Below are 46,002 nucleotides of genomic sequence, written 5' to 3' on the forward strand. Positions count from 1 at the left end.
TCCTGACCCTAGCCAAATGTTGTTTGGTTTGGAGATCGCAATGAAGAAGTCGCTTATGTCTGCTGCCGCTGTTATCGCACTTTCCTCGACTTCGGTTTGGGCTGCTGGCGATGCTGCGAGCGCAATGGAAATCGCCCGTGCGCAGGAAGCTTGCGGCGAAGATCGCGCTATACTTTCCGCTCGCTGGCTTGATGACGGTCGCATCGGGGTAACCTGCAATGCAGGCGCAGGCTGGCTCGGTGGAGGCGGCGCTGCGGCCGCTGGCGGTGCAGTTGCTACCAACTTTGTTCCGATCGCCGGTGGCTTGTTTGCAGTTGTCCTTGGCGCGGCAGCACTCGGCAACAACTCGAGCACCTCGGACACGCGCTAACAGCAATTGCTTGTTTGAGCCGTTTTTGGGGCACTGGCCAATTTGGCCAGTGCTTTCAGCATTCTGGGGTTCCCAAACGGATCAGTTCCGCTCCCTTGATCGTGTGGTACCCATTCATGCGATAGCGCGCGGTGGACATAAACCAGTCCTTGAGCGGCTTTGGATAGTGGTCTGCAATAACCTCTGACCAGTATTCAAAATGCTGTGGCGCCAGTGGTTGACCGTAGTAGCTTGGGCCGTGAAAGCCAAAGCGTGTTTCAGGATCAACACAAACATCTCCAGCGCCTAGATACATCGTACAAGACGACAAACAGATGCGCCCGCGGATCTCGACCCTCCGCCCAGCGGACTTCAACCGACGAATCTCGGCTGCGCGGTCACCAACTATTCCGCCACGATCATTTCCAACAACAAAGGCTGCAGACTGTGCCTGCAAGGCACCGCCGACGAGCGTGAAGCAAACAACGGACGCAGAGACAATACGGAAGGGATTGCGCAACATGCGTTGCGCAGAACTTGGGAATTTCATGGGTTTCACCCTGATTTTGGAACTCGACTACCCAGGCGAACACAGGACGGTCCGCCCACCACGGGGACAGTTAAGCGGCTACCGATTAACAGGGCTTTGAAGTCACAACTGTCTTCAAGTTTTGTTCTTTCAAGCTGAACTCGAATTGGTTGCAAATCTGATCGATGAACGACAGAACGCACTGGTCTGAAATGGTCAGCGAGGGCGTTGGACATGTCCAAGAGACCCGCCGAAAATTGGTATGTCGCGCAACTCAGGCCGCAGGGTCTGAAGCGGGCAGAGGAAAACCTGAGCCGTCAGGGCTTCCAGAGCTTTTGCCCAAAACGATTGGAAAGCGCGTTACGCAACGGGCGCCGCACAAATAGATTTGCCCCTCTGTTTCCGGGCTACCTGTTCATTGCATTTGATCCGAATGTATCTGGATGGACGGCGATCAATTCAACCCGCGGCATTTCACGATTGATCATCACTGACATTCGGAACCCAGTACCTCTGCCGGCCTCCTTCATGGCGGGCCTCATGGCGCGGTGTGATGAGGAAGATGTCGTGGGCGCGCCTCCTGACCTCAGCGAAGGTGACAGGATTCGCGTGCTGTCTGGCCCATTTGCTGAAGTGATCGCGCGGATCGAATCCCTTCAAGAAGGGGAACGTATCCAAATCCTCATGGACTTAATGGGTCAACAAACGCGGATCTCACTGCCAAGAAACAGGGTTGAGAAGCTCTAGCTTCAATCGATCCTGAACTATCAGGACCTGCTGCAATTTGGACTCACCAGGACGATTCCTGTCTTTGGGTCCAAACCATAACTTGCGCGATGGAAATTCGTGCGACACGCTCAAGAAATGGGCGTTTTGAAAACTTTGGGATATGCGTCAATCGTTGCGATCTTGGGGACTTTGCCAGCAAGATCCGACGAAGCCTTGCTGGCCAGTATCACCGAATGTGTCGGTCGCTACTCGGCACAAATGGAGCATCATTGGCTTTATGCCGACCAGCCAAGCCAACATATTGAAACACAACGATCACACCTGATCGACATTCTGGACACCTTGGTAACACCCGAGATCGCCACAAAGGTTTTGGCCGCGCGCATCAATGCGAAAATGGCACATGCCTCGCTTCTGACCCAGGCCGCTTTTTCAAGCGATCCCAGAAAGGCCTCTTGGGCCGAGAAACGAGCGATTCAATCGCTTAACCACTGCCAGAAGTTCTTGCTCGCACCTCCAGAAGACAAGCCGCGAATGGCCGCCCAAGACGCCCCGAAACTTGATCGATTGATGAATCAGGAAACTTGGAAAGCGTCACAATAGGGCGCAGCGACAAGCGGATCCGCCCAAAAAACAGACAAACGGCCATTTGAAGATCAAAACGTAGGCAAACTGCCTGTCCAGATGCGCCGCGAGCACTGAGTCTGTTCCTGTCCCGAAAAACTCCATCCTAGATACCGGCGGCTGATGGTGATCATCAGCAGATAGCGTGCGATGAGGCCGGCCGTTCAATTCCAAGCCCCACCGCACTCCGCAATTGACTTGCGTCAGCGGTATTTGGGGGCCGGAACTGCTCTTGGCAACCGCCGTTGCGCAAAACGTATGAAGGACGTTTGCATAATGTCGATGAAATTCCTCAGCACAACAGCGGCTGCCGCGCTTTTCGTGTCCACACTTCCCGCTTTCGCGCAGGACGTGACCTGTCCGATCAAAGTTGGTGTCCTGCACTCTCTGTCGGGCACCATGGCCATCTCAGAAACCACGCTTAAAGACACGATGGAGATGCTGGTTGATCAGCAGAATGAAAAAGGTGGTCTGTTGGGTTGCCAGCTCGAAGCGGTCGTCGTCGACCCTGCCTCTGACTGGCCGCTCTTTGCCGAAAAGGCACGCGAGCTTCTGACGGTTCAGAACGTGGACGTGATCTTCGGCTCGTGGACCTCGGTGTCGCGCAAATCGGCGCTGCCGGTTCTGGAAGAACTCAATGGCCTGATGTTCTACCCTGTTCAGTATGAAGGTGAGGAAAGCTCCAAGAACGTGTTCTACACAGGTGCGGCCCCGAACCAGCAGGCGATCCCGGCCACCGATTACTTCCTCGAAGAACTCGGCGTTGAGAAATTTGCGCTTCTGGGAACCGACTATGTTTACCCGCGCACCACGAACAACATTCTCGAAGCCTATCTGAAAGACAAAGGCATCGCGGAAGAAGACATCTTCGTAAACTACACACCTTTTGGTCACTCCGACTGGTCCAAGATCGTGGCTGACGTCGTGGCGCTTGGCGCAGACGGCAAAAAGGTTGGCGTGATCTCAACCATCAACGGCGACGCGAACATCGGCTTCTACAAGGAACTGGCGGCTGCCGGTATTTCCGCCGACGATATCCCTGTTGTTGCGTTCTCGGTGGGTGAAGAAGAACTCTCCGGTCTGGACACCACGAACCTGGTCGGCCACCTCGCGGCTTGGAACTACTTCCAGTCCGCCGACACACCGGCCAACGAAGAGTGGGTCGCTGCTTGGAAAGCCCGCATGGGTGAAGAGCGTGTGACCAACGACCCGATGGAAGCGCACTACATCGGCTTCAACATGTGGGTGAACGCCGTGACCGATGCCGGCACAACCGATGTGGATGCCGTCCGGACCGCAATGTACGGTCAGGAATTCCCGAACCTGACCGGCGGAACTGCTGTCATGCTGCCGAACCACCACCTCTCGAAGCCGGTTCTGATCGGTGAAATCACAGAGGATGGACAGTTCGACATCATCAGCCAGACCGAAGAAGTCCCGGGCGACGCCTGGACCGACTTCCTGCCGGAATCGGCGGTTCTCAAATCCGATTGGGCGGAACTGGGCTGCGGTATGTACAACACCGAGACCAGCACCTGCGTTCAGATCAAATCGAACTACTAAAGAACTGAGGTGCGTGCTTCCGCACGCACCCCTTCTCTACATCCATTCCCGGCGCAACCGAGGTTGCGCCACATCAAACGGATGACCCAATGCTGCGTCTTGCCGCTTTTCTCCTCGTTTCGATATCACTTGCTCTTCCGGCTCAGTCTCAACAGGCAGAGGCACCGATACAGCAGCTTCTGCAAACCCACAGCGAGATCATTCTGAAGAGTTCTCGCAGGACGATCGGACCTGCGGTCGATGCGCTCGCGAACTCAGGTTTGCCAGAGTCACAAACGGTCCTCGACCGTTGGCAGAACAAAGAGATGTGGGTCAACGAAGAAACCGGGCTGTTCGTTTTTGCCGAAGAAGTCGATCGGGACACATTGCGAATTTTCGATTTCGCCGACGGTTCGGAAATCGGTGTCGTGCCAGATGAAGGCTTTGATCAACTCAAGCCCAATTCGGGCATACGCGGCATGATCGCCACCGCCCTCGTCCAATTTCAACTGAGTGACCCAAACCCCGAAACGCGCCAGCGCGCTCTGGACGCGATCGAGCGCGGGGCGGAAGAAAGTCACCTCACCGCGCTGCGGGCAAGCATCCCACAGGAGACCGATGAAGCCCTGTTGACTCGGAAGAAGCGTTTGGAGCGTCTTCTGACGATTTCCTACGGCGAGGCCGATCAGGAACGGATCGAGGCGATTGAAAGCTTTGACGGGGACCTCGGCGTCGATGTACGCGCTGCACTTAACCCCCTGCTCGCTGTCCGCGTGGAAGCGGCAGAAACCGTGCCAGAAGACGCCGACGTGGGGCGTATTCTGAAACCCGGCTCGGAAGCGCTCTCACGCGAAGACGCTTATGATTTGCTGGTTCGCGCCGAGCTTGCCAGACCCAGGATCAGTCTGGATGATCAGCGTCAGGCGCTGATCGCGAATATTGCTGATGGGCAGGTCGCGGGAATCCAGGTCGCCACACTCGACACGCAAGCTGCACGCGACATGGCCTACGCCGCACTCGCTGAGCAGGGAACGGTCACTGCCGCCGCAACCGAAGCTGAAGTGAATGAGCGTCTCGCAAATCATGTCTTCTACGAACGCTACGTCGGTGCCCCACCCGAGGTAGTTGCGGCCGCACAATTGGCACTGAAAGCCATTGAAAACAAAGTGGCGGTCAATCAGGCCTTTGATCTTGGTCTTGACGCTCTATCGCTGGCTTCGATCTATTTCCTCGCTGCCATCGGTCTTGCCATCACCTTTGGTGTGATGGGTGTCATCAACATGGCGCATGGCGAATTCATCATGATGGGCGCCTACACGGGCTATGTCGTCCAGCTGTTCATTCCCGACTACACGCTGTCGATCCTCGTCGCGATCCCGCTGGCCTTTGCCGTTACCTTTGGCGCGGGTGTGGCGATGGAGCGGCTGGTGATCCGCTGGCTCTACCATCGCCCGCTGGAAACGCTGCTGGCCACATTCGGCATCTCCATCGCGCTGCAGCAGATCGCCAAGAACATCTTTGGCACGCAGGCCCGGCCTTTGACTGCGCCGGGTTGGTTGGACGGATCGCTGGTCATCAACGACATCGTGTCGATCAGCTATATCCGCATCGCGATTTTCGTGCTGGCGCTTCTGTTCCTCGCGCTGTTCCTGTTCGTGATGAACCGCACACGGCTGGGGCTCGAGGTGCGCGCTGTGACCCAGAACCCGCGCATGGCGGCATCGATGGGGATCAATCCCGACAAGATCAACATGCTGACCTTCGGCTTCGGCTCGGGCATCGCGGGCATCGCCGGGGTCGCCATCGGGCTTTATGCCAAGGTCACGTCCGAGATGGGCAGCGATTACATCGTGCAGAGCTTCATGACCGTTGTGGTCGGCGGCGTCGGCAATATCTGGGGCACGCTGCTGGGCGCCACTATGGTCGGCTTCCTGCAAAAAGGCATCGAATGGTTCAACCCGTCGAACACGCTGGCGGCGCAGACCTACATGATCCTGTTCATCATCCTGTTCATCCAGTTCCGGCCAAAGGGCATCATCGCCCTCAAGGGCCGCGCGGCGGAGGCGTAAGACATGACTGACGCTGCCCTCCCCCGCCGCCAGCCTTTCGCGCTGCGCTTTCCGTCTGTGATGATCTTTCTGGCCATCCTTGCACTGTTTACCGTCGGGGTGACGATCCTGTCGGAAGGGTTCGGGATTGGCGTCATTTCTACCAGCTTCATCAAGACGCTTGGCAAGACACTGTGCCTTTGCCTCGTCGCTTTGGCGATGGACCTGGTCTGGGGCTATTGTGGAATCCTCTCATTGGGACACATGGCGTTCTTCGGGATCGGCGGCTACGCGATCGGCATGTGGCTGATGTATGCCCGGACCGAGATCATTGTTCTGGAAAGCCTTGCCGCTGCCGAACTGCCGCCAACTGCGCAGGAGGTGTCCGATGGGATTGCCACACAGATCTTCGGTGTCGTCGGGTCGTCCGAGTTTCCTCCGATCTGGGCCTTTGCACATTCGTTGCCGCTTCAACTGGCGGCCGTGATCATCGTTCCGGGTCTGCTGGCACTGGTCTTTGGCTGGCTGGCCTTTCGCAGCCGTGTGACGGGTGTGTACCTGTCCATCCTGACCCAGGCGATGACCTTGGCGCTGTCGTTGCACCTCTTTCAGAATGACAGCGGATTGCGCGGGAACAATGGGTTGTCCGGGTTGCAGAACCTGCCGGGTCTGGATGACGTTCCTCAGGCGACTGTGTCGCTGTGGTTTTTCTGGGCCTCGGCCCTCGCCTTGGGTCTGGGCTATGTGCTCTGCGCTTGGATCGTGTCGGGAAAGTTCGGATCCGTGATCCGCGCCATTCGAGATGACGAGGCACGGGTGCGCTTCCTTGGATATCCGGTCGAGGCGTTCAAACTGGTGATCTTTACGCTGACCGCCGTGATCGCGGGCATTGCCGGGGCGCTCTACTATCCGCAGGCGGGCATTGTGAACCCGGCAGAAATCGCTCCCATCGCGTCGATCTACCTTGCCGTGTGGGTCGCCATTGGTGGGCGTGGTCGGCTCTATGGCGCTGTCATCGGCGCAGCGTTCGTATCGTTGCTGTCGACTTGGTTCACCGGTGGCCAGGCACCTGATATCAATCTTGGGTTTTACACAATCAGCTGGGTGGACTGGTGGACCGTGCTGTTGGGCCTGTCGTTCGTGGCGGTCACGCTCTTTGCGCCCAAAGGCATCGGCGGCTTGGTGGATATTCTGATCGACCGCAAAAGCCCCAACCGGCACGGCGCAGACCTTGGTCCGGATCAAGGCGCATTGCGGGAACAGGAGGCAGACAAATGAGCACTCTTCTCGAAGTTTCAGGCGTCTCGGTGTCCTTTGACGGGTTCAAGGCCATCAATAATCTGTCTTTCCAGATCGCGGATGCGGAACTGCGCGCGGTGATCGGGCCAAACGGTGCGGGCAAAACCACGTTTATGGACATCATCACTGGCAAGACGAAACCAGACGAAGGCCGGGTGATCTATGGCGACAAGGGAGCATCGCTTCTCAAGATGTCGGAAAGCAAAATTGCGCAGGCCGGTGTGGGTCGGAAATTCCAGCGCCCCACAGTCTTCGAAGATCAGAGCGTCTTCGACAACCTGATGATGGCGCTGAAAAAGACGCGTGGCCCACTGGCGGTTCTGTTCTTCAAACCGTCTCATGAAGACAAAGACAAGGTGGCGGATCTCGCCGATCAAATCGGTCTCTCAGGCGCGCTGCACCGGAAATCCGGTGAGCTCAGCCACGGACAGAAGCAGTGGCTCGAAATCGGGATGCTTCTGGCGCAAGACCCGCGTCTCCTGCTGGTCGACGAACCAGCCGCTGGGATGACCCCTGCTGAACGCGAGCACACCACCGACATCCTGCGGGAGGCAGCAAAGACCCGCGCTGTCGTGGTGGTGGAACACGACATGGAGTTCGTTCGCCGGCTCGAATGCAAGGTGACCGTGCTTCACGAAGGGTCGGTTCTGGCCGAAGGCTCGCTTGACCACGTCACGAAAAACGAACAGGTGATCGAGGTGTATCTTGGCCGATGAAATCCTGAAAACCGAACGCCTGACTCTGCATTACGGCGGCAGTCAGATCCTCAACGGCATCGACATGGCTGCCCGAAAAGGAGAAATCACCTGCGTCATGGGCACCAACGGTGTCGGCAAGACCAGCCTGCTCAAGGCGATCTCGGGCACCCATGCCTATTCCGGCGGGACACTGTCGCTGAATGGTGAAACCATTGATCACGCATCCGCTCATGCTCTGGCCCAAAAGGGCGTTGCTTACGTGCCGCAAGGCCGTGACATCTTTCCCCTTCTTACGGTGCGTGAAAACCTTGAGACTGGGTTTGCCTGCCTGCCGAAGTCAGAGCGCGCAATTCCCGAACACATCTTCGAGCTTTTCCCGATCCTCAAGGACTTCCTCAATCGGCGTGGCGGCGACCTGTCTGGAGGACAGCAGCAGCAACTCGCAATTGCACGCGCGCTGATCACGAAGCCGAAACTCCTGCTTCTGGACGAACCGACCGAAGGCATTCAGCCCAACATTATCCAGCAGATCGGACGGGTCATTGCCCTTCTGCGCGAACAGGCCGAGATGGCGATCGTACTGGTCGAACAGTATTTCAGTTTTGCCTACGACCTCGGAGATCAGTTCTACGTCCTTGAACGGGGCGCGGTAAAAATGAGCGGCGCAAAGGCTGATCTGGATCGGGATGCATTGCTGGCCGGAGTATCGGTCTAAGGACCCAGGTCAAAACCTAGTACCCCGGAGCGCATGTCGCGCTCCGGGGTATGTTTCACCTGAACCGCTCTACTTTTGATCCGCCCGCTTGAACGCGCCTTGCACGACGCGATCCATGACCATGGCAAGGAACAGGATTGCGAAACCGCCGAGCAGCCCCGGCCCTTTGGCCGCGAATTGCAGCGCCTCGAGGATTTCCTGGCCCAAGCCGCCCCCGCCTATGAGCGAGATGATCACCACCATCGACAGACACATCAGGATTGTCTGGTTTACCCCGGCCATGATCGATGGGAGTGCCAAGGGAATTTCCACATCCTTCAAGAGCTGCCATTTGGATGCGCCAAAGGCGACTGCGGCTTCCTTGATGCTTTCCGGTACGCCACGCATTCCGAGTGCGGTCAGACGAATGACGGGAGGCATGCCGAAGATGATGGTCGCCAGAATGCCCGGCGGGTTGCCAGTGCCAAAAAACGCAATGATCGGAATCAGGTAGACGAAAGCAGGCAACGTCTGCATCAGATCGAGCACGGGTTCGGCCATTCGGTACGCGCGCTGCGATTTCCCGAACCAAACGCCCAACGGGATACCGATCACTACGCACAGGATCACCGCCGCGCCGACCAGAGCAACCGTTTCCATCGCCAATGACCAATAGCCCAGCAACGCCGTGTATGCCATCGCAGCAACGGTGAAGATCGCTACCCTCGGCCCAGCCGCCCGATATGCAGTGACGGCAATGACCAGCATGACCACTGGCCAAGGCGAACCGTTCAACGCAAGCGTCAAACCGTCCAGAACCGTCCTGACGCCAGTTACGATTCCATCAAAAACATCCCCGCCCGCAGTCGCAGCGGCATCGATACGGGCCTCCATCCACGAAGCCACAGCACCGAAGAGTGTCCCTTCGCCTTCACCAAGGACAGCCTCAGAGACCTGACGCTCCGGGAACTCGTCGAGAAGCGCGAGCGAGTTGCTGACGGTGAATTTGTAGATGATCAGTGGCGCGATGGCTGCGGTCAGTACCGCTCCCAGAACCAGATTGGTTGTCGACCTGCCGCTTTCCGTTCCAGCCGGATCAATGCGCCAGCGTGAATACTGCTTTTCATACGCGACATTGGCGTAAACGCCCTGAATGAGCTTGAACAAAAGCAACAACGCGACGCCCGTGAGCAGTATCCCAAACCCTTCGGCCTGAGCCGCCTCGGCACGCTCTATGTTCTGATCGATCGCTTTCTGCATATTCGCGGCGAGCGTTTCAAAACGCTGTCGGCTGGTTTCATCAGCAGCTGCGGCGGCCTGATCCAGGCGCTCCTGCATGCGCTCGCGCTGTTGTTCAGCACGTTCCAGAAACTCCGCCCCTAGATTCCCCCATAACCCACGACCGATTTGCACCCATGCAATGATCTCGAGGATCAGGAAAGCCCAGAACATCCCCCAGATCGCGCGGGATGCCGCCCAGATCGGACCGAGCACCGCGGCCGCCACGTTGAAGGTTCGCGGAAGGGTGCCCGTACTGTCGTGAATCTTGTGAAAGGCTTCGACATAATAGGCGCCATTCGGGTCTGCGAAGGTCCGGATGGAACTGTCCAGGGCCTCGCGATCAACCTCGATATCCGAGGCAGCAGTGACCCTCACATCCGTAGCTGCGTCACTCATTCTTGCCCCCCTGAATTCCGCGCAGCAGGCGCGGCTTGGTTACGATCCCGATATCCGCGTTACCCTGTGTGATAACGACGGGAAGCTCCGTTTCCACGGCAAGATCAATCAACTGATCCAGATCCGCTCCCTCATCGGCGCGCGGAGCACCTTCAAGAGAACCTGTGAAGCTCTCCAAAGGCTCCATGATCGAATGGGCTTTCACCAGCTTGAGCTTCGAGATGCCCTGCACAAATTCGCGCACGTAGTCGTCCGCCGGGTTCATGACTATGTCTTCCGGGGTTCCGATCTGGACGATGACCCCATCCTTCATGATGGCAATGCGATGCCCAATCCGGATGGCCTCATCAAGATCGTGGGTAATGAACAAGGTTGTTTTCTTGAGCTGCGCCACAAGCGCCTTGAACTGATCCTGCAGCTGCAACCGGATGAGCGGATCGAGCGCCGAAAACGGTTCGTCCATCAGCAGGATTTCAGGGTCCGACGCCAAGGCACGCGCAATGCCCACACGCTGCTGCATCCCGCCCGACAATTCACGTGGCAGACGGTCTTCATAGCCTGTCAGATCGACAAGGCCCAGCGCATGATCCGAAATCGCCCAGCGTTTGGATTTCGAGACTTTCCTGATTTCCAGCGGATAGGCCACGTTGTCCCGCACCGACCTGTGCGGCAAGAGCGCCATATGCTGGAACACCATCCCGATCTGCTGCGCGCGAATGCGACGCAATTCGCTGGCCGAGATCGCTGAAACATCCTGCCCCAGAATTTCGATCTTGCCGGCTGTCGGTTCGATCAATCGGTTCACATGTCGCACAAGGGTGGACTTGCCTGAACCTGACAGCCCCATAATGCAAAAGATCTCGCCTCGGGAGACTTCGAAACTGGCGTCTTGCACGCCAACAACACACCGAAAGCGTTCGAGGACTTCGGGCTTGGTCAGACCTTCGTTCAGGACGGCCTTCATCGCCTCGTCACTGCGCTCTCCGAAGATCTTCCAGACGTTTTCAAGTTTTACGACGGGATCGTCCATACGCCTCTCCCTCATGCTGTCCGTGCCCAAAAACGCGGTATTCGCAGGGCACATCGGAAAAGGGCCGCTGCGGTATCGCAGCGGCCCTGATGAGAGAGGCTTAGTTGGTCAGCCAGTTGATCACGGTGTCTTCGTTATCCGCGACCCATTGCTTGGCAAAGTCGGCCGCTTCAACACCATCCACGGCAAGGGCCTTGCCCATTGCGCTGAGGTCGTCGCCGGACATCTGGTAGTTCCGGAACAGCGACGCGACTTCCGGGTAGCTGTCTTCAAGTTCCTTCGCGTAATGCAGGTGCAGGGTCGCACCGTTCCACGCGGTGGATGCCTGTGATTTCTCAAGCCAATCCGGATCATCGGTCGGCTGAACGATGGTCCAGGTAGACGGATCATGTGCAGGCTCTTCAAGAACGTGCAGGTCCTGCGTCACAAAGATGTAATGTGGGCTGTAGCAGAAGCCGATCCACGGATCGCCTGCGGTGGTTGCATTCGCAAGGTTGGCGTAGGCAATGGTTTCTTCGTATTCGGTGAGTTCGAACAGCTGGTCGTAGCCATACGACTTCGCGCGGATCTTCTCGACCACGGTCGAGGCCCAGCCCGGAGCACCGATCCAGACTTCCGGCGTGCCATTTCCGTCGGTGTCGAAGATCGCGATCTTGTCCGGGTCACTGAGATCATCAATGGTTTTGATGTCGTACTCTTCTGCGATGTAGGACGGAACGCACATCCCCTGCTCGGCTTGCACCGGGTTCGTGTTCATGACCACGCTGCCTTTTTCTTTGACATAGGTGTCATGCAGGTTCTGTTGGTTGGGCATCCACACTTCGGGATGCACATGCATGGAGCCGGAATCCATTGCCTCGAACACAATCGGGTTGGTGCCGTTCTGCAACTCCACATCCAGCCCGAGGTTGTCCTCAATGACAACTTCCAGAACATGGGCCGTAGCATTCACGGACGCCCAGTTCGGCACACCGATCACGATGTCTGCCGCCTGAGCCGTCCCGGCCGCCATCATTCCCACAAGAGCGGTCGTGGTCAGCACCTTTGCTGTCTTGATCTTCATATAAATGTCCTTTCCCTGTTGATTGATTTTGTTTCAGAGGGACGTGGCAATTCTTGCTTCGTCATCCCCCTCTTTCACGTCGGATGAGGACACACCCGACCGCGAATACTCAACTGCGGCGCTCACAAGCACCTGCAGCGCATCGAACACTTGTACCTTAGCGACAATATCTGTCGTCAAAAGTGAAAACTCAGTGCAGCAAATACAGATCACATCTGCCCCATCCGCCTCCATCTGGGCACAAACATCGGACAGGGTATGGGCGGCAAATTCGGACGGTCCCTGCGACTTGATCGACCGGATCGTGGCAAGGACCCGGCCTTGCTCGGACGCATAAACCGGGCTCAGGCCCGCATCAGCCAAGGCCCGTTCAAATACGCCGACCTGCTGAAGTGCTGGCGATCCAAGCAGGCCCACTTTGCCGCCCGGAGAAATTCGCGCAGCTTCGGCGCACGCCATTTCAACCATGTTCAGAAATGGTTTATCCGTCGCGGCGGCGACCTGATCGGCATAGTAGTGCGCCGTGTTGCAGGGCATGACAAGCGCCTCTGCCCCGGCGGCGACCAATCCCTTTGCCATCTGCGCAAGCACTGGCCCAGGGTCCTCTCCGCGTCCTTCAAGAATGGCGGCGATACGGGACGGCACCTGCGTGTTGTTGTCGACGAGAAGCGGAATATGGTCCGCATCATCTCGGGCCTGAACAGCGTCCACAACCTTTTGCATGAAATAGATTGTCGCCTCGGGACCCATCCCCCCGAGAACCCCGATCCGGCGCATCAGGCTGCTCCTTTTTGTAAGGTCTGCCCGACCACATGCGCGATAATGTCCGCAACATGCGCGCAATCCTCAAGGCTGAACGTCAATGGAATTCGCATATCAAGCAGTCCGGCAAGTATCGCATCCGTTCTGGGCATTTTCTGAGCGGGCATGTAGCGCCAACTCTGGTGGTTTGACGTAAATCCAACCGGCTTGGCTGCCCCGAACCACTTGAGTTCGACTCCAAGGGCCCTGACACGCTCGACGACTTCCCGAATGGTCTCTGCACCGACTTCAGGCATCAGAAACTGGAAAGACGACCCAACATATCTCTCGGCGTCAGGCCGGTGCGGAACGTAAATGCCGTTCATCTTGCGCAGGCGATCGGCGATCAGGTCATGTCGCGCGTTCCAGCGGTCAATGTTGGTTTCAAGACCCGCCAACTGTGGAAGCAGGATGGACGCGCGCAGATTGTCCATGCGACCAGACATATTGGGCGTGTCCAGACGAATGTCCTCGAACACGTCCGCTGCCGGCCCGGCACCGTGCCGCTCATAGAGCATGTACGACCCGGACAACATGATCGCTCGCGCCATGAATTCCGGATCATCAGAGGTCAGAAGCCCCCCTTCACCGCTGTTCATGTGCTTATATGTCTGGGTGGAGAAACAACCGGCGATACCAAAGCTGCCGGATTTCCTGCCGTTCCATGCAGCGCCCATCGTGTGCGCGCAATCCTCGATCAAAGGCACGTTGTGGCGATCGAGAACCGCCATCAGTGCCTCCATGTCACAAAGATGTCCTCGCATGTTCGACAGCAGGAGAACCTTCGGCGCGCTTGCGGCGATCTTTGCTTCAAGATCATCCAGATCTAGCACCAGATCAGGTGTAATCTCGACCAGTACGGGTTCTGCGCCAACCCCGGCAATCGCACCAGGCACCGGGGCCAGAGTAAACCCGTTGGTCAGAACCTTGTCACCGGCACCCACGCCCAGCGCACGCAATGCTGTTGCCATTGCATATCCGCCGGAGGTGCACGCCAGACAGTAAGCCGCCCCCTGATATGCTGCATACGCCTTTTCGAGTTCAGCTGCTGCGCCAATCTCACTGCCGGTTGTGTTGTAGCGATGCAGCCGCCCACTGCGCAGCACCTCAACCGCCGCGCCTATCGCCTCTTCGGCAATAGGCTCCTGCTGGGTAAAGCTGCCGGTGAATGGCTGCATCAGGGCATCACTCCGCTGCCATGGTCGGCGCGTCGTAGTCGAACGCTGCGGTATAGCCAAAAAGCGCGACACCACCGCCCGTATGGACAAAGACGATATTCTCGTCGCCCGCGAACGCACCTTTGCGGATCAGGTCGATCAGACCAGCTGCGCCTTTGCCGGAATAGACCGGATCAAGCAGGATGCCTTCAAGACGGGCAAACATTTCGATGGCTGCAAGACCTTCCTTGGTCGGAATGCCGTAGCCTTCACCGACGTAATCGGTGTTCGCCTCAACATCCTCACGGGACACAACACCGGGGCAACCTAGTTTCTCAGCCGTTTTGACGGCGAGGTTATAAACGTTCTCTTCCTGCTTTGGCTTGGGCGCACGCACACCGATGCCCAGCAGCGGGATATTCGCATTGATCGCCTTCAGACCGACCACAAGGCCGGCCTGCGTGCCTGCGCTCCCGGTCGCGTGCACAATACGGTCGATCTTGAGACCCATGTTATTGGCCTGCGTCACCAATTCCATGGCCGCATTTGCATAGCCCAACGCGCCGGTCGGGTTCGATCCACCGCCGGGAATTGTGTAGACGTTGCGCCCTTCCGCGCGGAATTTCTCGGCAACGACCTCCATCGCAGCATTCATGTCCAAACCGGTGCCCGGACGCTTTTCAGCTGTCGCCCCGTGCAGGAAGTCCAGGAAGACGTTGCCGTTCAGATTGTAGTTCGGATCATTCGACCCGGTGCGATCCTCAAGCAGGATGTGGCAGTCCATCCCCAGCTTGGCAGCGCAAGCAGCCGTCTGGCGGGCGTGGTTGGACTGTGTTGCACCCTGAGTGATGACGAGATCGGCACCCTGCGCCTGTGCCTCTGCCATCAGGAATTCGAGCTTGCGGGTCTTGTTTCCGCCGGTCGACATGCCGGTGCAGTCATCCCGCTTGATCCAGATGCGTGGGCCGCCAAGCTCTTTGGACAAACGGTCCATCGGCTCCAAAGCGGTGGGAAGATGAGCAAGGTTTACGCGGGGGAATCGGGAGAAGTGCATCAGACGTCCTTTCGAATGAGTCCCGGTATCAGTTGTGCATGTTACCAGCCTCGTCAAATAGAAAAACTGGCGCTAATATGCGCATTCTGCATAATGGGGGCACTATGCGCATAGACTGGATCGAAGACCTTGTCGCCCTTCTGGACAGTGGTGGCGTTGCGGACGCAGCCCGCCTGAGAAATATAACACAACCCGCGTTTTCGCGGCGCATCAAAGTTCTCGAAGAAGTGCTCGGGATCGAATTGATCGACCGATCGGTGAAACCTAGCGGCCCATCCTCGGTGCTGCGTGATCGAGAGGCCGAACTCCGCAAGCTCGCAACAGAAACCCGGTTGCTACTCTCGGACATGCGGCAGGAACAGACGATGGGGCTCAGGCAGCTCGTGATCGCAAGCCAGCACGCCATTACAACCTCTCTGGGAACGCAAATCATCAAGTCGGTCGCCGAGCCCAGCCACACGCACGTTCGTCTTCGCTCTGCCAACCGCGACGAATGCGAGACGCTTCTCATACGACGTCAGGCAGCGATTTCCCTGACCTACCGGATCAAGTCCGAACCAATCGGAGAATTGCCATCCTTCCTTACAGAAGCCGTCCTTGGGTCAGAAACACTTATCCCTGTCTGTGGTACCGCACACGCAACGGAGCTGATGAAACTGTTCAATTCCGGAGTCCTGAGAATCATTGGGTATCCTGCGGACGTGTTTCTCGGAGCTGCGATCACCCGCCACGTCCTGCCGGCACTGGAAGGTCGGTGCAGCGTCAGCGTCGTCACCGAAACGGGCCTCTCCACCGCCGCGCTTCAACTGTCGCAATCGGGTCTTGGAGTGGCCTGGGTCCCAGAAGCCCTCGCACGACCTGCCCTTAGGAGGGGTGAGCTCACCAATCTTCAAGACACGCTTGGCGGTATCGAGATGGATCTTGTCGCGCAAAGGTGGTCTACAACATCAAATGCAGCCACACTTGATGCCTGGACCCGTCTGACGGAAGCACTCTGACTCGAAAGGCTCCGTCCCTTCAGCTTTTGCCTCTCACGCGTCGGACCTGTTCCGCGACAGAGGCCCGCAACTCATCCGGCAAACTGTCAATGGCGCGGGCCAGATGACTCAGATCTCGCCGCGTTTCGTTCAACCGGTCGATCAATGTCAGCACAACTGGAAGCGCATCCGTTGGAACCTGCATGTCCTTCCTGAGATCACAAAGCAGCCTGATCCGCGCAACATCAACTTCGTCAAACATCGGCCCCACATCACTCTGCGCCGGTTTGACCCATCCCTCGCGCACCCAGAAACGCAACTCCCTGAGGGTTACGCGCCGCACCTCGGCAAGCACCCGACGTTCGTCCATACTCATGTTTGCCTCCGCAGGTCTTTTCGCGGGTCGAACCGCGACACCTCACGCCATCGCTTGGCCAAGTCCTCCAACTCGGACTCAATGACATCCGGCAGAACGACCTTCAGCCGCACAAATTGGTCGCCGGCACCCCCTTTGGCGCGTTGAACACCCTTCCCCTTGAGACGCAGCCTCCGACCAGAGGACACGCACTTGGGGATGGACATGGAAACCGTGCCTGAGACTGTCGGCACGTCGACTTTGGCACCCAGAACAGCCTCGTCCACTGTGATCGGCAGCTCGATTTCGATGTCATCGCCATCGCGGGCAAACACAGGATGTGGACGTACCGCAATTGTAATCAGCGCATCGCCGGGTGGCCCTTCTCCTATCCCCGCCGAGCCTTTTCCGCGAAGCCGCAGCGTCTGACCGTCCCTGACACCTTTCGGAATCGCGATTTCGATTCCCTTCCCGTCAGGCATGGTCACGCTGCGTTTGCTTCCAAGCACAGCATCAAGAAAATCGACTGTCAGGTGATATCGAGTGTCTTGACCACGTGCGTTGAAAGACTGCCATGCCTCACCTCCTCCGCTGCGATAGCGACGTCCAAAGAGATCTGAGAACACATCCGACATGTCCTCAAACTCATGCGTGCCCCGGCCCGGATCATAACGTTGCCCGGCGTCCTGCCCTGCGTAGTGGTGGTAATACTGCCGTTCCGGGCGTTGCTGCCCGCTCGCATCAATCTCTCCCGCATCAAAGCGCTTACGCTTCTCGGGGTCACCCAATAGCTCATAGGCTGCTGAGAGCGCCTGGAATTCGGCCAACTTGGATGAGTCGCCCGGATGGAGATCGGGATGCAGGGTTTTGGCGAGCTTTCGGTAGGCCTTCTTGATCTCGTCCTGCGTTGCAGATTTCGTGAGCCCAAGGACCTTGTAGGGATCGTCACTCATCCGATGTTCACCCCAAAATGCTAAATGCGCAGTCAACTCCACCAACAGCACGGGGCTGCGGTGCCAAGATACCCCTCACATCACCATCGCTTCGATTCGTAGGACAGATGCCCGAACTCGGCCTTGAGTCAGATCAATACTCGCCTTTGCGAGATCGAGACACACGTCAAGCACATCGAGCCATCGCGCACGCACACAACAGCGCATAAAAACAATAATCAGTTGTATGGGGAATGGTGCCCAGGAGAGACACCAACATATTGTATTACAATGTTTTTATTTGTCCATCTTTGTCAGTATCCCCCTAAAAACACTGCCCTATCTATCCCGTTCTGTCTTGCCGTGTTCGCCTGCATCCAATAACCTAGGGTGGATATTTCGGTGGACACAGAATGCGCGCCCAGAACAGACTTTCGGCTCAATTCATCAAACATGCCCCTGTCGGCAAGCATTGCGATGGTGCGGGTCTGTGGCTGGTAAAACGTGACGACGGCGGGGCGCAGTGGGTGTTACGCGTCACCGTTTACGGTAGACGCAAAGAAATGGGTTTGGGTGGGTTCCCAACTGTGTCCTTGGCCGAAGCCCGCAAATTGCGAGACCGCTGGAGAAAGGTAGCGGCGGCAGGTCGCAATCCCATAAGAGAACGGGAAGCCGAACGGCGCGCCGCGCGGCGCGAAGACATTTCGCTTGCCGTTATCACGGCTGATGCGTTTGAAGCCCGAAAAGCAGAATTGAAGGGCGATGGCGCGGCTGGGCGATGGCTGTCACCTCTAACCCTTCACGTCTTGCCCAAACTGGGCCGTGTTCCCGTGACTGAACTAGACCAGCGCGACATTCGCGACACGCTGGCCCCCATCTGGCACACGAAAGCCGACACGGCGCGCAAAGCCATGAACCGTCTTTCTATCGTCCTGCGTCATGCGGCGGCGCTGGGCTTGGATGTGGATTTGCAGGCAACCGAGAAAGCCAAGGCTCTGTTGGGCAAGTCGCGCCACAAGCCGAAAAACATCCCGGCGATGGATTGGCGCGATGTGCCTGACTTCTATGCAAGCCTCGAAGAACCGACACTGACCCATCTGGCGCTGCGCCTTCTCATTCTGACCGGCGTGCGTTCTGGGCCGCTGCGGAACTTGCGGCTTGAGCAAATCGACGGTGACATTTGGACCATCCCTGCTGACGCCATGAAGGGGCGAAAGGGCGCAACTGAGGACTTCCGTGTGCCCCTGTCAGATGAAGCGAAACGCGTGATTGATCTAGCGCGTCCGCACGCCCGCAACGGCTATCTGTTTCCGAACACGCGTGGCGGCGTGATTAGCGACATGACGCTGTCACGGCACATGGAACGGCGGGGGCTAAAAGCGCGCCCGCATGGGTTTCGCACCAGCCTGCGCACATGGCTGGCCGAAGCCACTGACGCCCCGCACGAAGTCGCAGAAGCGATGTTGGCGCATGTTGTGGATGGCGGTGTGGTGCGGGCCTATCGGCGGACAGATTACCTCGAACAGCGTGCCACGCTAGCCGAGCGCTGGGCCGACTTTTTGAACGGCGGTGCTGGGCAGGTGGTGACGTTGGCGGGAAATGGGTGAAGATGCGAGGAAATGGTTTACCCAAATCGTTGCCGGTTTCGGCCATAATTGCAGCGTTTAATTTAAGAAACTCTGAAGTTTCTGAGTCACTGAACGCTGCCCTCGCTCGTGCCCAAATTGATGAATGGGGCGGGACACACCGCCCCTTGGACTGGGCCAGAAATTTTTTCGAAACCGCATACCAACCGAACCCAGTAACCGGTGCGGCATCTTTTGTTGGCATTCCGAAATCAATCCAAAGCCTTCTTTTGCACTTTGCCGCTGAAACGGAACTCGCCGTGAACGGCCAAATCTCGGAGGGCATAGGGTCAGAAATTGCGCATTGGGCAGCAACTGACTTTGACACATTCACGATGGCGCAAATGATGGTGATAGAGGCTGCAACTGGGAAGCCTCGACTGCCTGCGTCGCTCCATAACCTTACCAAGAAAATTGCTTCTGGCACGACCGCGCCCCAGAAAAGAGGGGACCGCTCTTGGAAGCTTTCCAACCGCAATCGAATTGGCATTGCTGCGCTAAACGTGCTGACTAATGAAGCAGGTTTCGACTTAACGCCGACACGAAGTGTAGCGAGCAGCGGTGTGTCGGCCTGCGACATCCTTGCGGAAGCGGCGAGCGGCTTTGGATGGGCGAGTATTACAGCCGCTGGTGCTGATGAGATTTGGCGCAATCGGGAGCGTTGGACTCTCGAGTGGCACTTGTGCCTTGCGCTGGGTGCATTCATGACCGGCGAAGAAAAAGGATTGCCTACTGAATTTACCTTACGGGCACTTAGGTGGTTGAAAGCCGTACCGTCGGGGCGAAAAGGCAAAAACCAACCCGATGAGCCGACAGCCTGAATAGGACAAATCTGCACTGCACCTTATGAGAAAGGACAGTGCAGCATGGAAAACTACCTCACTTTGAATGAACTGCGCGCCAAGCTGGGCAATCGCTCACGCTCTGCGATTTATGGCGACTTGGCCGCGGGCCGTTTGCCGCAGCCCATCAAACTGGGTGGCCGTATTTACTGGGCTGAAGCCGACGTTGACACCCATCTGCGTAATCTAAGCGGGGAGGCAGCGTAAAAAAAATGATCGACCAGAGAGCAAACCCCGGCGCAGCGGCAACTGCGACCGGGGCGGATAGCAAATTTGAAGCTGAAAAACCTCTCACGCAGAATACGCCTCAAATCGTTTTTTTCGCAAGCTTCTATTGGGATCGGCGGTCTGGCTCGGTCGAGCGCCTCCGCAGCTTTGCGGGGATCGCGACATGAAGGACATTTTTCAGGCTAGCCCGATAAAACGCCCTCGCGCCACCAAGGCCGACATGGAAGCGCGAGCGCAATTTCTAATAGAATATGCAGAAGAGCATGGTCCCGTCACTGTGCGGGGTTTGTTCTACGCGGCCACCGTCGCAGGCGTTCCCGGCATCGAAAAGACCGATGCAGGATATAACAAGGTGCAGACTCAAGTGCTGAAATTGCGCCGAGAGGGCAAAATGCCCTACGGGGTAATCTCCGATGGCACACGCTACATGCGCCGACCCCGTACTTATGACGGCTGGACAGAGGCGCTTCGCACAACTGCCGAGGCGTATCGCAAAAGCCTGTGGACAAATCACCCGGAGCAAGTCGAAATCTGGATTGAGAAGTCCGCGCTCTCAGGAGTTATCTTTCCCGTGACGGCTGAGTATGAAGTGCCGCTCATGCCAACCGGTGGCTACGTTTCCGAAACATTTGCTCACGATGCCGTCGAGAACATGCGCGGCACCGGCCAGCGTCTAGTGGTCTATTCGCTCTATGACTTCGACCGCAGCGGACGGGATGCTGAGGCTTCCTTGAAAGAGAAGGTCGAGCGGTTCGGGCGTAAGTATGGTGTCCCGGTCAGCTTCGAACCTTTGGCCCTGACCTACGCGCAAGTGAAGGCGCTGGATCTTCCTACCCGCCCCGCCAAGCGCAAGACAGCCGCAGACCAGCGGTGGACCTATCCCTTCGCGGCTGAACTAGACGCGATACCGCCTGACAAGCTGCGCGACATGGTTCGCGGCGCGATTGAGCGTCACTTGCCAGCATCCGAACTCGAACATCTCAAGATGATTGAGCAGGCCGAGCGCAACACGATGTTGCAATTCATCGGGGAAGCATCGTTATGAGCGTTTCTCAGCACATCCCCCCCGATATCAAGAAGGTTGCGCGCTGTGTTGGTTACGCTGCGTGGCTGCATACAGTCGATGCATGGCTTGGCTTGCCGGTTGTTCTGGAGGCGCGTCTTGCACCGCACAAACGCGCTGCACTGGCCCACGCGACGTTGCGCTCCCTCTGCAATGAACACGTCGAGGCGGTCTGCGCGTCCGTCTTGCCGCAGAATGCAGGACAGCCGCAGGCAGCCTTCTCGGGTATCATGGACCAAGCCGCGTTCTGGGCCGATTTGGCAACTCAGGATGAGCGTGACGCGTACATGCTGGCGTCTTTCAACCGGTCGCCGGAAACCCGTCAAGCAGCCTTCCTTGAATTCGTGCAGCGGAGGGCGGCGGCATGATGCGCGATTTTGACGATATGGACCACCAGGACCAAGCGCACCGAGCCGAGCATCCCAAGGCGCATGACGAACGTGCCAAGGCCGGCGAGAAGTCGCGCTTCTATTGCGCTGCTACGCTTAAGGGAGCGCCTGTACCGCCGCGTGAGTGGCTTGTGCATGACCTTATCCCTCAAAACACCGTCACGTTGTTCGGCGGCGACGGCGGCACAGGCAAGAGCCTGCTGGCCTTGCAGCTGGCCGTTGCCGTTGCCACCGGGCGCGAGTGGATTGGTAAGGCCGTTCCCAAGGGCAATGTTATCTTTATCAGTGCGGAGGATGACGACGCAGAATTGCATCGCCGCCTTGATAACATTCTGAGAGCCGAGGGCCGGACCTACGACGACTTGTCGGGCCTGATCCTGCGTTCCTTGGCTGGCGAAGACGCGCTTCTCGCCGTTGATACACAAGTTAAATTGATGGCGTCCGAACTGTTCAAAGAACTCGATGCCCGTGCTGCGGATGAAGTTCCGCTGCTAATCGGTATCGACACTCTGGCTGATGTCTATCCGGCAAACGAAAACGACCGGGCCAAAGTCCGCCAGTTTATCGGCATCCTGCGCGGTCTCGCGCTCAAGAGACAATGTGCCGTCGTTTTGCTTGGCCATCCGTCCCTGACGGGGATCTCGAGCGGCACCGGCACATCCGGGTCGACCGCTTGGAATAACTCTGTGCGATCCCGTTTGTACCTGTCGCGGATCAAGGACGGGTCGTTCGAGGCCGATCCTGACCGCCGTGTGCTGACGACGATGAAGGCCAACTACGGCCGCATTGGCGGTGAAACGCATGTCAAATGGAAGGCTGGTGTCTTTGTCCTCGAGCCGAGCGAGGGAGGCATGGACAAAATGGCAGCCGGGGCCAAAGCGCAACGCGTGTTCACGAAATTGCTGGATACCTTCACGGCACAAGGGCGACGCGTGAACCATGCGGGCGGGACCACGTACGCACCAAAGGTATTCGCGGAACATCCTGACTCCGAAGGCATGACCAAGAAGGCATTGAAGACGGCGATGGAGGGTCTGCTTGCGGCGAAAAAAATCAAGATTGAAACCGAAGGACCGCCATCGAAGCGGCGCTCATTTCTGGCGAGGGCCGACCAATGATTGACCTTCCAACCCCATTCCAACCCGACCCTCCAACCCCTTCCAACCTAGGGCCCAACCCCTTGCCTACCCCCGTTCCAACCCCTGTGTTCCACTATCCCCATACCCCTAAGGGACTGCGCATCCCCCTAGGCGGGGCTGCGCATCCTATCCCAAGCCGCATACCGTTCGGCGCGGCCAGCGCTCGCGAAGCGGAATTCAATAATTTGGTGTTCAGAAATGACCCGTAAAAACCGCTCAAATACGGAAGGTCGTAGCCCTGACGGCACATTCGCTCCCGGCAATCCCGGCAAGCCGAAGGGCGCGCGCCACAAAGCCACACAGGCCGCACTGGCGCTGTTGGACGGCGAAGCTAACGCACTGACCCGCAAAGCGGTTGAACTGGCTTTGGAGGGCGACACAACGGCTCTGAGGCTTTGTCTAGAGCGTATTGCACCGCCTCGCAAAGATGCTCCGGTGACCTTTGATCTGCCACGAATGAGATCAGCGGAAGACGCTGCAAAAGCGGCAGGCTCGGTTCTTGATGCTGTTGCGTCTGGAGGCCTAACCCCGACCGAAGGCGCTCACATTATGGCCTTGGTGGAAAGCTATCGGCGGACACTGGAGACGGCTCAGTTGGAGGGTCGACTTGACGCGCTTGAGAAAGCACTTGGGAGGCATGATTGGTGAAAAAGATATCGCAGAAGGTCTACGCGACATTAACACCGACACAACGCGTAGCCGCGTATGTTGAGGCTCTCGCCCGCGGCGACGAAGACGAAGTGCAACGCTTGAGGAGTAGTTGCCCCAGAGTTGAGTACCGCCGAATTGACCCGCGCTTCACAATAAGACTCGACACGTTGTTTGCTCTGGCAATGGCGACCGAGGCTGATCTCAAAGAAAGCGCACTAGGTTTCTTCGTCGCGATGCGGTTGGATCCAACGAAGGCAAGAGATTATCTGCAGCAGTTTGCGAATACACGCCATGCTTGGCAGACCATCCTATCCACCTTTGGAGTGGACGCAAAGGCCATGCAATCGGTTGGACCGCCCTCAAGCCCATTTTTCGAGTTCATCGACCCATTGATCCCGAAACCCGACGAAGAAGCCTCCAGAAAACTCTCAAGTGAAATGCTCAGGTTTCTCGACTGACGGCATTTAGTCGACTATCCCAAAGCCAGCTACGCTTGGTCGGTGCACTGTTTCCAATCGGCGGAGCAGAGTAGCGAGCGGCACCTGCGTCCGATTAGGCGGGTGGCGTGATCGTCACTCAGCGGTCTCTTGGATAGATGCAGTGGGCTCCAGCGCCTCCTGGAGCAAGGCTTCGAGGAGGCGGGTGCGGGTGGTGTCGGCGTTGGTCAGGGAAGCCTCCAGCCGGTCGCAGAGGGCCATGAGGGCGTCGACCTTGGCCACGATACGGTGTTGCTCGGCGAGAGGCGGCAGAGGTATCAGGACCGTCTCAAGAATACCCAGATTGATATTCTTCTGCGCGGTTGCTGGAGCAAATTCCAACAGGTTCGCCTTCGCCGTCCTGATGAAATACTCGAAGTATCTCGCGTTATCGAACATTGATGCTGGAACGAGGCCAACCACGCTGTCTGGAAAACAGGCATCGAAGTCCAAAATGCCACTATCGGCGATATTCGCGGCAATCGTGATGCACATAGTGCCACGCGGCCAGAGCATGCTCTGCGCCAAACCGACTTCATTATAGAAGCCGGTATTGGACGTGATCCGACCACCTGACCTTGCGACGTCTCCGGTCTGAATGAATGGAATCTCTCCATCCCTGTAAAGTGCGGGATCGTTTCGTGGTCTGTGTTGGGATTTACCACGACCGAAAGTCCCAAGTTCCGGAAATCTGGCCCAAGCCCAACCAAACGGCAGATCGAAAGGTGCCAATGTCATATCTACAGGTGGGAGCGGTTTAGGCCTTTTGAACTTTCCAGCTTTTGCCAGTTCATTTTGCTCTACCGCTATTGCTTCCAGCAACTCCGATGCCGGTTCATCTTCCGCCTCCTGCTCCACCAGCTTCCCACGAACCGCGAGGTTGAGGATGTTTTGGCGGAGGGACTTGATTTGGTCGGAGCGCGTGGTGAGTGCGGGGAGGGCTTCGAGGGCGAAGCGGGCGTGGGTGGGGAAGTCCTCGGGCGTGGTGTCGGGGCCGGTCAGGCGGGCAAGGCTGGCGGCGGTGAGCTTGTCGCGCACTTCCTCCCGCGTCTTGCGGGCATCCTCCAGCCGATCACAGAGCGCCATAAGTTCATCGACCTTGGCGACGATCCTGTGCTGTTCAGCGAGAGGGGGAAGCGGGACGGTTAGCTGCCTTACCTTATCTGCGTTCAGATTCTGAACAACGGCGCCTGATGCTGCCTCCGCAAACGAACGCTTGGCGTGCGCCGATAGGAACAACGCGTGGAGGAATAGTTTGCTGATGAGTTTCTCAGGCGTCCGAATGACCAGCCAACCATCGTGAATACAACCTTCAACATTCGTGATGTATGGGAAGCCAAAACTCATCGAGTTGGATAGAAGCAAATCCCCCGGAACTACGAGTCGAGACTTCGCAAGACCCTCTGGCTTAATGCGTTCTACGGTGCTGTCGATGTATATACTGCCACGATTTGAATCGCCGATTTTGATCCATGGAATTCCATTCGGGTCGTCCGTCAAATATGATTTGATTGGGCGGGGCGAACCGCCTCGTGCAACGGCAGCTAAATCATCCAAATAGCACCAATGCCAGTTCGCGGGGAGTTGGAACGCAAATTCTTCCTGCTTCCTTTCAAATGTCCCCTCATACTGCTTGAACCTGCCGTCACGGACAATTTGCGATTTCTCTACCTCGATCCGCTTCAGAAGCTGTGTCGCTGGTTCATCCCCCGCGTCCTGCTCCACCAGCTTCCCACGCACCGCCAAATCCAACACGAACAGCCGCAGACGCGCGATTGCATTCGGCGCTTCGCTGATCTTCTCGTAGACCTCCAGCAACCGTTCGGCGTTCATCGGGCCAACGCTTCGGTCAGGATGGATTTCAGTTCGGCGCGGAGGCTCTCGACCGAAGATTCGGCCTTGGTCAGGTCGCCCAACAGGGTCTCGGGGTCGCCCCAATCCTCTTCGACCACATGCGGGTTCTTGATGTCTAGATTGAAGCCGCAGTCGCGGATCTCGTCGATCGACACCTTCCAGGCGCGCTCGTTTTCATCGCGCCCTTCGCGGTTCGGACCTCCCCACCATGCGGCGCAGTCGTCCAGATGCTCCAGCCGGATCGGCTTGGTCATGGAATAGGCTTTCTGCGTCTCGGGCACGCGGTGTTCCCAATACCAGATGTCCTGCGTGGGCGTGCCTTTCTCAAAGAACAGCAGATTGGTGCCGATGGAGGCATAGGGTTTGAAGACCGAGTTCGGCAGCCGCACGATGGTGTGCAGGTTGCATTCCTCCAACAGGTGTTCCTTGAGCCGGGTCTTGATGCCTTCGCCAAAGAGAGAGCCATCGGGCAGCACCACAGCGGCGCGGCCCTTGTCCTTGAGCAGACGGATGATCAGGGCGAGGAACAGATCGGCGGTTTCCCGGGTGCGGAAGGTGGGGAAGTTGTTCTCGATCCCGTCCTCTTCCTTTCCGCCGAAGGGAGGGTTGGTCAGGATGATGTCCACCTTGTCCGCCTGCCCCCAACTGACCAGCGGACGCGCAAGCGTGTTGTCGTGGCGCACCCAGGACGGCTCCTCGACCCCGTGCAGCAGCATGTTGGTTACGCAGAGCATGTGAGGCAGGGGTTTCTTTTCCACCGCGCGCAGGGAGGATTGCATTAGCGCGTCATCCTCAGGGCTTTTGATGTGGTTGTCCCGCATGTGGCGCATCGCGCAGGTCAGGAAGCCGCCCGTGCCGCAGGCCGGGTCCATGAGGATTTCACCGGGCTTCGGGTCTATCTGCCGGACCATGAAGGCAGTGACTGCGCGGGGCGTGTAGTATTCACCTGCGTTGCCCGCGTTCTGCAGGTCGTTCAGCAGCTGTTCGTAGATGTCACCGAAGTGTTGGCGCTCAGACAGGTTGTTGAAATCGACCTCGTTGATCTTGTTGATCACCTGCCGCATCAGCTGGCCGGATTTCATGTAGTTGTAGGCATCCTCGAAGACGTCGCGGACGACCTTGGCGCGCGGGCCAATTTGCGGTGAGAGGAGCTTGAGACGCGGGAACAACTCATCATTGACGAAATCCAGCAGGGTGTCGCCGGTGATGCCTTCGGGATCCGCCGCCCATGTGCGCCATTGCAGGTCTTCGGGTATGGGGGACGTGTAGTCATCCTGTGTGATTTCCAGCGCTTCGTCCTGATCGTCCATGATCTTGAGGAAGAACATCCACACCAATTGCGACATACGCTGCGCGTCCCCGTCGACGCCGGTATCCTTGCGCATGATGCCTTGGATCGATTTGACGAGGTTGCGGACGGACATGGGTTACGCACTTTCCTCATATAGCGCCGCCTGCATTTCATGCACGGCGCGGATGTAGTCGGGTTTCTTGCCGAAAGCGCGGATCAGTTCAACCTCGGTGCCCATGCCGGAGAAGGGGTTGATTTTCAGGATCTTGGGGTCGTCGATGCTGATGACGCCATCATCCGAGTATTTCTGCAGCAAAGCTTCCAACACCGCGCGGGCCTGTGGGCCGTATTTTGTAAAGACATCGCGCTTGCGAACATTCTCGGCTCGCTCTTTGCGCGTTAGAGGCTTTGCGTCAAAGGCGATGTGGCAGATCAGATCGAACGGGTCGAGATCCAGCCCAAGTTCATTGGCAATCACGTCAAGCGGCAGCCCTTCTTCAGCCAGTTCCTCTATCAGCGCGTGCTTGCGGTCCGTTTGCCTCCAGCGACGCAGGAAATCATCGAGACTGGTGAACCGCTGGCGCATCGCTTTTCGGGTGTAGTCGCGCAAGGACTCGGTGACCAGCCGACCGTTTTCATCCAAGTATTCAACCCGTTCCGCCACGATGTCAGCACCAACGCCATCAATGTAGACCTTGACCCGCGGACCCGTGTTTGGGTTGTTGAACAGGTCTTGGTTTCTGGGATCGATCAGAACGGTCTCGTTTTCGTCAACTTGTTTTGAGATGGAGGCGTCGTCACTGCCGGGCGTTTCATCTGGCGGGTTTACCGGATCGTCCGGGCCGGGCTGGTAGATTTGAACTGGCTCGCCGTCGAAATCGGGGTCGGCGAAATGACTTGAGGCGCCACGGAAATCCATCAGAGTAAAGAACAGTTTGCGTGTGTCTTCATGCACCCGCGTGCCGCGCCCGACGATCTGCTTGAACTCCGTCATGGAGCCGACCTCGCGATCAAGCACGATCAGGCGGCAGGTCTGAGCATCGACACCGGTCGATAGAAGCTTCGAGGTCGTGACGATGACTGGATAGTCGGCTTCAGGATCGATGAAATTCCCGAGCTGATCAATCCCTTCCTTGTCATTTCCTGTGATCCGCATCACGTATCGCGCGTTCTTTGCGACGAGGTCTGCGTTCTCGTTGATGAGCGCCTGCCGCATGCGTGCAGCGTGTTCCTGATCCACGCAGAACACGATTGTCTTGGCCATCGGGTCACCGCTTTCGCGCAGGAACTCGCTGACCTTTTTCGCGACAAGTTTCGTTCGATCATCAAGAACCAGCGTGCGGTCGAAATCCTTGGCGTTGTAGAGGCGATCTTCGACCTCTTCTCCATCGCGATCCAGCTGACCTTTCTCAGGCCGGTAGCCCTGCACGTCGCGGTCGATATGGACCTTGATGACTTTGTACGGGGCAAGAAAGCCGTCTCTGATGCCCTGTTTGAGCGTATAGCTGTAAACAGGCGGACCGAAATAATCGATGTTCGACGCGTATTCAGTTTCCTTAGGCGTGGCCGTCAAACCGATTTGCACGGCCGACGAGAAATGATCGAGGATCTCCCGCCAAGCTGAGTCCGCTGACGCGCTGCCGCGGTGACATTCGTCTATGATGATCAAATCGAAGAAGTCTTTTGAAAACTCTCTGTAGATTTTCTGGCTGTCTTTGGGGCCCGTGATCGCCTGATAGAGACCAAGGTAAATCTCATAGGAGGAGTCGATCCGGCGCTTACTGTCCATGGCCAGCGTGACGCTTTCCTTGCTGCCGTCGGGTCTTTCGATGGTCTTCGATTGCGTTGAAAGCTTTGCCATCTTGCCACTGAACGGCCTGAAATCATTGACCATGGTCTGATCGATTAGAACGTTGCGGTCCGCGAGAAACAGCACGCGCTTGCCGGGGAATGCTTGCCGGAACCGCCATATGATCTGAAACGCCGTGTACGTCTTTCCAGTCCCAGTGGCCATGACCAGCAGCACGCGGTCTTGGCCTTTGGCGATCGCCTCCATCGTCTTGTTGATGGCGTTGACTTGGTAGTAACGCGGCTCTTTGCCGGACCCATCGTCATGGTAGTCTTGCAGAGCAACCTTTGCCTCAGCGTTAGTCAGACCTTTCCAAGCCTTGTACCGCTGCCTGAGGTCCTGCGGACTCGGAAACTCATCCAAGCCTAAGTTTTGTTCAATCTCAGACGATGCTCCGGTGCGGTCGTGAAACACAAACCCATCCCCGTTTGACGAGAACACGAATGGGATGTCCAAGGTTTCTGCATAATCCAGCGCTTGTTGCATGCCGCCGCCAACAGGCTGCTTGTTGTCTTTCGCCTCTATGATGGCGATGGGAATGTTAGGCTTTACGGACAAGACATAGTCGGCACGTTTACCCTCACCTCGACTCACCATTTTGCCGCGAACGATGATCCGACCTTTGGTGAAGCTGACCTCTTCGCGGACTTGATCCGCGATGTTCCAGCCTGCGGAGACAAGGGCAGGTGTAATGAACTTCGAGCATATATCACGTTCACTCAGGCTACGCTTGTTCATAATATTCCACCAAATTGCTTAACCATAAGTAATTCGGACGTTATGTTGTGCTGTCGCACAAAAGCAAGTCGGACCGGTGACGGAGCGAAGATGGAACCACCAAAGCGGCTTTGTGCGAATCGAGCCACTGAAACTGGTAGAATAGTCCTCAACTTGTAGGTCGGGGGCTCGGGCCCATCTTGAGCAACATTTCTCAAACTCGAAGCATGGCAGTCTCGCCGAGTCAGGATGACAGAATCGCTTCCAAGGAAGAGTCAAGCTTTTTCAGATAAAAGGTGTAGTTATCGCTGGCTTGACGATTCTCGCTTGGTTAAAAGGATCCTGAGAGGGAATTAATGCAGCGACCTGACCACCTACCTGATTTTACCGATCCGCCTCTGGACGAGGTGGTCATTGGCGTGCAGTTTGCGCCAATTCCCGGTTACGCGTCGGTCCACTCGATGAAAGTGTGGGACCTATTCATGGAAGAGTTCCCGACGGTTCAAGAATTTCCGGTTCTCGAACCACAGTTTGAAACATTCGGCGGCGTGAACGCCCAAGCCGGTCCTCGCATCCAAGTTGGCGCTTTACCGGTTGGCAGTCGACTCTGGTTCCTATCCGACGATGGAAATCACCTGATCCAGTTTCAGCCAGATCGCTTTATTACTAACTGGCGGCGCGAGCCCAATACGAAGCCTTATCCGCGTTTCGAAGGACTTTCGGAGGCTTTTGCATCAAATATTAGGAAGATCGCCAAACACTTCGAGTCTGATTTTGGCTACCTAGTAAATATCAACCAGGCTGAGGTCGCATATATCAACATCATTCCAGTCGATAGCTTTTCAGACGCGGGGCAATGGTTCGAATTGTGGAATGGTGTGTCGTTTGAGGTCGAAGCGCTGAACACCAGCTTCAACGAGGTGGTAAAGGGTGCGGATGGCAAACCATTTGCGCGCCTCAACCACCAAATTCAGTCGGTCCTAACGGCGGATGGAAAGCAACGTGCTTTCCGGCTGTCGCTGACCTTCAAAGGAAAACCGGCTGGAAGTGACATTGAATCTGCAATGGCGTTCTTCGCGGCTGGCAGGGATGCCATTGTCACGCGCTTTGCCGAGATTACGACCTCGGTGGCCCAGCGGAAATGGGGGAAAGTCGAATGAACGCGCAACGTGACTTCACGACGGCATTCCAAGACGAGATTCCAAACTATCGTGCGGTTACTGACGGGATTTCGTCCCTAGGCATACGCAGCACGCGCGTCCGGGTTGCGAACCCAAGATCGGAATGGGTCAAAGAACTTGAAGAACGCTTTGACGTGTTAACTTCTCTTCGCAGAGGCTGGGATGGCTACACTGGTGTTCCGGTGTCGTTCACGTGCGCCCAATTTGCAGCTAATCTCATCGAACGGCTCTACAACCGGTCTCTTCCCGCGCCGCAGTTGGTACCTATGGCTAATGGCACCATGCGCCTTGAATGGCACATGAACGAGTTTGATGTCGAAGTAGATGTTCTGGGTCCTTACGATGTGGTCGCCTACCGGGCCGACCTTCTGAATGACACCGAAGAAGAGATCGAAATCCAGACCGATTTCACCGAACTCTCCGAATGGATCACTGAGTTAGCGACCGAACGTTTAGAAATCCAGGTACAAGCCGGGGGCTGATTTTCTTTGGCGGCACAACCCTACGACGAAGCCGAAATCGACGACGAAGACACGATTATCAGACGCGTTCCGGCGCACCAAATTGTATGGACTGAAAATGGTGGGCCTCGTCGCGGACGGATTTCATCGGCAGTCTACGCGAAATCGAGTGGGCCACGGGAAGGCATGTCAGTCGACATTGAGGCGCTTATGATCGAAAACGACGTAGACCCGACAGACTATGTTACCTCTGAGGAGTTCCCCGGAGCAGTTTCGTTCTCAGCCGCTGAAATTCGCTCTCTAGAACTGACAGTCGGATACGATCCGATTAAGGACGATCCCAACCTTCCCGACAACCCATACCATGGGGAGGTTTGGAGAAAGACAGAAGCCCGACGGTTCACAGGTGCGCAATCAAAAGGGCTTCAGAATGCTGCCAAGTGGTACGTTGAGATCGAGGACGTTGACTTGAAGTAAGCGGTGCATAGAAGCATCGACTGCGAATTATCGTAACACATTCGAAATTACGCACATCACGTTGGCCCAAACCGACGCCTTTCGACCGTGACGCGTCCATTCGCATCAACCCGAACAATGTGTAGGTCTCCGTATTCAAGCGGCGCCGGTTCAAGAAGCGCGAAACTATCCCAGATATTTTGAATGTTGCCCTTGTTTCCAATCCAAATCACTGAACGACCGGCGGCCTCCTGTGCCAAACGAGGCGCTGGGTTTTCTTGTGTGCGGCGTTCGATAGGTAGGCCACGAGCGTTTGACAGGGGCGCAGCGGTGTCGAGATTGCGTTTTATCCCCGGACTGTAAATGGCGTCCAGAGCCATACCTTGTAACGCGGACACTAAGGCAAGCGCGCGCTGCTGTCCTTTGAGGCTCAAAACTTCACCGTCCCGGTCGCCATGTCGGGTAACTATCAGCGTTGTATTGCGGGCCAAACGTACCTCTCTCGATGCCCCGCATCCGGCGACTAGGAACCCAACCACGAAATTAAGGAATAAGCGGCGATACATTCTGGCTCCAAGATTTTAGCTACCCAAAGATAGGCCCTTCGGTTCGACGCGTCAGCGCATCGGGCGTCAAGTCAATGAAACGATGCCGCATCGCATCTATAACGACAGCTACGATCGAGAAGCTATACAGGGCGCAACGTGAGTCGTAACGGTGACGATCAGCCGAGCACCATGAGCGCCATGAGCGCCATGAGCGCCATGAGCGCCATGAGCGCCAAGGTGGATATTTAGGGGGGTACAAACAACACCAATTCCAATAAAGCATTAATGATCAATTGCTTAATGTGGAATTATGGTGCCCAGGAGAGGACTCGAACCTCCACGTCCGTACGGACACTAGCACCTGAAGCTAGCGCGTCTACCAATTCCGCCACCTGGGCAGGTGTCGTGAGGCTGGCGTTTAATCTTGTGCTCAGGGGGTGTCAACGGGCTTTTTTCAAACTCAGACAACCGCTTTGCGGCAATCCTACACCTTGCCCGCAGATGGTGACGCGGATAGAGGTCAATCGAGTTATGACCGGGAGCATTCACATGTCCAAACTTGTCACGATTTACGGCGGATCGGGGTTTGTCGGGCGTTATATCGCGCGGCGTATGGCCAAGGATGGCTGGCGTGTGCGCGTGGCGGTGCGTCGTCCAAACGAAGCGATCTTCGTAAAACCGTACGGCGTTGTCGGACAGGTCGAGCCAATCCTGTGCAACATCCGTGACGACGCTAGCGTCAGGGCAGCGATGCATGGGGCAGATGCCGTGGTCAATTGTGTGGGTATCCTTGCGGAATCCGGGAAGAACACATTTGAGGCGGTTCAGGCCGAAGGCGCAGAACGGGTTGCGCGGCTGGCTGCCGAAGCTGGAATTCAAACGCTGGTTCATATCTCGGCTATTGGTGCCGATGCCGAAGGCGAAAGCGACTATCAGCGCACGAAGGCAGAGGGCGAGTCGGCCATACTCAAACACATGCCGGGTGCTGTGATCCTTCGTCCGTCGATCGTGTTTGGGCCAGAGGACGAGTTCTTCAATCGGTTTGCAGGAATGACCCGTCTGGGTCCGATCCTGCCGGTTGTCGGCGCAGAGTCGAAGTTCCAACCGGTATATGTGGATGACGTCGCCAAAGCCGCCTGCATGGCTGTCACCGGTAAAGCGGCCGCAGGTATCTACGAGCTGGGCGGTCCGGATGTGAACACGTTCCGGGAGCTTATGCAGCAGATGCTTCAGGTGATCCGTCGTCGCCGTCTGATCGTGAACATCCCCTTCTTCGCAGCATCGATCCTGGGCGGGCTGTCCGATTTCGCAAACACAATCAGTGGCGGATTGATCCCGGCTATGATTACGCGCGATCAGGTCAAGAACCTGCGCAACGACAATGTCGTATCGGATGGAGCGAAAACCTTCGCAGATCTGGGCATCAAGCCTGTCGCACTTGAAGCCGTCCTTCCGGATTACCTTTGGCGCTTCCGCCCGTCAGGCCAGTACGCGGGCATCAAGGAAAGCGCAAAGAACCTGCGCGTCTGACCACATCTGCCCGCCAGACTCAGTGGTGGCGGGCAAGACTTTCAAGGGTTTTGGTGTTGGCACATCCCGGCGGGGCAGTGCTGGTCAGAGCCAGCTGCTCGCCCAGCCAGCACTTGCAATTCTCTACCAGAGCGCATTCCCGACAGGCGGTCACGAGAGAGGCATAATCCTGTGCCGTGATCCTGTCACTCGCCATGGCCTCTGACAGGTTTACCCCCATCACCCGCGCAACGCTGCGCGTCAGCCAGAAGTGGAGTTCCGGGCTTCCCATCTCATTCTGTGCCATCGTTCTGCCTCTTCGATAACAGGTGCAGCAGGTCCGCGTTGAGACAGTCTGCTGGCGGGGTGGCAGACGAGTCGATATCGGTTCTGTCCAGCCAGCGCTCGCAACCATTTACCCACTGGCACGACCGGCAGCGCTGCACCATGTCCACCCATTCCTGTTCGACTATGTCGCCTTCGCGCGCGGCCTGGGCGGTGTTGACGCCACAGGTCTTGGCCATTCGTTGCACCAACCAAAAGTGCACACCTGTATCGCCCAGCGGACGCCATCGGGAATGGTTCAGTTCTTCTGTCATTTTGGTTTCAACGCGCCGAACATGTCACCATTGCGACAGTACTCCGGCAACTCCAATGCTGGGCCTGCGCTGTCGAGCAGGCATTTACAGGCATCGGGCTGGGTGCACCCCATGCACCTGTCCACAGCCAGTTCAAACTGTTCTTCTGAAATCTCGGCGCGCAGCACCATCTCCTGAAGGTCCAACCCCTGACGGTCGGCCATACCAAGAACCAGTTGCGTGTGCGCCTCACGTTTCGAGTCGTAGGACATAACAATGCTCCCCATTGTTCTGCCCTAAGGTTAAGCTGCGCGCTGAACCCCAGCCTTGATGCAGGTCAATCTGTAGGTTCAGAGACCTTCAGCGGTCCGGCGGACCATTTCCATCCGCGCCGCGTTCGGTGGGTGCGATCCAAGGAAACGATTGCCGGGATCAGGTATCCTGTTGAAGAACTGGGCGCCACGCACCGGGTTGTAACCCGCACGGGCAGTGATGATCGTACCAAGACGATCTGCCTCCAATTCAAAATCCTTGGAATAGGTTCGGGCACCAAGCGAGGCTCCTATCTGCTCGGCCGATTGGACCGCTGCCGCGTCAGCGCCGCCAAGCGCTACAAGGCCAGAGAGAATCACTGCGCCGACCGCCGCGTTCTGCTGTGTTCGACCCAAATGCCCCAGAACATGATGCGCGGCTTCGTGCCCCATGACAAAAGCCAGCTCATCGGCATTCTCTACCGATGCGATCAGTCCAAGGTTAAAGGCAAGGATCGGGCGCCCATTGCGGTCGACCGTCTGGAAGGCGTTCGGCGGTTGACCCGGACGGTCATCGACCACGATCTGAAAATCGCAATTCGCGCGCGGTGCCATCATTCGGCATTCGCGCTCGGCCACTGGCTCTACAGTCTCCACGACGGAAACGAACTGGCGCGCTGCAATCCCGGCACGACTGCGCGCTTCCTGTTCTGTCAACTGCGGCGCACTGCTTTGTGGACGTGCTGCACCGGGTGATGCCGTGGTCGCGACATCACAGGCTGCGAGCACCGCAAAGGCCAATAGAACGAGCCAGCGCATCCAGTCACTCCCTGCATCTGAGTGGATAGAAATAAGGTGAACAACGCCGGGCCGCCAGTGGTCAAATCACATCGGTGTTTATCCGCAGATGCGACTTGGCTTTTGACCGGACACCGCGCTACGCTTCAGACATGTTTAGCATCGAACACGAATTCGACTCGACCGTTGTGACGCTTGTGGATGAAGGCGAAGGCCCGCTTCAGGAAGACGTTATCGTCAACGGTTTTGAAGAATGCATCACGGTTGAACAGTACGATCCACGTACGGATCGTGTGAACCGGATTACGCTGTCAATGTCGCAGATGCGGGATCTTGCTGCCGCGATTTCATTGCCGGAAGGCGTGTATTCCCGAGAAGACGCGGCGAGTTAGTCAAGTCGAAACACTTTATCTCGCCCCTTGTGCCCCTGGACGAGATTCAGACGGGTCTTTGCAACACCAAGCGCCTTGGACAGAAGCTTGATTACGGCCGCATTTGCTTTTCCATCCGCAGGCGGCGCGGTGACGCTGATCTTGATAGTCTCATCCTCAATCTCCACCTTATTGGCCCGGGCGTTTGGCGTGACGCGCACGGCGAGGGTCGCGCCCGACTGAGCAAAACTGGCAAGACTGTTCTTCGACATGGTTTCGGCCTATCACGCCAATTGTCCTGTCCAAAGCCCCAACCGGGGCGAAGTCCGGCAAACAAGACGAAGGAGGCCCCATGCCAGAGGAAAACACGGCAGTTCTGGAATTCCTGCAGACACGACGGTCTCGCCCAGCCAAGCTGCTTCAGGACCCCGCGCCTGATCGGGATGCGCTCTTGCCGATCCTGACCGCAGCGGCGCGCACGCCTGATCACGGGAAACTGGAGCCTTGGCGCTTCATCGTTCTTGAAAAGGCTGCTCTGGCGCGTCTTGCAAACGCCGTTGACCAGTGCGGCCGTGAGTCAGGACGTTCGGATGAGGACATTACCAAGGCGCGCAACCAATTTGAGAACAGCCCGTTATGCGTGGCGGTGATCGAAGTGCAGAAGCCGTCCGAGAAGATCCCGCCTATCGAACAGACCTACTCCACCGGAGCGGTATGCCTTGCCTTGCTGAATGCGGCGTTGGCGTCTGGCTGGGGCGCAAACTGGCTCAGCGGGTGGCCGTCACACAGCAGCGAATTCTGCAGTGCCGCGCTGGGTCTGTCGGAGAATGAGCGGGTGGCCGGTTTCATTCACATTGGGACGGCGTCTGCCATTCCGCCCGAGCGCCCGCGTCCGGACATCGGCGCAATTACAACCTGGCTCGACTCATGATCCTGCGCAGTTTTCTTCTGACCCTGGGCCAGTTGGGCGATCCTCGGTTTCGGAAAGTTCTGTTCCTGGGAATAGGACTTGGATTTGCACTGCTGGTTGCGTTTTTCGCTGCGCTTATGTGGCTGTTGAACGCAACGTTGGGACCGGAAGCGACACTGCCGTTTATCGGAGAAGTGACCTGGCTGGACGACTTACTCAGCTGGACGGCCCTCATCTCGATGATTGTTCTGTCGGTCTTTCTGATGGTCCCCGTCGCGTCAGCAATCACGTCGATGTTTCTCGACGATGTCGCGGACGCAGTCGAAGAACAGCATTATTCACATCTTCCCAAGGCAGAGCGCGTTCCGTTTGGTGACGCGCTTCGCGATACAGTCAATTTTCTGGGCGTACTAATCGGAGCGAATATCTTCGCGCTTATTCTCTACGTGATGTTCCCGCCATTCGCCCTGTTCATCTTTTGGGGGTTGAACGGGTTTCTGCTTGGACGTGAATACTTCACGCTGGCAGCCATGCGGCGCGAAGGGCGCGCCGGTGCCAAGGCGCTCCGCAAACGCCACGCCGGAAAGATCTGGATCGCCGGAACGCTGATGGCAATGCCGCTTTCCCTACCGCTGGTGAACCTCGTGATCCCAATCCTTGGCGCGGCGACGTTTACCCACCTGTACCACCAAATTCAGGCGCGGGCCCCATCCGGTTGAAGAAATCAATGTCACGGATGGTGATCCATCCTGACACAATGATACCCGCAATCACGATCCACAGCGCAATGCTGACAAACGTCGTGATCCACGCCTTCTTCTTGAGGTTGTGAACCTCCGGTGAGCCAGCATGCGTGCCTGGCACCACCTGTCCCAGATCACCCTGTGTCTGGAGCCGGATCGGAATGACGATCAGGAACACCATGAACCAGATCACGGCGAACAGGACGATGGCAGAGGTGATGGACATTTACGTACTCCTTTTCCCCAAATTTGGGATCAGGTCAGACTTGTTCCAGTTCCACGAGGCAACCGTTGAAGTCTTTCGGATGCAGAAACAGAACGGGCTTGCCATGAGCCCCGATTTTCGGTGTCCCATCCCCGAGAACCCGGGCACCGGTTTCCCTGAGATGATCCCGCGCAGCAAGAATATCATCGACTTCATAACAGACGTGGTGAATCCCACCGGAGGGGTTTTTTTCAAGGAAACCCGCAATTGGGCTGCTGTCACCAAGCGGGTAGAGCAACTCGATTTTTGTATTCGGAAGTTCGATGAACACGACCGTAACGCCGTGATCCGGTTCATCCTGCGGATCGCCAACCTTTGCGCCCAGCGCATTGCGGTACTGGTTGGACGCCGCCTCGAGGTCAGGTACGGCAATGGCTACGTGATTCAATCGTCCGATCATCTGGTCTCTCCGTCTGCACTTGGGCGCGCTTATCCCCCGGTCCACGAAATCAGACAAGAGGCGAGAGCGCATTAACGACCTGTTAGCCCTGACCGCGCCAAAATGAAGCGACTCATGGAGGGCGAGATGATTGATGATGAGGCTTTGGACCAATTTCGAAGACCAACGGCAACCCGGCCCCTGCTTGGCCTGACCATCCTCGCGGTCGAGGACAGCCGCTACGCCTGTGATGCGCTCAGATTGATGTGTCTGCACAGTGGTGCCCGATTGCGACGGGCTGATTGCCTCAAGTCTGCACGCCGCCACTTACAGGTCTATCGCCCATCCGTGGTGATCATCGACATGGGATTGCCAGATGGCAGCGGTGCTGAGCTGATCTCGGAACTGGCATCGGCGACCCCGAGAGTGTCTGTAATCCTTGGAACAAGCGGAGATGCTTTTGCCGAGGACATCACTTTCGCAGCCGGGGCAGATGGATTTCTCGCCAAACCGATCACCAACTTGGGTGTATTTCAGAACGCGATCCTGCAGCACCTTCCCGAGGACCGACAGCCCAGTGGCCTGCGGCCCGTCAGAAACGATCAGGTCCATCCCGACCCGATCACATTCCGTGAGGATATGGCGCATGTGGCAGAGATACTCGGCGGTCCGGTAGATGAGCGGATGATCGACTACGTAACCCTGTTTCTGCAGGGCGTGGCAAGAACTGCAGAAGACACCATTCTCGAGGATGCTGCCGCCGATCTTGCCAACGCGCGTTCAGACGGGGCGCCGCTTTTGGGCCCAGTCTCAAAGCTTTCGGGTTTGGTGCAGGCAAGGCTACAGGATGCGGTCGCTATTTAGCGCCAACCCGACCGAAAAAGCCATGTTCACTGAAGATACCTGTTCGGACCGGACAAACCGATCCGAACAAAGAAGGACTTAGTCCTCTTTGGGAATAACGCGGAGACCCAGTTCCATCAGCTGGTCGCTGGTCGGATCAGACGGAGCGTTCATCATCAGATCTTCTGCCCGCTGGTTCATCGGGAACATGATGACCTCACGGATATTCGCTGTGTCTGCGAGCAGCATTACCATTCGGTCAATGCCGGCAGCACAACCACCGTGGGGTGGGGCACCAAACCGGAATGCATTGACCATACCACCGAACCGCTTGCGCACTTCGTCTTCGCCGTAGCCTGCAAGTTCAAACGCTTTGAACATAATCTCAGGCTTGTGGTTCCGGATCGCTCCAGACACCAGTTCGTAGCCGTTACAGGCGAGGTCATACTGGTAGCCCAGGACGTCAAGCGGATTGCCCTGAAGCGCGTCCATACCACCCTGCGGCATCGAGAACGGGTTGTGGCTGAAATCCACCGCGCCGGTTTCCTCATCGGCTTCGTACATCGGGAAGTCGACGATCCAGGCAAACGCAAAACGGTCCTTGTCGGTCAGGCCGAGCTCATCGCCGATCACCACCCGCGCTTTGCCGGCAACGGTTTCGAAGCTCGAAGGTTTTCCTCCAAGGAAGAAGGCCGCATCGCCCACCTCAAGGCCCAGCTGCTGGCGGATTGCCTCGGTGCGTTCGGGGCCGATGTTCTTGGCCAGCGGACCAGCCGCCTCCATTCCATCTCCCTGATCGCGCCAGAAGATGTAGCCCATACCGGGCAGACCTTCTTTCTGAGCGAAGGCGTTCATCCGATCACAGAATTTGCGGCTGCCTCCGCCAGGTGCCGGGATTGCCCGGATTTCAGTGCCTTCCTGCTCGAGCAACTTGGCGAAAATTGCAAAGCCCGAACCGCGGAAATGCTCGGTGCAATCCTGCATTTTGATCGGGTTGCGCAGGTCCGGCTTGTCTGTTCCATACCAAAGAGCTGCATCCCGGTAGGAAATCTGTGGCCAGTCAGTATCGACTTTCCGGCCACCGCCGAATTCCTCGAACACACCCTGCATAACGGGTTGGATGGTATCGAACACGTCCTGCTGGCTGACAAAGGACATCTCCATGTCCAACTGGTAAAAGTCGGTCGGCGATCTGTCTGCGCGCGGGTCTTCGTCCCGGAAACAGGGGGCGATCTGGAAATACTTGTCGAAGCCACTGACCATGATCAGCTGCTTAAATTGTTGCGGCGCTTGCGGAAGCGCATAGAACTTCCCGGGGTGCAGGCGACTGGGCACAAGAAAATCGCGCGCGCCTTCCGGGCTGGAAGCCGTGATGATCGGGGTCTGGTACTCGCGGAAACCACTGTTCCACATGCGCTTGCGAATTGACGCCACTACATCCGAGCGAAGGGTCATGTTGCGCTGCATGGCTTCACGGCGCAGATCGAGATAGCGATACCGGAGGCGTGTTTCCTCGGGATATTCCTGATCGCCAAAAACGATGAGGGGCAATTCTTCTGCCGCCCCGAGCACTTCCATGTCGCGGATGAAGACCTCGATCTCACCGGTCGGCAGCTTCGGGTTCACAAGGCTTTCGTCCCGCGCCTTGACCTCACCATCAATCCGGATGCACCACTCGGAGCGTACATTCTCGACCGCATTGAAAACCGGGCTGTCCGGGTCGCAAAGAACCTGCGTGATCCCGTAATGATCGCGAAGGTCGATGAATAGCACCCCGCCATGGTCCCGGATGCGGTGCACCCAGCCAGACAGGCGAACAGTCTGGCCAACATCGGCCTTGGTCAGATCAGCGCAGGTGTGGCTGCGATAGGCATGCATGTCGGATTTCCAATTCTCTGTACGTTTCAAGTCGCCCGGCTCAATGATGCAGGTTCATCGAAAAGTCCAGCCATACCGTTGGAATCCACGCCTGTTGTCGCTGGTTTTCACCCCAACGTCATCGCAGGCGGTCTAAGGCATCGCCAATTCGAACCGACATGCCTTTGAGCCCGCCGCACAGCAGGCGGTTTCAACAAAGCTCAACCGAGTATCGATCGCCTGACTGAATACGGTCTCAAGGACGGTTTGCTGAAAGACACAGACAGGATCTTTGCTGACTTCAGACCGCGTGACTGGATTGTTGCCGATCTCAAGTGTCGATGTCTTGACCACCCGGAAATCACCGCTGCCTGTAAAGGTCCATGCATTCTGCGTGGTTGTCCGGACAAGCATCCATGTCGCCAAGGACCATGGCAGTCGACGCAGCAGATCGCGCGCTGCAGGTTCCATGCGATAATCAAGTACAACTCTTCCGGCCATTTCGCCCGCGGCTTTCATGATGTGCGGCCAGTCATCCGGAAACTCGCGCCGAACCGTCTGATGGACTTGCGCCACCTGGCGTTCCCGCACCGGTTCCTGCGGTGAAGGAAGAAATTTCAGGCCGGCGTCCCGAAACAAGCGGTCACGATGGTCAGTGCTGATGAACCTCGAAAGAACGTCATGAATCGGGAGAATCATGTTGGCGCTCATGAAGCTCCTCTCCCGTGGCTGCTTCAACGGACCCGGCGTCGGCGCAGTCATGCTCGTCTCCCACCCCTCAACGCGCCTGCGACTCGCACAACACGCCTTCGTCCTGACCGGTTTTGACAACGCTCCAATGTCACCGGATCAGCACTTATTTCTCGCAGTTTGCCCCTAAGGACGCATGACCATCCATGCCTATTGACGGCCAAAAACCGCGTTTAACATTGAAATAGTAACACGGGACTCGGCTCGCAATTGCATTCAGACACCAAAAATGTCCAACAAAGTTGACACACTGATGCATGAATCCGCCGGAACCCGTCGCAATTGGCTGGTTGGAGGCGCCGTCGCGCTCAGTACAAGACAGATCGACCGGAAATTGTTCTGCGACTGAAAAAGCAGGTCTCAAGAGGCTTGAACGTCACTCGCGCATGTCTATAACCCGCTGGAATTTGCCAGCCGGGGCGATCCGCCGGCACGGATCTGCGCGAAACGAGGTGACACAATGCCCAAACGTACCGATATCAAGTCCATCATGATCATCGGAGCCGGGCCCATCGTCATCGGGCAGGCTTGTGAATTCGACTATTCCGGCGCTCAGGCATGTAAGGCTCTGCGCGAAGAAGGGTATCGGGTCATCCTCGTCAACTCCAACCCGGCCACCATCATGACCGACCCGGAGCTGGCGGATGCCACCTATATCGAGCCGATCACGCCCGAGGTCGTCGCCAAGATCATCGAAAAGGAGCGCCCCGACGCGCTTCTGCCGACGATGGGTGGCCAAACCGGTTTGAACACCTCTCTCGCGCTTGAGGAAATGGGCGTTCTTGAGAAATTCGGCGTTGAGATGATCGGCGCAAAACGCGAAGCCATCGAGATGGCCGAGGATCGCAAACTGTTCCGCGAAGCGATGGACCGTATCGGACTTGAAAACCCCAAGGCGACTATCGTCACGGCACCGAAAAAGGCAGATGGCAACGCCGATCTCGAGGCCGGCGTCGCTCTGGCTCTCGCAGAACTGGAACACATCGGCCTGCCCGCGATCATCCGGCCGGCGTTCACTCTTGGCGGAACCGGCGGTGGCGTGGCCTACAACCGCGAAGACTTCATGTATTACTGCCGGTCCGGTATGGACGCCTCTCCGGTCAACCAGATTCTGGTCGACGAGTCCCTGCTTGGCTGGAAAGAATTCGAAATGGAAGTTGTCCGTGACAAGGCTGACAACGCCATCATCGTCTGCGCCATCGAAAACGTGGATCCCATGGGTGTTCACACAGGCGACTCCATCACCGTTGCGCCCGCGCTGACACTGACCGACAAGGAATACCAGATCATGCGCAACGGCTCGATCGCCGTGTTGCGCGAGATCGGCGTAGAGACCGGCGGTTCAAACGTTCAGTGGGCGGTGAACCCCGCGGACGGTCGCATGGTTGTCATCGAAATGAATCCTCGGGTCAGCCGTTCTTCTGCTTTGGCGTCAAAAGCCACCGGTTTTCCGATTGCCAAAATCGCGGCGAAACTCGCGGTTGGGTATACGCTCGATGAATTGGACAACGATATCACCAAGGTGACGCCTGCCTCATTTGAGCCCACCATCGATTATGTCGTCACGAAGATCCCGAAATTTGCGTTCGAGAAGTTTCCCGGTTCCGAGCCCTACCTGACCACCGCGATGAAATCGGTGGGTGAGGCCATGGCGATTGGACGGACGATCCACGAAAGCCTTCAGAAAGCACTGGCCTCAATGGAATCGGGTCTGACCGGATTTGACGAGGTTCACATCGAGGGTGCGCCGGAGAAATCGGCGGTCATCAAAGCGATCAGTCAGCAAACACCGGATCGTATGCGCACCATTGCTCAGGCGATGCGTCACGGGCTGTCCGATGACGAAATCCATGCGACCACAATGTTCGACCCGTGGTTTCTGGCCCGCATCCGGGAAATCGTCGAAGCGGAGGAAGACGTTCGGTCTAAGGGTTTGCCGAACGACGAGTCCGGGATGCGCGCGCTCAAAATGCTTGGTTTCACCGATGCGCGACTGGCAAAACTGACCGGAGTGACTGAAAAGGACGTCCGTGCCAAGCGGCTCAAGTTGAACGTGAAAGCCAGCTTCAAGCGCATCGACACGTGTGCGGCCGAATTTGAGGCGCAAACACCCTACATGTACTCCACCTACGAAATGCCGATGATGGGTGAGGTAGAGTGCGAGGCACGCCCCTCCGATCGGAAAAAAGTTGTCATTCTTGGCGGTGGGCCCAACCGGATCGGGCAGGGGATCGAGTTTGACTACTGCTGCTGTCACGCGTGTTTTGCCCTGACGGATGCCGGATACGAGACCATCATGGTCAATTGTAACCCTGAAACCGTTTCCACGGACTATGACACTTCTGATCGCCTGTATTTTGAACCGCTGACATTCGAACACGTGCTCGAGATTCTGCGGGTTGAGCAAGACAATGGAACGCTGCATGGCGTGATCGTACAATTCGGCGGGCAGACGCCACTGAAGCTTGCCAATGCGCTCGAAGCTGAAGGCATTCCGATCCTCGGAACCACGCCAGACGCCATCGATCTTGCCGAGGACCGCGAGCGGTTCCAGGATCTGGTGAACAAACTCGGCCTCAAACAGCCGCACAATGGCATTGCATCAACCGATGAACAGGCGCTTGCGATTGCCGAGGACATTGGATTCCCTCTCGTCATTCGTCCGTCATACGTTCTGGGTGGACGTGCAATGGAGATCGTGCGCGACATGGCGCATCTTGAACGCTACATCAACGAAGCCGTCGTGGTTTCCGGTGACAGCCCTGTTCTCCTTGACAGCTATCTGTCCGGCGCGACTGAGCTTGACGTCGACGCTCTGTGTGACGGGACTCGCGTGCATGTTGCGGGCATCATGCAGCATATTGAGGAAGCAGGTGTTCACTCGGGTGACAGCGCATGCTCCCTGCCGCCATACTCTCTGTCGGATGACCTCCTGGCAGAAATCAAGCGCCAGACAGAGGCTCTGGCCCTCGCTCTGAATGTCCGAGGTCTGATGAATGTTCAGTTTGCGATCAAGGATGGGGAAATCTACCTGATCGAAGTCAATCCGCGCGCATCGCGGACGGTTCCCTTTGTGGCAAAGGCCACAGACTCTGCCATTGCGTCCATCGCAGCCCGCGTCATGGCTGGCGAACCGCTGACCAACTTCCCAATGCGGGACCCTTATCCGGAAAACGCTGATTACGACACCGTGCTCCCGCTGGCCGATCCAATGACCCTGGCGGATCCGATGATGCCGTGGTTTTCGGTCAAGGAAGCTGTTCTGCCCTTCGCACGATTTCCGGGTGTTGATACAATTCTCGGCCCTGAAATGCGCTCTACTGGCGAAGTCATGGGATGGGACCGGTCGTTCCCTCGCGCATTCCTGAAGGCGCAAATGGGTGCCGGAACCCATCTTCCAACGTCAGGAACCGTATTCTTCTCGATCAAGAATGAAGACAAGACAGAACAACTGATCGAAACAGCGAAGATTCTGACCGACCTCGGCTTCACGATCGTGGCGACCGCAGGAACCGCAGCATTCCTGTCGCAGCAGGGAATTGCGTGCGAGATGACCAAGAAAGTGTATGAAGGCCGTCCCAACGTTGTCGACCTCATGAAAGACGGCGGAATCGATCTGGTCATGAACACGACAGAAGGAGCCGCGGCCGTTGAAGACAGTCGGGAAATCCGATCCGTCGCGCTTTACGACAAAATCCCGTATTTTACGACAGCAGCCGGCGCGCATGCCGCTGCGCTGGCCATGAAAGCGCGCGAAGAGGGCGATCTAATCGTGAAGCCGCTGCAAGCCTGATGGCTTGCACGAGCACTTACAGGATAGCGCCACTGGCCGTTCTCATTCGCGTCGCGTCGCAAGTTTGATGGTCTGACGATACGGTCGCGCACTGAATTCCTGACTATCGAAAGCTGTTGACACGGTCTTCGGAGATCTCGGTTCCGTCCGATAATATCAGTGTGGCCTCGCCACCATCAAAGCGCACTTCTTCGATCACGGCCTGCGTGGTGACCGTTGTTTCCGTGTGGAAATCATCGGAAACGCGCCAGACTTCTGCCGAATAGAGAGCAGAAGCCAGCAAACGCCCCTCCAATCCAGTACCGTCCCAAGTTGCCTTGAACTGCCCGCTCCCAAGTTCGATCTCAGCGACCACGTTGCCCGAATCGTCCAAGATCACAATTTTTGTGTCGCTCGAGAAAATTTCGTTCTTGATCTCAAGTTCGACAGGTGCGCCAGAAAATTGAAATGCCTGATCATGGACGGCAACCCGCCCCACAAGACTTGCGTAGCCTGGCAACCCTCCAGCAGATATCGAGGAAATCAACGCTTCCAAATTCTGGTTGGTCAAAGTTTGCTGCTCAACCATGGAAAACGTCGCGAGTTGACTTGCAAACTGATCCGCCTCCATCGGGCTTAGGGTCAGGA

Annotated in this window: 49 protein-coding genes and 1 tRNA gene; 26 read left to right on the forward strand and 24 right to left on the reverse strand. The window is 57.0% G+C overall.

Going from position 1 to position 46,002, the window contains the following annotated elements; all coding sequences use genetic code 11:
• Positions 1–40 precede the first annotated feature (40 nt).
• On the forward strand, positions 41–370 hold the full coding sequence (locus MGEO_RS18475) for a hypothetical protein (RefSeq protein ID WP_143746300.1): 330 nt from the start codon (positions 41–43) through the stop codon (positions 368–370).
• Positions 371–425: 55 nt separating this feature from the next.
• Here the strand turns inward: MGEO_RS18475 and MGEO_RS18480 are convergent, their stop codons facing one another.
• Positions 426–899, reverse strand: coding sequence for a hypothetical protein (locus tag MGEO_RS18480; RefSeq protein WP_085641147.1), 474 nt, complete (start codon positions 897–899; stop codon positions 426–428).
• Between the two features lie 213 nt (positions 900–1,112).
• Here MGEO_RS18480 and nusG point away from each other — a divergent pair, with 213 nt between their 5' ends.
• From nusG to urtE, 7 genes are all read left to right on the forward strand, one after another.
• The gene (gene nusG, locus MGEO_RS18485; protein WP_085641149.1) at positions 1,113–1,625 is read left to right on the forward strand and encodes a transcription termination/antitermination protein NusG; all 513 of its coding nucleotides are present in this window, start codon (positions 1,113–1,115) and stop codon (positions 1,623–1,625) included.
• Between the two features lie 117 nt (positions 1,626–1,742).
• A complete protein-coding gene (locus MGEO_RS18490; protein WP_085641150.1) occupies positions 1,743–2,210 on the forward strand; it encodes a hypothetical protein in 468 nt (155 codons plus the stop codon).
• A gap of 303 nt (positions 2,211–2,513) precedes the next feature.
• Positions 2,514–3,794 (forward strand): urea ABC transporter substrate-binding protein, encoded by a 1,281-nt coding sequence (urtA, locus tag MGEO_RS18495; protein ID WP_106299235.1) that lies wholly within the window; start codon positions 2,514–2,516, stop codon positions 3,792–3,794.
• Positions 3,795–3,883: 89 nt separating this feature from the next.
• On the forward strand, positions 3,884–5,842 hold the full coding sequence (gene urtB / locus MGEO_RS18500; protein ID WP_085641154.1) for an urea ABC transporter permease subunit UrtB: 1,959 nt from the start codon (positions 3,884–3,886) through the stop codon (positions 5,840–5,842).
• 3 nt (positions 5,843–5,845) lie between these two features.
• Positions 5,846–7,099, forward strand: a complete 1,254-nt coding sequence (gene urtC, locus MGEO_RS18505) for an urea ABC transporter permease subunit UrtC (protein ID WP_085641156.1) — start codon at positions 5,846–5,848, stop codon at positions 7,097–7,099.
• Positions 7,096–7,836, forward strand: coding sequence for an urea ABC transporter ATP-binding protein UrtD (gene urtD / locus MGEO_RS18510; RefSeq protein ID WP_085641158.1), 741 nt, complete (start codon positions 7,096–7,098; stop codon positions 7,834–7,836). The genes urtC and urtD overlap by 4 nt, the downstream gene beginning before the upstream one ends.
• A gap of 1 nt (position 7,837) precedes the next feature.
• Complete coding sequence (gene urtE, locus MGEO_RS18515) at positions 7,838–8,533, forward strand: urea ABC transporter ATP-binding subunit UrtE (protein WP_106299234.1); 696 nt, start codon at positions 7,838–7,840, stop codon at positions 8,531–8,533.
• A 69-nt stretch (positions 8,534–8,602) separates the two neighbouring features.
• Here the strand turns inward: urtE and MGEO_RS18520 are convergent, their stop codons facing one another.
• The 6 genes from MGEO_RS18520 to cuyA form a co-directional block, all read right to left on the reverse strand.
• Positions 8,603–10,189 (reverse strand): ABC transporter permease, encoded by a 1,587-nt coding sequence (locus MGEO_RS18520; RefSeq protein ID WP_085641162.1) that lies wholly within the window; start codon positions 10,187–10,189, stop codon positions 8,603–8,605.
• Positions 10,182–11,219, reverse strand: a complete 1,038-nt coding sequence (locus tag MGEO_RS18525; protein ID WP_085641164.1) for a quaternary amine ABC transporter ATP-binding protein — start codon at positions 11,217–11,219, stop codon at positions 10,182–10,184. The genes MGEO_RS18520 and MGEO_RS18525 overlap by 8 nt, the downstream gene beginning before the upstream one ends.
• A 100-nt stretch (positions 11,220–11,319) precedes the next feature.
• Positions 11,320–12,282, reverse strand: coding sequence for an ABC transporter substrate-binding protein (locus MGEO_RS18530; protein WP_085641166.1), 963 nt, complete (start codon positions 12,280–12,282; stop codon positions 11,320–11,322).
• A gap of 33 nt (positions 12,283–12,315) precedes the next feature.
• Complete coding sequence (gene cuyB / locus MGEO_RS18535; RefSeq protein WP_085641168.1) at positions 12,316–13,059, reverse strand: cysteate racemase; 744 nt, start codon at positions 13,057–13,059, stop codon at positions 12,316–12,318.
• On the reverse strand, positions 13,059–14,261 hold the full coding sequence (locus tag MGEO_RS18540) for a DegT/DnrJ/EryC1/StrS family aminotransferase (RefSeq protein WP_085641170.1): 1,203 nt from the start codon (positions 14,259–14,261) through the stop codon (positions 13,059–13,061). The genes cuyB and MGEO_RS18540 overlap by 1 nt, the downstream gene beginning before the upstream one ends.
• Positions 14,262–14,268: 7 nt before the next feature.
• The gene (gene cuyA / locus MGEO_RS18545; protein WP_085641172.1) at positions 14,269–15,294 is read right to left on the reverse strand and encodes a D-cysteate sulfo-lyase; all 1,026 of its coding nucleotides are present in this window, start codon (positions 15,292–15,294) and stop codon (positions 14,269–14,271) included.
• A 104-nt stretch (positions 15,295–15,398) separates the two neighbouring features.
• Here cuyA and MGEO_RS18550 point away from each other — a divergent pair, with 104 nt between their 5' ends.
• The gene (locus tag MGEO_RS18550) at positions 15,399–16,292 is read left to right on the forward strand and encodes a LysR family transcriptional regulator (RefSeq protein WP_158091053.1); all 894 of its coding nucleotides are present in this window, start codon (positions 15,399–15,401) and stop codon (positions 16,290–16,292) included.
• Positions 16,293–16,311: 19 nt separating this feature from the next.
• On the opposite strand, the gene MGEO_RS18555 is transcribed toward MGEO_RS18550, so the two are convergent.
• Both MGEO_RS18555 and MGEO_RS18560 read right to left on the reverse strand, forming a co-directional pair.
• Positions 16,312–16,647 (reverse strand): MerR family transcriptional regulator, encoded by a 336-nt coding sequence (locus MGEO_RS18555; RefSeq protein WP_085641176.1) that lies wholly within the window; start codon positions 16,645–16,647, stop codon positions 16,312–16,314.
• A complete protein-coding gene (locus MGEO_RS18560) occupies positions 16,644–17,579 on the reverse strand; it encodes a DnaJ C-terminal domain-containing protein (RefSeq protein WP_085641178.1) in 936 nt (311 codons plus the stop codon). Before MGEO_RS18560 ends, MGEO_RS18555 begins: the two co-directional genes overlap by 4 nt.
• A 392-nt stretch (positions 17,580–17,971) precedes the next feature.
• Here MGEO_RS18560 and MGEO_RS18565 point away from each other — a divergent pair, with 392 nt between their 5' ends.
• The 8 genes from MGEO_RS18565 (at position 17,972) to MGEO_RS18605 (ending at position 23,953) form a co-directional block, all read left to right on the forward strand.
• A complete protein-coding gene (locus MGEO_RS18565) occupies positions 17,972–19,165 on the forward strand; it encodes a tyrosine-type recombinase/integrase (protein ID WP_085641180.1) in 1,194 nt (397 codons plus the stop codon).
• Positions 19,166–19,167: 2 nt separating this feature from the next.
• Positions 19,168–20,004, forward strand: coding sequence for a hypothetical protein (locus MGEO_RS18570; protein ID WP_085641182.1), 837 nt, complete (start codon positions 19,168–19,170; stop codon positions 20,002–20,004).
• A gap of 45 nt (positions 20,005–20,049) precedes the next feature.
• Positions 20,050–20,232 carry a helix-turn-helix transcriptional regulator gene (locus MGEO_RS18575; protein WP_085641184.1) on the forward strand — a complete coding sequence of 61 codons (183 nt, stop codon included), beginning with the start codon at positions 20,050–20,052 and terminating at the stop codon, positions 20,230–20,232.
• Positions 20,233–20,416: 184 nt separating this feature from the next.
• Positions 20,417–21,298 carry a hypothetical protein gene (locus MGEO_RS18585; protein WP_085641188.1) on the forward strand — a complete coding sequence of 294 codons (882 nt, stop codon included), beginning with the start codon at positions 20,417–20,419 and terminating at the stop codon, positions 21,296–21,298.
• Positions 21,295–21,684, forward strand: a complete 390-nt coding sequence (locus tag MGEO_RS18590; protein ID WP_085641190.1) for a hypothetical protein — start codon at positions 21,295–21,297, stop codon at positions 21,682–21,684. Before MGEO_RS18585 ends, MGEO_RS18590 begins: the two co-directional genes overlap by 4 nt.
• The gene (locus MGEO_RS18595; protein WP_233140002.1) at positions 21,681–22,823 is read left to right on the forward strand and encodes an AAA family ATPase; all 1,143 of its coding nucleotides are present in this window, start codon (positions 21,681–21,683) and stop codon (positions 22,821–22,823) included. Before MGEO_RS18590 ends, MGEO_RS18595 begins: the two co-directional genes overlap by 4 nt.
• 219 nt (positions 22,824–23,042) lie before the next feature.
• Complete coding sequence (locus tag MGEO_RS18600; protein ID WP_085641192.1) at positions 23,043–23,492, forward strand: DUF5681 domain-containing protein; 450 nt, start codon at positions 23,043–23,045, stop codon at positions 23,490–23,492.
• Positions 23,489–23,953 carry a hypothetical protein gene (locus tag MGEO_RS18605; RefSeq protein ID WP_085641194.1) on the forward strand — a complete coding sequence of 155 codons (465 nt, stop codon included), beginning with the start codon at positions 23,489–23,491 and terminating at the stop codon, positions 23,951–23,953. Before MGEO_RS18600 ends, MGEO_RS18605 begins: the two co-directional genes overlap by 4 nt.
• 114 nt (positions 23,954–24,067) lie before the next feature.
• Here the strand turns inward: MGEO_RS18605 and MGEO_RS18610 are convergent, their stop codons facing one another.
• The 3 genes from MGEO_RS18610 to hsdR are packed head-to-tail and all read right to left on the reverse strand — an operon-like array spanning position 24,068 to position 29,703.
• Positions 24,068–25,804, reverse strand: a complete 1,737-nt coding sequence (locus MGEO_RS18610) for a restriction endonuclease subunit S (RefSeq protein WP_085641196.1) — start codon at positions 25,802–25,804, stop codon at positions 24,068–24,070.
• Positions 25,801–27,249, reverse strand: a complete 1,449-nt coding sequence (locus tag MGEO_RS18615; protein WP_085641198.1) for a class I SAM-dependent DNA methyltransferase — start codon at positions 27,247–27,249, stop codon at positions 25,801–25,803. The genes MGEO_RS18610 and MGEO_RS18615 overlap by 4 nt, the downstream gene beginning before the upstream one ends.
• A gap of 3 nt (positions 27,250–27,252) precedes the next feature.
• The gene (hsdR, locus tag MGEO_RS18620; protein WP_085641200.1) at positions 27,253–29,703 is read right to left on the reverse strand and encodes an EcoAI/FtnUII family type I restriction enzme subunit R; all 2,451 of its coding nucleotides are present in this window, start codon (positions 29,701–29,703) and stop codon (positions 27,253–27,255) included.
• Positions 29,704–30,038: 335 nt separating this feature from the next.
• Between hsdR and MGEO_RS18625 the strand changes: the two genes are divergently transcribed.
• The 3 genes from MGEO_RS18625 to MGEO_RS21780 all read left to right on the forward strand — a co-directional run bounded on the left by MGEO_RS18625 (position 30,039) and on the right by MGEO_RS21780 (position 31,801).
• On the forward strand, positions 30,039–30,842 hold the full coding sequence (locus tag MGEO_RS18625) for a TIGR04255 family protein (protein ID WP_085641202.1): 804 nt from the start codon (positions 30,039–30,041) through the stop codon (positions 30,840–30,842).
• Complete coding sequence (locus tag MGEO_RS18630) at positions 30,839–31,345, forward strand: hypothetical protein (protein WP_085641204.1); 507 nt, start codon at positions 30,839–30,841, stop codon at positions 31,343–31,345. Before MGEO_RS18625 ends, MGEO_RS18630 begins: the two co-directional genes overlap by 4 nt.
• Positions 31,346–31,510: 165 nt before the next feature.
• Positions 31,511–31,801 carry a hypothetical protein gene (locus MGEO_RS21780; RefSeq protein ID WP_233140004.1) on the forward strand — a complete coding sequence of 97 codons (291 nt, stop codon included), beginning with the start codon at positions 31,511–31,513 and terminating at the stop codon, positions 31,799–31,801.
• A gap of 56 nt (positions 31,802–31,857) precedes the next feature.
• Here MGEO_RS21780 and MGEO_RS18640 read toward each other — a convergent pair whose 3' ends face one another.
• Entirely contained in the window at positions 31,858–32,271 is a 414-nt protein-coding gene (locus MGEO_RS18640) for a histidine phosphatase family protein (RefSeq protein WP_233140005.1), read from the reverse strand.
• Positions 32,272–32,639: 368 nt separating this feature from the next.
• Positions 32,640–32,726, reverse strand: a tRNA-Leu gene (locus tag MGEO_RS18645).
• 151 nt (positions 32,727–32,877) lie between these two features.
• On the opposite strand from MGEO_RS18645, the gene MGEO_RS18650 reads away from it, so the two are divergent.
• Positions 32,878–33,858, forward strand: a complete 981-nt coding sequence (locus MGEO_RS18650) for a complex I NDUFA9 subunit family protein (protein ID WP_085641210.1) — start codon at positions 32,878–32,880, stop codon at positions 33,856–33,858.
• A gap of 19 nt (positions 33,859–33,877) precedes the next feature.
• On the opposite strand, the gene MGEO_RS18655 is transcribed toward MGEO_RS18650, so the two are convergent.
• The 4 genes from MGEO_RS18655 to MGEO_RS18670 form a co-directional block, all read right to left on the reverse strand.
• Entirely contained in the window at positions 33,878–34,144 is a 267-nt protein-coding gene (locus tag MGEO_RS18655; RefSeq protein WP_085641212.1) for a DUF6455 family protein, read from the reverse strand.
• Positions 34,131–34,436, reverse strand: coding sequence for a DUF6455 family protein (locus tag MGEO_RS18660; protein ID WP_085641214.1), 306 nt, complete (start codon positions 34,434–34,436; stop codon positions 34,131–34,133). The genes MGEO_RS18655 and MGEO_RS18660 overlap by 14 nt, the downstream gene beginning before the upstream one ends.
• Positions 34,433–34,687, reverse strand: coding sequence for a DUF6455 family protein (locus MGEO_RS18665; RefSeq protein ID WP_143746302.1), 255 nt, complete (start codon positions 34,685–34,687; stop codon positions 34,433–34,435). The genes MGEO_RS18660 and MGEO_RS18665 overlap by 4 nt, the downstream gene beginning before the upstream one ends.
• A 78-nt stretch (positions 34,688–34,765) precedes the next feature.
• A complete protein-coding gene (locus tag MGEO_RS18670; protein WP_085641217.1) occupies positions 34,766–35,485 on the reverse strand; it encodes a M48 family metallopeptidase in 720 nt (239 codons plus the stop codon).
• 131 nt (positions 35,486–35,616) lie between these two features.
• Between MGEO_RS18670 and MGEO_RS18675 the strand changes: the two genes are divergently transcribed.
• On the forward strand, positions 35,617–35,856 hold the full coding sequence (locus tag MGEO_RS18675; protein WP_085641219.1) for a hypothetical protein: 240 nt from the start codon (positions 35,617–35,619) through the stop codon (positions 35,854–35,856).
• Here MGEO_RS18675 and MGEO_RS18680 read toward each other — a convergent pair.
• Positions 35,853–36,107, reverse strand: coding sequence for a DUF167 domain-containing protein (locus MGEO_RS18680; RefSeq protein WP_085641221.1), 255 nt, complete (start codon positions 36,105–36,107; stop codon positions 35,853–35,855). The genes MGEO_RS18675 and MGEO_RS18680 overlap by 4 nt on opposite strands.
• Before the next feature lie 80 nt (positions 36,108–36,187).
• Between MGEO_RS18680 and MGEO_RS18685 the strand changes: the two genes are divergently transcribed.
• Together MGEO_RS18685 and MGEO_RS18690 are read left to right on the forward strand one after the other, a co-directional pair.
• Positions 36,188–36,766: a nitroreductase family protein gene (locus MGEO_RS18685; protein WP_085641223.1), complete on the forward strand. Its 579-nt coding sequence runs from the start codon at positions 36,188–36,190 to the stop codon at positions 36,764–36,766.
• Complete coding sequence (locus tag MGEO_RS18690) at positions 36,763–37,464, forward strand: EI24 domain-containing protein (RefSeq protein WP_085641225.1); 702 nt, start codon at positions 36,763–36,765, stop codon at positions 37,462–37,464. Before MGEO_RS18685 ends, MGEO_RS18690 begins: the two co-directional genes overlap by 4 nt.
• Here MGEO_RS18690 and MGEO_RS18695 read toward each other — a convergent pair.
• Both MGEO_RS18695 and mce read right to left on the reverse strand, forming a co-directional pair.
• Complete coding sequence (locus MGEO_RS18695; RefSeq protein ID WP_085641227.1) at positions 37,418–37,714, reverse strand: DUF1467 family protein; 297 nt, start codon at positions 37,712–37,714, stop codon at positions 37,418–37,420. The two genes, MGEO_RS18690 and MGEO_RS18695, sit on opposite strands and share 47 nt — an antisense overlap.
• Positions 37,715–37,748: 34 nt before the next feature.
• The gene (mce, locus tag MGEO_RS18700; protein WP_085641229.1) at positions 37,749–38,153 is read right to left on the reverse strand and encodes a methylmalonyl-CoA epimerase; all 405 of its coding nucleotides are present in this window, start codon (positions 38,151–38,153) and stop codon (positions 37,749–37,751) included.
• A gap of 126 nt (positions 38,154–38,279) precedes the next feature.
• Between mce and MGEO_RS18705 the strand changes: the two genes are divergently transcribed.
• Complete coding sequence (locus MGEO_RS18705; protein ID WP_106299232.1) at positions 38,280–38,996, forward strand: response regulator; 717 nt, start codon at positions 38,280–38,282, stop codon at positions 38,994–38,996.
• Positions 38,997–39,074: 78 nt separating this feature from the next.
• On the opposite strand, the gene aspS is transcribed toward MGEO_RS18705, so the two are convergent.
• Together aspS and bchJ are read right to left on the reverse strand one after the other, a co-directional pair.
• Positions 39,075–40,853: an aspartate--tRNA ligase gene (aspS, locus tag MGEO_RS18710; protein ID WP_085641231.1), complete on the reverse strand. Its 1,779-nt coding sequence runs from the start codon at positions 40,851–40,853 to the stop codon at positions 39,075–39,077.
• A gap of 132 nt (positions 40,854–40,985) precedes the next feature.
• Positions 40,986–41,543: a bacteriochlorophyll 4-vinyl reductase gene (bchJ, locus tag MGEO_RS18715; protein ID WP_158091054.1), complete on the reverse strand. Its 558-nt coding sequence runs from the start codon at positions 41,541–41,543 to the stop codon at positions 40,986–40,988.
• A gap of 499 nt (positions 41,544–42,042) precedes the next feature.
• Between bchJ and carB the strand changes: the two genes are divergently transcribed.
• Positions 42,043–45,375, forward strand: coding sequence for a carbamoyl-phosphate synthase large subunit (gene carB / locus MGEO_RS18720; protein ID WP_085641236.1), 3,333 nt, complete (start codon positions 42,043–42,045; stop codon positions 45,373–45,375).
• Between the two features lie 103 nt (positions 45,376–45,478).
• Here the strand turns inward: carB and MGEO_RS18725 are convergent.
• The coding region (locus MGEO_RS18725; RefSeq protein ID WP_143746304.1) for a flagellar hook assembly protein FlgD at positions 45,479–46,002 on the reverse strand (524 nt) is incomplete at its 5' end.

The organism is Marivita geojedonensis, from assembly GCF_002115805.1.
Lineage (GTDB): Bacteria > Pseudomonadota > Alphaproteobacteria > Rhodobacterales > Rhodobacteraceae > Marivita > Marivita geojedonensis.

What these genes read in the sequence shown, in the direction of transcription:
- mce (WP_085641229.1), bottom strand. Translation starts at nt 38,153, where the DNA reads ATGATCGGACGATTGAATCACGTAGCCATTGCCGTACCTGACCTCGAG.
- MGEO_RS18690 (WP_085641225.1), top strand. Translation starts at nt 36,763, where the DNA reads ATGATCCTGCGCAGTTTTCTTCTGACCCTGGGCCAGTTGGGCGATCCT.
- MGEO_RS18595 (WP_233140002.1), top strand. Translation starts at nt 21,681, where the DNA reads ATGATGCGCGATTTTGACGATATGGACCACCAGGACCAAGCGCACCGA.
- nusG (WP_085641149.1), top strand. Translation starts at nt 1,113, where the DNA reads ATGTCCAAGAGACCCGCCGAAAATTGGTATGTCGCGCAACTCAGGCCG.
- cuyB (WP_085641168.1), bottom strand. Translation starts at nt 13,059, where the DNA reads ATGCGCCGGATCGGGGTTCTCGGGGGGATGGGTCCCGAGGCGACAATC.
- MGEO_RS18585 (WP_085641188.1), top strand. Translation starts at nt 20,417, where the DNA reads ATGAAGGACATTTTTCAGGCTAGCCCGATAAAACGCCCTCGCGCCACC.
- MGEO_RS18490 (WP_085641150.1), top strand. Translation starts at nt 1,743, where the DNA reads ATGGGCGTTTTGAAAACTTTGGGATATGCGTCAATCGTTGCGATCTTG.
- MGEO_RS18630 (WP_085641204.1), top strand. Translation starts at nt 30,839, where the DNA reads ATGAACGCGCAACGTGACTTCACGACGGCATTCCAAGACGAGATTCCA.
- carB (WP_085641236.1), top strand. Translation starts at nt 42,043, where the DNA reads ATGCCCAAACGTACCGATATCAAGTCCATCATGATCATCGGAGCCGGG.
- cuyA (WP_085641172.1), bottom strand. Translation starts at nt 15,294, where the DNA reads ATGCACTTCTCCCGATTCCCCCGCGTAAACCTTGCTCATCTTCCCACC.
- MGEO_RS18650 (WP_085641210.1), top strand. Translation starts at nt 32,878, where the DNA reads ATGTCCAAACTTGTCACGATTTACGGCGGATCGGGGTTTGTCGGGCGT.
- MGEO_RS18705 (WP_106299232.1), top strand. Translation starts at nt 38,280, where the DNA reads ATGATTGATGATGAGGCTTTGGACCAATTTCGAAGACCAACGGCAACC.
- MGEO_RS18555 (WP_085641176.1), bottom strand. Translation starts at nt 16,647, where the DNA reads ATGAGTATGGACGAACGTCGGGTGCTTGCCGAGGTGCGGCGCGTAACC.
- MGEO_RS18590 (WP_085641190.1), top strand. Translation starts at nt 21,295, where the DNA reads ATGAGCGTTTCTCAGCACATCCCCCCCGATATCAAGAAGGTTGCGCGC.
- MGEO_RS18675 (WP_085641219.1), top strand. Translation starts at nt 35,617, where the DNA reads ATGTTTAGCATCGAACACGAATTCGACTCGACCGTTGTGACGCTTGTG.
- MGEO_RS18665 (WP_143746302.1), bottom strand. Translation starts at nt 34,687, where the DNA reads ATGTCCTACGACTCGAAACGTGAGGCGCACACGCAACTGGTTCTTGGT.
- MGEO_RS18660 (WP_085641214.1), bottom strand. Translation starts at nt 34,436, where the DNA reads ATGACAGAAGAACTGAACCATTCCCGATGGCGTCCGCTGGGCGATACA.
- MGEO_RS18600 (WP_085641192.1), top strand. Translation starts at nt 23,043, where the DNA reads ATGACCCGTAAAAACCGCTCAAATACGGAAGGTCGTAGCCCTGACGGC.
- urtD (WP_085641158.1), top strand. Translation starts at nt 7,096, where the DNA reads ATGAGCACTCTTCTCGAAGTTTCAGGCGTCTCGGTGTCCTTTGACGGG.
- MGEO_RS18530 (WP_085641166.1), bottom strand. Translation starts at nt 12,282, where the DNA reads ATGAAGATCAAGACAGCAAAGGTGCTGACCACGACCGCTCTTGTGGGA.
- urtA (WP_106299235.1), top strand. Translation starts at nt 2,514, where the DNA reads ATGAAATTCCTCAGCACAACAGCGGCTGCCGCGCTTTTCGTGTCCACA.
- MGEO_RS18655 (WP_085641212.1), bottom strand. Translation starts at nt 34,144, where the DNA reads ATGGCACAGAATGAGATGGGAAGCCCGGAACTCCACTTCTGGCTGACG.
- urtB (WP_085641154.1), top strand. Translation starts at nt 3,884, where the DNA reads ATGCTGCGTCTTGCCGCTTTTCTCCTCGTTTCGATATCACTTGCTCTT.
- MGEO_RS18695 (WP_085641227.1), bottom strand. Translation starts at nt 37,714, where the DNA reads ATGTCCATCACCTCTGCCATCGTCCTGTTCGCCGTGATCTGGTTCATG.
- aspS (WP_085641231.1), bottom strand. Translation starts at nt 40,853, where the DNA reads ATGCATGCCTATCGCAGCCACACCTGCGCTGATCTGACCAAGGCCGAT.
- MGEO_RS18550 (WP_158091053.1), top strand. Translation starts at nt 15,399, where the DNA reads ATGCGCATAGACTGGATCGAAGACCTTGTCGCCCTTCTGGACAGTGGT.
- bchJ (WP_158091054.1), bottom strand. Translation starts at nt 41,543, where the DNA reads ATGAGCGCCAACATGATTCTCCCGATTCATGACGTTCTTTCGAGGTTC.
- hsdR (WP_085641200.1), bottom strand. Translation starts at nt 29,703, where the DNA reads ATGAACAAGCGTAGCCTGAGTGAACGTGATATATGCTCGAAGTTCATT.
- MGEO_RS18610 (WP_085641196.1), bottom strand. Translation starts at nt 25,804, where the DNA reads ATGAACGCCGAACGGTTGCTGGAGGTCTACGAGAAGATCAGCGAAGCG.
- MGEO_RS18685 (WP_085641223.1), top strand. Translation starts at nt 36,188, where the DNA reads ATGCCAGAGGAAAACACGGCAGTTCTGGAATTCCTGCAGACACGACGG.
- MGEO_RS18475 (WP_143746300.1), top strand. Translation starts at nt 41, where the DNA reads ATGAAGAAGTCGCTTATGTCTGCTGCCGCTGTTATCGCACTTTCCTCG.
- MGEO_RS21780 (WP_233140004.1), top strand. Translation starts at nt 31,511, where the DNA reads ATGTCAGTCGACATTGAGGCGCTTATGATCGAAAACGACGTAGACCCG.
- MGEO_RS18520 (WP_085641162.1), bottom strand. Translation starts at nt 10,189, where the DNA reads ATGAGTGACGCAGCTACGGATGTGAGGGTCACTGCTGCCTCGGATATC.
- MGEO_RS18540 (WP_085641170.1), bottom strand. Translation starts at nt 14,261, where the DNA reads ATGCAGCCATTCACCGGCAGCTTTACCCAGCAGGAGCCTATTGCCGAA.
- MGEO_RS18525 (WP_085641164.1), bottom strand. Translation starts at nt 11,219, where the DNA reads ATGGACGATCCCGTCGTAAAACTTGAAAACGTCTGGAAGATCTTCGGA.
- MGEO_RS18625 (WP_085641202.1), top strand. Translation starts at nt 30,039, where the DNA reads ATGCAGCGACCTGACCACCTACCTGATTTTACCGATCCGCCTCTGGAC.
- MGEO_RS18680 (WP_085641221.1), bottom strand. Translation starts at nt 36,107, where the DNA reads ATGTCGAAGAACAGTCTTGCCAGTTTTGCTCAGTCGGGCGCGACCCTC.
- MGEO_RS18615 (WP_085641198.1), bottom strand. Translation starts at nt 27,249, where the DNA reads ATGTCCGTCCGCAACCTCGTCAAATCGATCCAAGGCATCATGCGCAAG.
- MGEO_RS18575 (WP_085641184.1), top strand. Translation starts at nt 20,050, where the DNA reads ATGGAAAACTACCTCACTTTGAATGAACTGCGCGCCAAGCTGGGCAAT.
- MGEO_RS18565 (WP_085641180.1), top strand. Translation starts at nt 17,972, where the DNA reads ATGCGCGCCCAGAACAGACTTTCGGCTCAATTCATCAAACATGCCCCT.
- urtC (WP_085641156.1), top strand. Translation starts at nt 5,846, where the DNA reads ATGACTGACGCTGCCCTCCCCCGCCGCCAGCCTTTCGCGCTGCGCTTT.
- MGEO_RS18570 (WP_085641182.1), top strand. Translation starts at nt 19,168, where the DNA reads ATGCGAGGAAATGGTTTACCCAAATCGTTGCCGGTTTCGGCCATAATT.
- MGEO_RS18670 (WP_085641217.1), bottom strand. Translation starts at nt 35,485, where the DNA reads ATGCGCTGGCTCGTTCTATTGGCCTTTGCGGTGCTCGCAGCCTGTGAT.
- MGEO_RS18560 (WP_085641178.1), bottom strand. Translation starts at nt 17,579, where the DNA reads ATGAGTGACGATCCCTACAAGGTCCTTGGGCTCACGAAATCTGCAACG.
- MGEO_RS18480 (WP_085641147.1), bottom strand. Translation starts at nt 899, where the DNA reads ATGAAATTCCCAAGTTCTGCGCAACGCATGTTGCGCAATCCCTTCCGT.